At 40.0% G+C, this 42793-nt stretch carries 41 protein-coding genes, 1 tRNA gene and 3 pseudogenes; 14 read left to right on the forward strand and 31 right to left on the reverse strand.

Annotated elements, in window-relative coordinates:
* Window positions 1-125 precede the first annotated feature (125 nt).
* The 5 genes and pseudogenes from ACWODM_RS13110 to ACWODM_RS13130 form a co-directional block, all read left to right on the forward strand.
* A pseudogene (locus ACWODM_RS13110) lies at window positions 126-1391 on the forward strand (Y-family DNA polymerase); the annotation flags it as partial.
* A gap of 242 nt (window positions 1392-1633) precedes the next feature.
* Complete coding sequence (locus ACWODM_RS13115) at window positions 1634-3247, forward strand: metal ABC transporter solute-binding protein, Zn/Mn family (protein WP_455321820.1); 1614 nt, start codon at window positions 1634-1636, stop codon at window positions 3245-3247.
* A 19-nt stretch (window positions 3248-3266) separates the two neighbouring features.
* Window positions 3267-3377, forward strand: a complete 111-nt coding sequence (locus ACWODM_RS13120) for a putative metal homeostasis protein (protein ID WP_455321821.1) — start codon at window positions 3267-3269, stop codon at window positions 3375-3377.
* Between the two features lie 29 nt (window positions 3378-3406).
* A complete protein-coding gene (gene rpmF, locus ACWODM_RS13125; protein WP_455321822.1) occupies window positions 3407-3571 on the forward strand; it encodes a 50S ribosomal protein L32 in 165 nt (54 codons plus the stop codon).
* Between the two features lie 69 nt (window positions 3572-3640).
* Window positions 3641-4045: a NusG domain II-containing protein gene (locus tag ACWODM_RS13130; protein ID WP_455321855.1), complete on the forward strand. Its 405-nt coding sequence runs from the start codon at window positions 3641-3643 to the stop codon at window positions 4043-4045.
* A gap of 314 nt (window positions 4046-4359) precedes the next feature.
* Here ACWODM_RS13130 and ACWODM_RS13135 read toward each other — a convergent pair whose 3' ends face one another.
* The 14 genes and pseudogenes from ACWODM_RS13135 to sfsA all read right to left on the reverse strand — a co-directional run bounded on the left by ACWODM_RS13135 (window position 4360) and on the right by sfsA (window position 19670).
* Window positions 4360-5952 carry a GGDEF domain-containing protein gene (locus tag ACWODM_RS13135; protein WP_455321823.1) on the reverse strand — a complete coding sequence of 531 codons (1593 nt, stop codon included), beginning with the start codon at window positions 5950-5952 and terminating at the stop codon, window positions 4360-4362.
* A gap of 182 nt (window positions 5953-6134) precedes the next feature.
* The gene (locus ACWODM_RS13140) at window positions 6135-6905 is read right to left on the reverse strand and encodes an ABC transporter permease (RefSeq protein WP_455321824.1); all 771 of its coding nucleotides are present in this window, start codon (window positions 6903-6905) and stop codon (window positions 6135-6137) included.
* On the reverse strand, window positions 6898-7830 hold the full coding sequence (locus ACWODM_RS13145) for an ABC transporter ATP-binding protein (RefSeq protein ID WP_455321825.1): 933 nt from the start codon (window positions 7828-7830) through the stop codon (window positions 6898-6900). Before ACWODM_RS13145 ends, ACWODM_RS13140 begins: the two co-directional genes overlap by 8 nt.
* A 180-nt stretch (window positions 7831-8010) precedes the next feature.
* Window positions 8011-8784, reverse strand: a complete 774-nt coding sequence (locus ACWODM_RS13150) for a hypothetical protein (RefSeq protein ID WP_455321826.1) — start codon at window positions 8782-8784, stop codon at window positions 8011-8013.
* A 135-nt stretch (window positions 8785-8919) separates the two neighbouring features.
* Window positions 8920-8991: transfer RNA gene (locus ACWODM_RS13155), tRNA-Arg, on the reverse strand.
* A gap of 160 nt (window positions 8992-9151) precedes the next feature.
* On the reverse strand, window positions 9152-10540 hold the full coding sequence (locus tag ACWODM_RS13160; RefSeq protein ID WP_455321827.1) for a glycoside hydrolase family 1 protein: 1389 nt from the start codon (window positions 10538-10540) through the stop codon (window positions 9152-9154).
* Between the two features lie 18 nt (window positions 10541-10558).
* Window positions 10559-11707 carry a GNAT family N-acetyltransferase gene (locus ACWODM_RS13165; RefSeq protein WP_455321828.1) on the reverse strand — a complete coding sequence of 383 codons (1149 nt, stop codon included), beginning with the start codon at window positions 11705-11707 and terminating at the stop codon, window positions 10559-10561.
* A 66-nt stretch (window positions 11708-11773) separates the two neighbouring features.
* A pseudogene (locus ACWODM_RS13170) lies at window positions 11774-13024 on the reverse strand (PTS sugar transporter subunit IIC).
* A 79-nt stretch (window positions 13025-13103) separates the two neighbouring features.
* A complete protein-coding gene (locus tag ACWODM_RS13175; RefSeq protein ID WP_455321829.1) occupies window positions 13104-13421 on the reverse strand; it encodes a PTS lactose/cellobiose transporter subunit IIA in 318 nt (105 codons plus the stop codon).
* Between the two features lie 23 nt (window positions 13422-13444).
* Window positions 13445-13762, reverse strand: coding sequence for a PTS sugar transporter subunit IIB (locus ACWODM_RS13180; protein ID WP_455321830.1), 318 nt, complete (start codon window positions 13760-13762; stop codon window positions 13445-13447).
* A 149-nt stretch (window positions 13763-13911) separates the two neighbouring features.
* Window positions 13912-16617 (reverse strand): sigma 54-interacting transcriptional regulator, encoded by a 2706-nt coding sequence (locus tag ACWODM_RS13185; protein WP_455321831.1) that lies wholly within the window; start codon window positions 16615-16617, stop codon window positions 13912-13914.
* 13 nt (window positions 16618-16630) lie between these two features.
* Window positions 16631-17902 (reverse strand): DEAD/DEAH box helicase, encoded by a 1272-nt coding sequence (locus ACWODM_RS13190; RefSeq protein WP_455321832.1) that lies wholly within the window; start codon window positions 17900-17902, stop codon window positions 16631-16633.
* A gap of 13 nt (window positions 17903-17915) precedes the next feature.
* Window positions 17916-18917 (reverse strand): Gfo/Idh/MocA family protein, encoded by a 1002-nt coding sequence (locus ACWODM_RS13195; protein ID WP_455321833.1) that lies wholly within the window; start codon window positions 18915-18917, stop codon window positions 17916-17918.
* A 21-nt stretch (window positions 18918-18938) separates the two neighbouring features.
* Window positions 18939-19670, reverse strand: a complete 732-nt coding sequence (sfsA, locus tag ACWODM_RS13200; protein ID WP_455321834.1) for a DNA/RNA nuclease SfsA — start codon at window positions 19668-19670, stop codon at window positions 18939-18941.
* 136 nt (window positions 19671-19806) lie between these two features.
* On the opposite strand from sfsA, the gene ACWODM_RS13205 reads away from it, so the two are divergent.
* The 3 genes from ACWODM_RS13205 (at window position 19807) to ACWODM_RS13215 (ending at window position 21818) form a co-directional block, all read left to right on the forward strand.
* A complete protein-coding gene (locus ACWODM_RS13205) occupies window positions 19807-20148 on the forward strand; it encodes a DUF4828 domain-containing protein (RefSeq protein ID WP_455321835.1) in 342 nt (113 codons plus the stop codon).
* Between the two features lie 125 nt (window positions 20149-20273).
* Window positions 20274-20432, forward strand: coding sequence for a hypothetical protein (locus tag ACWODM_RS13210; RefSeq protein ID WP_455321836.1), 159 nt, complete (start codon window positions 20274-20276; stop codon window positions 20430-20432).
* A 93-nt stretch (window positions 20433-20525) separates the two neighbouring features.
* Window positions 20526-21818, forward strand: a complete 1293-nt coding sequence (locus ACWODM_RS13215) for a serine hydrolase (RefSeq protein ID WP_455321856.1) — start codon at window positions 20526-20528, stop codon at window positions 21816-21818.
* A 43-nt stretch (window positions 21819-21861) separates the two neighbouring features.
* Here ACWODM_RS13215 and ACWODM_RS13220 read toward each other — a convergent pair whose 3' ends face one another.
* Window positions 21862-22347, reverse strand: a complete 486-nt coding sequence (locus ACWODM_RS13220) for a GyrI-like domain-containing protein (RefSeq protein WP_455321857.1) — start codon at window positions 22345-22347, stop codon at window positions 21862-21864.
* Window positions 22348-22470: 123 nt separating this feature from the next.
* Between ACWODM_RS13220 and ACWODM_RS13225 the strand changes: the two genes are divergently transcribed.
* Window positions 22471-23673 carry a YdcF family protein gene (locus tag ACWODM_RS13225; protein ID WP_455321858.1) on the forward strand — a complete coding sequence of 401 codons (1203 nt, stop codon included), beginning with the start codon at window positions 22471-22473 and terminating at the stop codon, window positions 23671-23673.
* 132 nt (window positions 23674-23805) lie between these two features.
* Here the strand turns inward: ACWODM_RS13225 and ACWODM_RS13230 are convergent, their stop codons facing one another.
* The gene (locus ACWODM_RS13230; protein ID WP_455321837.1) at window positions 23806-24309 is read right to left on the reverse strand and encodes an HD domain-containing protein; all 504 of its coding nucleotides are present in this window, start codon (window positions 24307-24309) and stop codon (window positions 23806-23808) included.
* 130 nt (window positions 24310-24439) lie between these two features.
* Entirely contained in the window at window positions 24440-25198 is a 759-nt protein-coding gene (locus ACWODM_RS13235) for a TrmH family RNA methyltransferase (protein ID WP_455321859.1), read from the reverse strand.
* A 205-nt stretch (window positions 25199-25403) separates the two neighbouring features.
* Between ACWODM_RS13235 and ACWODM_RS13240 the strand changes: the two genes are divergently transcribed.
* From ACWODM_RS13240 to pepG1, 3 genes are all read left to right on the forward strand, one after another.
* Window positions 25404-25676, forward strand: coding sequence for an acylphosphatase (locus tag ACWODM_RS13240; protein WP_455321838.1), 273 nt, complete (start codon window positions 25404-25406; stop codon window positions 25674-25676).
* 274 nt (window positions 25677-25950) lie between these two features.
* Window positions 25951-26310, forward strand: coding sequence for a hypothetical protein (locus ACWODM_RS13245; RefSeq protein WP_455321839.1), 360 nt, complete (start codon window positions 25951-25953; stop codon window positions 26308-26310).
* A gap of 255 nt (window positions 26311-26565) precedes the next feature.
* The gene (gene pepG1, locus ACWODM_RS13250; RefSeq protein ID WP_455321840.1) at window positions 26566-26709 is read left to right on the forward strand and encodes a type I toxin-antitoxin system toxin PepG1; all 144 of its coding nucleotides are present in this window, start codon (window positions 26566-26568) and stop codon (window positions 26707-26709) included.
* A 262-nt stretch (window positions 26710-26971) separates the two neighbouring features.
* On the opposite strand, the pseudogene ACWODM_RS13255 reads toward pepG1, so the two are convergent.
* The 3 genes and pseudogenes from ACWODM_RS13255 to ACWODM_RS13265 form a co-directional block, all read right to left on the reverse strand.
* Window positions 26972-27822 (reverse strand): annotated as a pseudogene (locus tag ACWODM_RS13255) (zeta toxin family protein).
* A gap of 1 nt (window position 27823) precedes the next feature.
* Window positions 27824-28096, reverse strand: coding sequence for an antitoxin (locus ACWODM_RS13260; protein WP_455321841.1), 273 nt, complete (start codon window positions 28094-28096; stop codon window positions 27824-27826).
* A 46-nt stretch (window positions 28097-28142) separates the two neighbouring features.
* Window positions 28143-28325, reverse strand: a complete 183-nt coding sequence (locus ACWODM_RS13265) for a peptide-binding protein (RefSeq protein WP_455321842.1) — start codon at window positions 28323-28325, stop codon at window positions 28143-28145.
* Window positions 28326-28827: 502 nt separating this feature from the next.
* On the opposite strand from ACWODM_RS13265, the gene yidC reads away from it, so the two are divergent.
* Both yidC and ACWODM_RS13275 read left to right on the forward strand, forming a co-directional pair.
* A complete protein-coding gene (gene yidC / locus ACWODM_RS13270; RefSeq protein ID WP_455321843.1) occupies window positions 28828-29748 on the forward strand; it encodes a membrane protein insertase YidC in 921 nt (306 codons plus the stop codon).
* 76 nt (window positions 29749-29824) lie between these two features.
* A complete protein-coding gene (locus ACWODM_RS13275; RefSeq protein WP_455321844.1) occupies window positions 29825-30766 on the forward strand; it encodes an AEC family transporter in 942 nt (313 codons plus the stop codon).
* A 149-nt stretch (window positions 30767-30915) separates the two neighbouring features.
* Here the strand turns inward: ACWODM_RS13275 and glyS are convergent, their stop codons facing one another.
* The 11 genes from glyS to recO all read right to left on the reverse strand — a co-directional run bounded on the left by glyS (window position 30916) and on the right by recO (window position 42506).
* Window positions 30916-32988 (reverse strand): glycine--tRNA ligase subunit beta, encoded by a 2073-nt coding sequence (gene glyS / locus ACWODM_RS13280; protein WP_455321845.1) that lies wholly within the window; start codon window positions 32986-32988, stop codon window positions 30916-30918.
* A 1-nt stretch (window position 32989) separates the two neighbouring features.
* Entirely contained in the window at window positions 32990-33904 is a 915-nt protein-coding gene (gene glyQ, locus ACWODM_RS13285; protein ID WP_455321846.1) for a glycine--tRNA ligase subunit alpha, read from the reverse strand.
* Between the two features lie 333 nt (window positions 33905-34237).
* Window positions 34238-34882, reverse strand: a complete 645-nt coding sequence (gene hisIE / locus ACWODM_RS13290; protein WP_455321847.1) for a bifunctional phosphoribosyl-AMP cyclohydrolase/phosphoribosyl-ATP diphosphatase HisIE — start codon at window positions 34880-34882, stop codon at window positions 34238-34240.
* Between the two features lie 12 nt (window positions 34883-34894).
* Window positions 34895-35650 carry an imidazole glycerol phosphate synthase subunit HisF gene (gene hisF, locus ACWODM_RS13295; protein WP_455321848.1) on the reverse strand — a complete coding sequence of 252 codons (756 nt, stop codon included), beginning with the start codon at window positions 35648-35650 and terminating at the stop codon, window positions 34895-34897.
* Between the two features lies 1 nt (window position 35651).
* Window positions 35652-36365 carry a 1-(5-phosphoribosyl)-5-[(5-phosphoribosylamino)methylideneamino]imidazole-4-carboxamide isomerase gene (gene hisA / locus ACWODM_RS13300; protein ID WP_455321849.1) on the reverse strand — a complete coding sequence of 238 codons (714 nt, stop codon included), beginning with the start codon at window positions 36363-36365 and terminating at the stop codon, window positions 35652-35654.
* The gene (gene hisH / locus ACWODM_RS13305) at window positions 36362-36985 is read right to left on the reverse strand and encodes an imidazole glycerol phosphate synthase subunit HisH (protein ID WP_455321850.1); all 624 of its coding nucleotides are present in this window, start codon (window positions 36983-36985) and stop codon (window positions 36362-36364) included. The genes hisA and hisH overlap by 4 nt, the downstream gene beginning before the upstream one ends.
* 10 nt (window positions 36986-36995) lie before the next feature.
* The gene (hisB, locus tag ACWODM_RS13310) at window positions 36996-37589 is read right to left on the reverse strand and encodes an imidazoleglycerol-phosphate dehydratase HisB (protein WP_455321851.1); all 594 of its coding nucleotides are present in this window, start codon (window positions 37587-37589) and stop codon (window positions 36996-36998) included.
* A complete protein-coding gene (gene hisC / locus ACWODM_RS13315) occupies window positions 37586-38641 on the reverse strand; it encodes a histidinol-phosphate transaminase (protein WP_455321852.1) in 1056 nt (351 codons plus the stop codon). The genes hisB and hisC overlap by 4 nt, the downstream gene beginning before the upstream one ends.
* Window positions 38638-39918, reverse strand: coding sequence for a histidinol dehydrogenase (gene hisD, locus ACWODM_RS13320; protein WP_455321860.1), 1281 nt, complete (start codon window positions 39916-39918; stop codon window positions 38638-38640). Before hisD ends, hisC begins: the two co-directional genes overlap by 4 nt.
* Window positions 39918-41477, reverse strand: coding sequence for an ATP phosphoribosyltransferase (gene hisG, locus ACWODM_RS13325; protein WP_455321853.1), 1560 nt, complete (start codon window positions 41475-41477; stop codon window positions 39918-39920). Before hisG ends, hisD begins: the two co-directional genes overlap by 1 nt.
* Before the next feature lie 258 nt (window positions 41478-41735).
* Window positions 41736-42506, reverse strand: coding sequence for a DNA repair protein RecO (gene recO / locus ACWODM_RS13330; RefSeq protein WP_455321854.1), 771 nt, complete (start codon window positions 42504-42506; stop codon window positions 41736-41738).
* Window positions 42507-42793: the final 287 nt, after the last annotated feature.

Below are 42793 nucleotides of genomic sequence, written 5' to 3' on the forward strand. Positions count from 1 at the left end.
CTGAATCTATAACTGTATGATACTGTTAGTAAACTTTGATGGAACGCCGTATGCGGTGAAAGTCGCACGTACGGTGTGGAGCGGGGGAAAATCTGGAGATTGCATCAAAGGATTACCTATCGCTATCCACCGTTGAGTGTGTAGCACGAGGTTTAGATCCATTAAAAACAATGTTAGTCGTGATGAGTAGCTCGGACCATACCGGCAATGGGTTGATCCTCGCCTCTTCTCCTAGAGCCAAAGAGCAGCTCCATATTTCCAATGTGACACGGGCAGAAAATTTACCTAATCATCCTCAACTGATCAAAGCTCCTCCTCGAATGAGTCATTATATCCAAGAGAATATGAAACTAAACACACTTTTTCAGCGTTTCGTAGCAGAAGAGGATCTCTTGATTTATTCCATCGATGAATCGATTTTAGATGTGACCGCTTCTCTTACTCTTTTTTTCCCAGAGAAGCTCTCACGGCATGAAAAACGCTTAAAAATGGCACGTTTGATCCAACAAACAGTTTATGATGAAATGGGATTGATCTTAACTGTTGGCATCGGCGACAATCCGTTGCTAGCAAAACTAGCTTTGGATAATGCCGCGAAAAATCGGATGAAAGATCATTTTATTGCTGAATGGACTTACGACACTATCCCAGAAACCGTTTGGAAAATTCCTTCACTTACTGATTTTTGGGGTATCGGGCGTCGAACTCAAAAAAGATTGTATAAAATTGGCATTGACTCCGTCGAACAGTTAGCCCATGCAGATGTAGAATTGCTGCGACTACGCTATGGCATCATCGGAGAACAATTGTATTATCATGCAAACGGGATTGATCGTACCATTATTTCTGAAGCGAGTCCCCAACCAAAGGAAAAATCTTACAGCAACAATCAAGTATTGCCTAAAAATTATACCAACATCCATGAGATCGAAATCGTGATCGGAGAAATGGCGGAGCAGGTAGCTGCCCGCATCCGTCGTCACGACTGCTTGACACAGTGTGTCCATCTCTATGTGGGCTCTGCCTATCATGAAAAATCGAAAAGCTTTTCTCATCAAATGAAAATCGAAGCAACCAATCAAACCAAAGAGTTGAAACAGCATTGTCTGCATTTGTTTCATAAATACTATCAGGGTCAAGCGGTCCGACATATCGGTATCAGTTATTCCAAACTGCTTTATACTCAAAACCGGCAGTTGAATCTTTTTGAAGATCCCGAAAAAGAAATTGCTCAAGAACGTTTGGATCGAGTCATCGATTTGATTCGTCAGAAATACGGCTTCACTTCTATTATTCATGCAACAAGCAAACTGGAAGGTGCTCGCAGCATCTCACGAAGTCACCTTGTCGGTGGTCACGATGGCGGAGCCGGTGGTCTGGAGGGTTTGTAAACTTTCTTCTACAATTAAATTTTCTATTGGGTTTTGCGTAGCAATGCCTCATTCCGCCAACCCAATCTCTCTTTCAGTGAAACAGTAATATGTAAAAGTGACTGTACATGGTCACCTTCAAAAAAGTTTTTCTTCAGATAATGCTTGACTTTCAAAATGACTCTATGATAAATTAATCAATGCGTAAATCGTAATTGTTACGATTTGGTTTTAGCACTATTTTAGAAAGTGAGTTGAAGAAAATGAAAAAAGTTTTATGGGGGACACTACTGTTTGGTTCCGTCTTATTAGCTGCCTGCTCAACAAGTGCCACAGATGAAACAACAGAGCAAGCTTCAGAAAAATTACAGGTGATGACGACATTTTATCCAATGTATGATTTCACTCAAAATATTGTTGGTGATGAAGGTGACGTAACTTTGCTGATGCCGGCAGGAACAGATTCTCATGATTATGAGCCTTCTGCAAAAGATGTTGCTGATATTCAAAATTCTGATGTTTTCATTTATAATAATGAGAATATGGAAATGTGGGTCCCTTCTATTGAGCAGTCCCTAGAAGAAGGAGACGTTCATGTCATCAAAGCAACAGAAGGAATGCTCTTGCTTCCTGGATCTGATGACGACCATGATCATAGTCATGGACATGATGAAGAAGCCCATGAACATGACGGAGATGGACACGATCATGAAGAGGACAACCACGATCACGACGAAGATGGGCACGATCATGGCGAAGACGGCCATGTCCATGAGTTAGATCCACACGTTTGGCTTTCTCCTTACCGTGCCATTCAGGAAGTTGAAAGCATTCGCGATCAATTGATTGCAGCTTATCCTGAAAAACAAGAAGCTTTTACAACAAATGCAGAAAAATATTTGTCAGAATTGACTGCTCTTGATGAAAAATATACCGAAGCTTTTGATCAAGCGACACAAAAAGAATTCGTTACACAACATTCCGCTTTTGGTTATCTTGCTTTGGACTACGGTTTGACACAGGTACCAATCGCTAGTCTTTCACCAAGCGAAGAACCTTCCCCTGCTCGATTAGCAGAATTAAAGGATTTTGTCGTAGAGCATGATGTACACTACATTTATTTTGAAGAAAATGCCAAAGACACTATCGCTCGTACATTAGCTGCTGAAGCAAACGTAGAGCTAGAAGTTTTAAATCCATTAGAGGGCTTGACTCAAGAAGCTATCGACAATGGCGAAAACTATCTTTCCGTAATGGAGAGCAATCTTGCTGCCTTAAAAAAAACAACTGATGTTGCTGGTGACGCAGACAGTCATGATCATGAAGACGAAAAGGAAAAAACAGTGTATAATGGTTACTTTGAGGATGCAGATGTTCTTGATCGTCCTTTATCTGACTGGAGCGGCGAATGGCAATCCGTGTATCCACTGCTGCAAGACGGCACATTAGATCAAGTTTTTGACTATAAAGCGAAACTAGATGACAGCAAAACAGCTGAAGAATATAAAGAATACTATACTGTTGGTTACGAAACCGAAGTACAATCTATTCATATCACTGATGACTCGATGGAATTTGTGTTTGATGATGGTACCTCTGAAAAATCTGACTATCGTTATGCCGGAAAAGAGATCTTGGATTACGCTGCCGGTAACCGCGGTGTCCGCTTCTTGTTTGAAGCAACAGATCCTGATCAAGCGTTCAAATATGTACAATTCAGTGACCATTCGATTTCTCCAACTAAATCTGATCATTACCATATTTACTTTGGCAATGACAGTCAAGAAGCTTTGTTAGAAGAAGTCGACAATTGGCCTACCTACTACCCAACTGACTTGTCCAAAACAGAAATCGCTCAGGAAATGCTAGCTCACTAGAAAGAAAGGAAGATTTCAGATGGAGAAACAAGACGTGTCCAGTGCTTATCGTCGATTGAAGAGTCCCAATATCAAAACGAGAAAACGTGCACTAAAATTGATCAAACAATACAAACGTAGTAAAAAATAAGCAACAAATTTTAATGAAGGTGTGAAGAAATGACTGTTCCTCCAAGAAAAACGCAGAGAATAAAAAAATTCTTTCTCAGAGACAAGACGAAACTCAATGCTCCCGCGATTCAAATCGATCCTGAAACAGGAAAAGCAAAAAAGAGTCATCATCTCTCCACTGATTACAATGATCAGAAAAAGCGCGAATCCTAAACAGGAACAGTCACTCCTTCACAAAATAAAGAAAGGCAGGCGAAAAAATTGGCCAAGCAAGCAAAATTAATGAACCTTTTAAAACAAATGAAGCTTAAACCCTTTGATTTCGTGATCGTTTTTTTGCTGATCTTGCTTTCTTTTTTGCCTTATGTGATTTTTTTCTCGCAGCAAAGTGTGGCAGATGAAACGAATGACCGCTATGCAGTGATTCGGATCAACGGACAAGAAGTTGATCGTTTCAACTTAGATGAAACGACTGATTTTGAAAAAACATACTATCCAGCAGAAAATCAGTACAACATTATCCAAGTCAAAGATGGCAGCATCCGCGTACGGGAAGATAACAGTCCCGATCAAATTGCTGTAAAAACCAGTTGGATCTCCAAGAATGGTGAAACCAGTATTTGTCTTCCCCATAGACTGGTCATTGAGATCCAGCAAAAAAATGCAGAGGATTCCTTCATTAATTAACAAAAAACACCGATGTCATTTTTTTGACATCGATGTTTTTTTATTGTCTTCAATTTTATAGTAGCCAAATATACTTCATTACATAATAAAATTTAAGTGCTCAGCAAAATTGACCAGAGAGCTACTGCTTGCTAAAGGGCCAAATAAAAAACTGTTCCCCAAAAGGCACAAAGAAAACCGAGCAACCAACGCCAAATAATATGTGGTTTGATTTCAGAAAATTTCATAATGAATTCCTCCTATTTCAAACATTATACACTTCAATTCTGTACTTTTTTATAACAAAGAATAAATTTTCTTTTAAGAAATTTTTGTTAAATACTTGTTAAATAGATTCCATTTTTCGACTGATTTTTTACTCTGTACAGTGCCTGATCTGCGAGTTGATAATAATGATCAATCGTCTTTCCTATATCGGGAATAAACTGACAAATCCCCTGAGAAATCGTCAATGGAGGATTACGTCTAGAATCAGCAGTAGCCAACGATAGCCTACGAATATCTCGCTGCAATTCTTGCGCAATCGACAGAACTTCTTCTTTTGTCTTGTTTTCATAAACGATCACAAATTCATCGCCTCCTTGGCGAGCACAAAAGACTTCCTTGTCGAAAAGTTCATACAATCGACTGGACAAAGCTAAAAGATAACGGTCACCATCTTGATGACCTAGCGTATCGTTCACATATTTAAAATCATCAATATCCAATACTTCCAGAGCCATTGGAACTTGCTTGTCCCGTGCTCGTTCGAATACTTGAGACAAATGATCGTCTAGCCACTCTCTGTTAGGCAGACTGGTCAAAAAATCCTGACATGATTTTTTGACCAGCAGCAGATGCTCTGACTGTATCTTTTGATGTTCTGCTCTGACCGTCTCCAGCTCTTCCCGAAGTTTGATATCATTTTTGATCCCGATCGCCGTCTCCTGTTCCAATTGTTTGGTCAAATCAAAGTGCTCCATATAAGCCGCAGATAATTTTTGATTCAGTTCTTTTTGCTGGTAACAATATATTTTATAGGAGAGCGAACGTTGCCTAAACTTCGTAAAGGTAGACTCAGACAGCATCTTATCCAAAGCAGACAAAATCTGCAAAAGGGAATCTACCTGTTCCTTCTCTTGAAGAAATTCGCATAAAGAAAAAATATCATCAAAGACATTCCAAGAAAAATCAGCTGTTTCTAAAAAAGCGATCAGTCGTTGCAAGGCTTGTTCTCGTTGAATCGTATCTCCCATCTTATGAAAATAACGAATCTCAAAGACATTCATTGAAACTTGAATATCTTCATGCACGGTATGCTCTGCTTTGATTTTGTTAAACCAGCTGTCAGCCATTGACAATTCTCTGAGATCTAAAAAACAAGCAGCTAGATTACAGTACAACAGTGCCAGACTGATCTTCTCGTTAAACGAATCCGGATGACGCTCTGTATCCTCTAAAGAACGCTTCATATAAGTGATTGCACTTTGATGATCAGATAAATCTCGATAAATATTTCCAATGTTCCCATTGATGATCCCGATCATGTCCCGAACTCCCTGCTCCTCTGCATAGCGTAGTCCGGTCATGAAGTAATCCATCGCCTGAGAGTTATTTGTAGCAAACATCGCAGTAGTTCCTAAAACGTTGTAAGATTTTGCCAAAAGCTCTGAAGCGGAGGCCTTCAACTGATGTTTCAAGCCTAAAATCAGATTTTTTTGAAAATCTCGGTGCTGATTTTTATAATAATCAATCAGCGCAAAATGATAATAAACGAATCCCAGCAGCTGGTCATCCTGATTTTGTCTGCCAATTTCGATTAACTCTTTACATAAGGTTTCAGCTAATTCTGCATTAGAAATATAGGATTCTTCGACTTCTTTGATTTTAACCAATATTTTTTCTGGGTAAGGATAAGTAAACTCCATTAGACACCTCTATCATTCAAACATAACACTCTTTTTTTTCTATCTATCATAGCATAATTTTTATTTTTTTCGTATAAAAAATAAATTGATGCTCATAAAATCGTCCAGTGAGTACAAAAAACTACCTTCCGGACTTTCTCCGGTCGGTAGTTGTATTGTTTCTTGGAGCTCTCTTCCGTTGCCTAACTTCTTAATCCTCGACCTCTTTCGATCAAATACCAACAAGTCGTATACAAAACAAGGACAAAGAGAACTAAAATCGTCATTGAAAAGGCGAAGGGTACGTCAATCACACCTAGGAAACCATAGCGGAAACCTGAGATCATGTAAACGATTGGATTGACTTGGGAAACGATCTGCCAGACTTGAGGCAACATCGAAATCGAATAAAAAACCCCACCCAGATAAGTCAATGGCTGCAAAACAAAGGTTGGCACAATCGAGACATCATCGTAGGATTGTGCAAAGATACCATTTAGCAAACCTGCCAGTGAAAACAAGATCGCTGTCATCAATAAGGTGACACAGACGATTACCCATGAATAGACTTGAAGTGGGACAAAAAATAAAGAGATTGCTGTAACAAGAATCCCGACTAGTACACTTCTACCCAATCCCCCGATCACAAAGCCCCATATGATCACATGCGTCGGTACAGGCGCCACTAATATTTCTTCAATGTTCTTTTGAAACTTCTGCGAAAAGAAGGAGGATGCCACATTGGAATACGAGCTAGTGATCACTGACATCATGATCAAACCGGGAACAATAAATTCCATGTATGAAAAACCAGCCATCTCTCCGATTCTGCTACCGATCAAATTACCAAAAATAACGAAATACAAGGAAGTGGTGATCACCGGAGGAACCAAAGTCTGTACCCAAATACGTAAATAGCGGTTAGTTTCTTTGATCGCTAAACTTTTCAATGCTGTAAAATAAAGATTAAACATGTTTTCCCTCCACTTGACTTTCTTCCGTAATTTTTAAGAACAGTTCTTCCAGTCGATTTGATTTATTGCGCATGGACAAGACTTTTATCCCCTGACTACTCAACTGCTCGAACACCCCATTGATTCCCTGATCACGTTCAACCTCGACTGCCAGTGTTGTGTCGTCCTCAAAGTAATTCTGGTAACCAGTAATTGTTGGCGGATTATCGAAGGGGCCAAGGTCAAACAAGAAGGTTTCATATTGCAGTTTCGATAAGAGAGATTTCATACTGGTATTTTCAATTAGTTCTCCTGATTGGATGATCCCGATATTTCGACACAGCATCTCCGCTTCTTCCAGATAATGCGTGGTCAAAATAATAGTTGTCCCTGCTTGATTCAATTCTTGTAAGAAATGCCACATCTCACGTCTCAGTTCAATATCGACTCCCGCAGTTGGTTCGTCCAGAATAAGCAAACGGGGTTCATGCATCAGTGCCCGAGCGATCATCAATCGGCGTTTCATTCCTCCTGAAAGCATCCTCGCACGCACATGGCGTTTCTCCCATAAATTCGATTGCTTGAGATACTTCTCACTGCGTTTCAATGCTTCCTTGCGAGAAACACCATAATAACCTGCTTGATTGACCACGATTTGTTGGACAGTCTCAAAAGGATTAAAATTAAATTCCTGCGGTACAAGTCCGATTTGTTGCTTTGCACGTACCAAATCATTGTCAATATCGTAATCGAAAATCTTTACTGTTCCCGATGTTTTATTGACCAAAGAAGTCACGATTCCGATCGTGGTCGATTTTCCTGCGCCGTTTGGTCCTAACAGTGCATAAAAATCGCCTTCCTCCACGGTTAGATCAATGCCACGCAAGGCTTTAACACCCGTGTCATAGGTTTTTTTTAACTCTTTTATTTCAAGTGCATATGTCATTGAATCATTTTCTCCTTTTCATTCAGATTTCCATTCACCAAGAATAGTCTAACAGATTTTTCTCTTGTTTCAAGAATCTTCGCTTCAATTGTCCTTGGCGGTTCACTTTCGATTGCTACGACCTATTCTAATAGAAAGAAATCAAAAAGACCTTAGCCTTTCACTAGGTCTTTCTTAAGTTTAGTAGATATCTTCTTCCGGAGTTAATAGATTATATTCCGCCATCGTCTCGAGGTCTTCAACACCCACGTTGCCGGCAAAGTTGGGAACAATCAACGATACCTCCCCTTGACTATTATGAAAGAGATAATACTTGTAATTCGAAAAATCGCTAAAACTATCAATACTATCAACAGTTTCGGGCAATAACTTCAATTCTGTGTTGACTTTGACCGTTCGCTTTCCAGGTCCCATCTTAGCTCCATTAAAGATAGTGATTTCTTTTGTAGGAATCGTTACCACAGACAGCTCATAACTAACACTGTGTTCGAAGCTTTGATCATGTTCAGGAAAGTCGCCACCTATATAATAATCAAAAATTTTTATTTGTAGCCTTGATTCTCCGATTCTTTCCAATCGAAAGAGATTGGGGGCATTGACTGAAAAAAAGCCAAAGGTCGCCATCGGGTAAAAGTGATTCTCAGACGTTTTTCGATTAAAAAGAATCGCCGGATCCACCGCATAAGGAGAGCTCTCCACTTCCTCGGACGGATCTGTCTGAATCTCCTCCTCATAGATTGCCGCTTCAACCGTAACAGAGCTTCGCGTGACACTCGGTGCCTCATTGACTGACTCAACCTGAATAGAATATTTGCCTATATTTAAAATCACCACAACTACTAATAGTATAGAAGCAACCGAACACAAACGTTTCAGCAACGCAAGATGGTATTCATCGCGCCATTTTGGATCTTTTCGCCTTCTCCGAAGAAATTTAAACGTATGATAAGCCATCGTTTTCTCCTTTTTGTTTCTATTATATCATCAATAGACCAACAAGAAAGCGTTTTCCAGGAAAACTAGATGACTCAAATTGAAGCAGAAAAAAAGATAGACCCTAGAATGTTACAGGGGACTATCCTTATCCAACGTCTCCTGCAGGAATCGAACCTGCATCTAGAACTTAGGAGGTTCTTGTTCTATCCATTAAACTAAGGAGACTTTGAGATCTCTAATCAACTGATTAAAAGACCTCTTTTATTTTATCGCTAACCTTGAAAGAACGCAAGGCTGGCGAAAAAGATTTTTCAATTTGAAGCTCTTTATTGGGGAAAAATGTTTGTCTTTAAACACCAACTATGAATGATCATTGGATTCGCATTTAAAACCCATTGTTGTCAGATACTGTCTTATACCAATGACCTGATTTTTTGATCGTTCGTTTGCCTTCTTGTGCAAGATCAACGGCAATAAAGCCATAACGGTTTTTGTAAGCATTCAACCATGACCAGTTATCCATACATGTCCACATATGATAACCCACGCAATTAGTTCCTTCTTGAATGGCTTGATGAACATAAGACAAATGATCCTTGACGAATTCAATCCGATAATCGTCTTCGATTTGACCCTGATCATTGATAAAACGTTCTTCTCCTTCGACACCCATCCCATTTTCAGAAATGTAGCAACGAATATTGCCATAATTTTCTCTCGTATTCGTTAGAATGTCATAGATTCCTTTTTCATAGATTTCCCAACCACGATAAGGATTCATTTTTTTACCAGGCATGTCGTAAACATCAAAATAATCATCTGGCATCGGGCCATGTGTATGATCTACTGGTGTTTCTTTCGCTTTGATTCGGCGTGGTGTATAGTAGTTGATCCCTAAAATATCTACAGTATTGTTTTGAATCGTCTCCAAATCTCCTTCATGGATCTCAGGGAGCATCTCTAAATCTTTCACGATCTCTACCAAGTCAGCTGGAAATTCTCCCTTAACAGAAGGATCTAGGAAAGAACGATTGAAGAAGGCATCTGCAATCTTCGCTGCTTTGACGTCTTCCGGATTTTTTTCATCTCTCGGATAACTAGGCGTCAGATTCAAAATGATCCCTATTTCTCCATCTAGTCCCATTTCATGATAGGCTTGGATCGCTTTTGCGCTAGAGAGCACTTCATGATAACCGACAGTCACTGCTTTTTTCATATCTATCTCACAAGGATAATGAAATTGATACAAATAGCCACCTTCCACTGGAACAACTGGTTCGTTGTGGGTAAACCAGTGTTTGACACGATCGCCAAATAATTCAAAACAAGTTTTCACATACACGACGTAGGCTTCGACTGTTTCACGGCTCAACCAGCCACCTTTTTCTTGGAGTGCAAAAGGCATGTCGAAATGATACAAATTCATAAAGGGTTCGATCCCATTGGCAATCAACTCATCGATGTAATCATTATAAAATCGTACAGCTTCCTGATTGACTTCTCCTACACCGTTGGGAATCAGCCGACTCCATTGAATCGAAGTACGAAAAGTATTATGACCGATTTGTTTCATCAACTGGATATCTTCTTTGTATTTTTTATAGACACGAGAAGTTTTTTCTGGTCCTACGCCATCAAAATATTTTTCTGGCTCTGTTTGAAACCAATGGTCCCAAATACTCTCACTTTTCCCATCATTTTCATAACGTCCTTCTGTCTGTGGACCACTCGCGGAGGATCCCCACCAAAAGTTTTCTGGAAATTTAACTGTCATCCTTTTCTCTCCCTTTATTTAAAAATAGTCTTCCAATACAGGTACTTGTTTCGGTAAAATCTCTGTTACAGTTTTTTGGATCTCTTCATCTACAGTCAGCTGATCGAAAAAAAGTAGTTCCTGCAAGGTTTGATATCCTAGTAAGAGCTGTGTCAAACGCTGGATCGTCCCTTTGACTTGAGGCAAGACACTGCTTTTGACTTTGCGGACTTCTTTTGTCACAGCATCTATCTCAAAAATCCCTTGATTCCAAGGCGCATAACGATCTTCCTCGATAACAAAGGCAAAGGATCGTTCGAGCTTTTCTAAAGGATAGCGTTGCATAAATTGTTGTAAATCAACGATCCGGACCATCATTTCTGGTCGAATAACCGCTTTTGCCAATGGCGTTTCATTTAAAAAGAAGCCGCTGTTTTTGTTATAGCCTTGTTCATAACGAATCTCACGAACGGATTCCTTGTGGGTGGCAATATAACGATTCAAACCAGTATAAGCCTCTCCTGTTAAGAATTCCCACTCCGCACAATCGAAAAGTCCATCCTTGATTTGATACACCAAGTAACCTTCAGCTTCTCCTGCAGCATTGTAATAGACGGCAAAATAGTAGGGACGCTGAATATGAAATTTGTATTCGTACCACCAGTTCTCTCGATGTAAGCCTCCCTGATTCTTCCGATTAGAAGTCTCATAGATGTTTTTGATGATCTCCTTCGCTTCTTCCCAAGGTTGGCGGCGAACATGTCCGGATCCCTTCTTACTGTCTGGCCATTGATGGCTAGGAAGCTGGTAAGAAATACGCTCAAAAACTAATTCATAACCGTAGCGACGATAGAAAGGATACGAAAAGGGCGCTAAATAGGATAGCGTCACTCCCTGCTCTTGACAATCGCTCAGCATTTGACTCATCAACTGATCGATACGACCTTCTCCTCGATAACCTGGATCAGAGGAGACAAAGCCAATACCGCTCATATCAAAGAGCTGGTCGAAAAAATGGACTTTCAAAGGTGTAGCAATCACTTGACTGACCAATCGATCCTCATCGTAAGAACCATAATGTTTGGAGTGCGACAGCAAATAATTCAAGCGATTTTGATAGGTTTCGCTCTTCTCAAATTGAAACGCATAGTGCGCCAATTCAAAAATCTGTGTCTGCTCATTTTTCAATAGATAACCTCCTCAAAGATTGATCAAAAAAGGATCATCGAAATGATCCTCTTTGTTTTATTTTTCTTAGACCTGTTGCTCACGCTTCAATTCTTGCATGACACCCATTCTAACAAATGGAATGTAAATGAGTACTGATAATAGTAAATTGACTGCTGCCAACAAAGCTCCAGTCCAGCTTGATGTTGCTAGGAATCCACCAATGATTGGAGGAGTTACCCAAGGTGGCATAAAGGTTGCCGGTGGCACGATTCCCCATTTTGTTGCCCAGAAAGCAGTGGTTACTAAGACCATTGGGATAACAATAAATGGGATAAACATGATCGGGTTCAATACAATTGGTAAACCAAACAACATGGGTTCATTGATATTGAATAGTCCTGGTGCAGCACTCAAATTGTTCACAACATTGTAGGCTTTGTTTTTACGTCCAACCAGATAGATCGCGATGATCAAACCTAGTGTTGCTCCAGTTCCTCCTAAATTGACAAAACTGTCGATAAATGGTTTGTTTACGATGTACGGAGCCACTTCACCAGCAGACACAGCCATTGCATTTGCTTCGATTGCAGGCGCATTGATCGTTTGTAAAAACGGATCGATCATGTTGGCACCATGTAGACCAAAGAACCATAAGAATGGTGTAATAAAGGCAATCAGCAGTGCTGATGGGTAAGAGCTTGCCATCCCCATAAATGGTTGCTGTACAGCACTATAGAAAGAAGTGATGATATCTGGAACACCAAAGGCTGCAAAAACGGCTGCTGTCAAACCGAACAATGTTACCACGATCATCGCTGGCAAAAGTGCTGCAAAGGAGCGTGCTACTGCTGGTGGTACGCCATCAGGCATTTTGATGACTAATTTTTCGTTACCGATCAATCGAACAAAAAGTTCTGTTGCTACGATTCCTACAATAATTGCAATAAATAATCCTGTACTGGACATTCCGTCAGCTCCACCTAAAGCAAAGAATGAAGCTACAGAAACCGTTCCTGCGGCAATCCCGTCTTTTCCATATCCATTTGCCAAATTATAGGCTAATAGAAAAGCAATCATCACAGATAAAATGGCAAAGGTTCCATTCCAAATAGAACCACCTAGTCACTGCCAGACACCTTCTCCAAAAACACCGTTCATAAACTCCTGATAGCCGGGAATCGGCAAGTTGTTGATCATCACAGCTAAAGCCCCTAAGATCATTAAAGGCATCGTTACCATGAACGAGTCCCGAATCGCTACTAAATGACGTTGCGCGCCAATTTTTGATGCAACTGGAACAAATTTTTCTTCCATAAATACTACAAATGAATCTATTATTTTTTCCTCCTATAAGTTCAAATAAATGAAATATCTATCCGTTCAAAAATAGTTCTTTCACTGGTCGGAAGTTACATTACTTTTCTTCCACTCGACGATACAAGTCGATAATTTCTTTCGCTAAATCTTTAAATGCAATAGCCGTCATCAAGTGATCCTGTGAGTGGACTGTTAGTAAGGTAACAGACATATGATCGCCTTGTGCTTCTTTAGTAAGTAAACCTGTTTGGGAATGATGTGCCTCAACTAGTGAAGCGTCTGCATCTTTAATTTTTTGTTCGGCTAGTTCAAAATCACCTTGTTTGGCAGCTGCGATTGCTTCCATTGCATCGCTTTTCGCATTTCCTGAATGCATGATCAATCCCATGATTGCTTCTAAATTTTCATCCTCCATAATTGTCCTCCTGTGTTTTATTTCTACTTCATCAAGCTCTCTGCTTGTGCTAAAACTTTTTCTCCATTCATCATGCCATAATCTGACATATTGATCACATCCAATGGAATTCCTTTAGGTGCTAACTTTTCTTCAAACTGCGCCTTCATAAAACGAACTTGCGGACCTAACAACAAGACATCGATTGGTTTTGAATCTAAATGTTGGTCGGCTTCAGATGCTGAGGCTGCAAAAATATCTGCTTCTATTCCTTTATCTTCTGCCGCTTTTTGCATTTTTGTCACCAACAAGCTGGTACTCATTCCTGCTGAACAAACTAACATAATTGTTTTCTTCGTCATTTTTTTCACCTCTTTGTATTTTTCTCTTTACACTTAATAATAAAGCAAGAAGTGTGCCCAAAATAAAAACAGACCAAACACTGCGAAAACAGCATTTGGTCTACACAAAAATATCACACACTATCTATTCAAAGATTTACACACTGTGATTAGTGTGTAAATCTTTGAGGCATTTCAATTTTATTCTCAATAAATACTTGAGTTAGAAAAGCTATTTCGTCATCAGAGATGTGTACACGATACTTTTTCTCGATCGCCATCAAACTAGTTCTCAACTGATCCGTTTCCAACCGATGTTGTTTCTGAAACTCTGAAAGATTAGGAAAAACACGGGATCCTTCTCCCTTAAGTAAGCTTTCTATCAAAAAGGCTAGATGGATCACTAAGCCTGTCTCAACGCTTGGCTCAACGATCAGGTGTAGTTGTGTTTGTACTTGGTGAACTAATTTTTGTAGCTCCTTGATCAGTACCGGCAAAGACTTGATATTCACTAAGGTCTCTTCCAATGAATCAACGATCGCTTCAACAGAGACCTCTTCACTGACGATTCGTTTCAAGACATTTAATTTTTCTGGATCAAAAATATCATAAGCTGGGAAAAACGGGATATTTTGATAGTCGACTTCGACGGTTCCAGCAATGGCTTTGATCTCATACTTTTCTAACAGACCATCGATATGTTTTTTAAAAGTTTCTTGCTCAATGAATTGCATTTGAATGATCTCTACCTTGGACTGATCCACAATCGATGAAATGTGCTGATACAATTTAGCAGCGACTCCTTCACCAGTAAAACAAGTCACAACGATGGCTTTTTTATTGGCTTTCGTCTCATTCGAATCTTTGAACTGGCCTTTGACAATCGACTCAAAGGTAATCTGGATGTTTTGATACATATCTTCCAGACTTCGACCTGCATCTGACATTCGCAGTGCTTCGATCACAATCATGGTACTTGCCATTGAAATAGCTTTTGTACGAATACCTGTTTCTTCATAGATCAGATTGGCAAATGAATTCAAGGATCCCATATCTGTCAGCAACATCAGACCATTTTCCAGTTCTTCGCGATGATCGTAAACATAGCTCAACAACTGGTCGTACATCGCTTTGACCTCGGTATCGAGGGTCATGTTCATCGCAACACCTGTCTTGGTCCCCAACAGCTCCTGTGCTGTCTCCAACATGCTGGAAGCAGTCGCCCGCCCATGCATCAGAACAACCACGCCAACCTTGTTCATAGGATCCGTTTCTGTATCTTCCACCTGAATCGACAAAAACATACTGATAAAACCGATCTCATCAAATGGAATCTCGACATCACATTCTTCTTCGATCAAACTGGAAAGGTCCAGAGCAACCTGAAATTCGGTCTTCAACTGTTTACGAACATTGTTCAGATCTGGGTGTACGATCAAATGCCCTTCAGCAATTCGATCCAGCGTACTCTGTAAATGCAAGGCAAAAGCAAAGCGAGCCTTCTTATTATATTTACGATCTAGTTCTTTTTCTGCTAAATCATACAAACGGTTCGTCAATTGCCAAATATTGTTGCGGATCAAATCTTTGTGTACAGGTGTCTGTGTCAATTCTTCGACATAGTTTTCAAAATAAGCTTCGACATCCTGAGAGATCAATTCCTCCAGATCGATGGTTTCAACTCCAGTTTGTTTCAATGAGGCCATTTTTTCTTCGATGTCACTGTAGACCTGCATGTTTCGCTCTGGATCCTGCGACCACACAACGTCCGCCTCTCCAGGATCAAAGCTTAGGTATTCACCTTTTCCCTCTAGAAATTGATCCAAGCGGTCACTCAGTTCCTTCACCTTCAGCAATCCTTTTTGGACCTGCAAAGGGCAATCCTTTCGGCGAATCAGCAGATTGTCATTTCCATGAGTTCGATAACGCAAAAAGGCTTTAGCACAAACCAACTTCAGATCGCGCTTGATCTGACCGATATTCGCCTCCGCATCATAGAGCATGAATGCTAAAATCGCGTCTTTTTCAACCTCGATGCGCTGACCTAATCGATTGGCTTCTTGCTTGATGAATAACGAAATGATCTCATAACGTTCATCTAGCGAACGGGAAGCCAGATTTGGCAGCGTGATCGACATCGGAATCCGGCGATTGAAGGTTGTCAAAAAATTCTCGGAGGATTCTGTTGTCGCACCAATAATTTGAACAGAAGCTTCATAGGTTGCCGCACTTTCTCCCAAAGGACGATAACTGCCTTTATCAATAAATGTGAACAGCATTTCTTGACCTTCCGGCGGCAAACGATGGATCTCATCCAAAAAGAGAATCCCGCCATCTGCTTTAGCCATCAATCCTGGGCTGTCTTCTGTCGCTCCAGTATAAGCACCTTTGCGAATTCCAAAAATATGGCCGAAAAGCAGCTGAGGATTTTGCGCATAATCTGCACAATTAAATGAAATGAACGGCGCATCTCTCTTCAAAACTTTAGACTGCACGGCAAAATGATACATACATTCGGCAAACATGGATTTTCCGGTCCCTGTCTCACCAAAAATGATCGTATGTAAACCTCGCGGTGGATATAAAATGGCTGCTTTCGCCTGTTGAATACTGACTTTCAATGAAGCATTTTCGCCTACAAGTGTTTCAAAGGTGATTTCAGTAGAAGTATCCGCATGTACTTGCTCTTTAGAAACGGCTTCATATACAACAGGTCTGCCTGCGCGTTTATTGATTTTTTCTTCTTTGTACAGCTCACTCAAATAACGGCTGGCATTGCTGCGGTCGATCTGTAAAATCTCTGCCACTTCTGCCGCAGTAAGACCCTGATGATGCAGCTCGATCGTTTGAAGAATTTCTTCTTTTCTAGAGTACATACTCTTCACCCTTCTATGATTCTTGGCGTCTTCTGGCACCTTTGTTCTTTTGTGTTTTCTTCCGTTTTTTTGTTTTGTTTTTTTGCTTAACTGGATTTTCTTTCAATTTAGGTTTGTCTGCTATTTTTTTAGGTTTAGACTTGATCACTGGTTGTTTTTCCTTTTCAGGAAGCTCTGAAAGCAGTGCTCCTCCATGAAGAAAAACTTCTTCTAGAGGCAATTCCAATTCTTTAGTGATTTTTTTCAAGTGAGGTAGAGTATTTTCCTGAACAATCGTGATCACTTGTCCAGACGCACCCATTCTTCCTACTCGTCCAGCTCGATGTAAATAGCTTTCCTTTGTCAGAGGAACCTCTGCGTTGACGACAAAAGACAACTCCGCAATATCCAAACCTCGAGAAGCGAGATCTGTTGTGAGCAACTCAACGATTTGTCCTTGTCTAAAAAGTTCCAAAGACATTTTTCGAAGGGCTTTGCTCTGATCTGAAGCCAATGATGCCACTTTCAGATGATGGAACAACAGTTTTTCCTCTGCACTTCCCAAATCTTGTAGTTCATTAAAAAAGACCAAGCTTTGGAAATTTTCGATATGTGCCAATCGTCGTAAAGCATCTACCACCCGTCGATTAGGGTACAAAAGATAATGATGTTGCACCATTCCTTTGCTACGGTCTTCTTTGGTCACATCGATGACTTGAATCTCTGTAATGATTTTTTGAATTGCGGGCAGTGCTTGTTCTGCAGTCGCTGAAAAGAAAGCGTAGTGTACTGGCTGTTGCTGCAAACTTTTGATCACTTCTTCTACTAAGCCACTGGCCCCAGGTAAAAAGAGCTGATCCACTTCATCAAAAATCACTGTTTGGATCTGATTGGCTTTGATTTTCTTTTGTTTGATCAATTCAACAACTCTTCCTGGTGTCCCGATCAATACTTCTGGCTTAGCTTTTAGCTTTTCGATCTGGCGTTTGACATTGGCTCCACCAATGATCTGTTGAACATTCAAGTCTAAATCTTTCGCCCAGTCTCTAGCCACCTCTGCCACTTGGATCCCTAGCTCTTGTGAAGACGTCAACACCAGTAACTGATTACCTTCCTTCGGCTTCACTTTAAGCAATGCGGGCAATAAATAAGCGAGTGTTTTCCCAGAGCCAGTCGGAGAAATGCCAACAACATTTTCTCCGGCTGTCAATGGTTCAAAGACTTGTTCTTGAATGACTGAAGGAGCGGTAAAACCTTCCGCTTCCCATCGTTCTTGCCAAGATTTTGGCAGCTTGTTTTCTATCATCTTTATGGTTCCTCTATTCCTCATCTGCAGCAAAATGAATTTCTGCTTGTTTTCTCATATCGAACAGAACTTGATTGACATCTCGTGCCAATACCGTCCATTCTTCATAGCGTTTTTTATTTTCTGGTGTCTCAGGTGCTTCAATGATCTCAGCAAAATCATAGGCTTCTTCGACCATCGGGTTCTCTTCCACTTGGATATCCAATGCAGTGACACCCGTTTGACGGTCATGCAGCTCTGCTTTTTCAATCGCATTGACAGCATTCATCCATAAGGTCCCCTTGTCTAAATAAATTTCAGAGGACAAGAAAGATTCCCCAATTTTACCATGCTGGATCGTTACATCAAAGTTTGCATAACGTAAAATGACTGTGCCGATACCATCGACTCCCGTAGCAATTTTACGTGCAAAATGATGGACTGCTTCCGGCTTACCAAACCATCCTAAGGCTGCATAAACAGCATAAATACCTAAATCAGACAAAGAACCTCCAGAAAATTTAGGAGAAAAGATATTTGGTTCTTGACCCGCCAAAACCTGATCGTATCGAGAAGAATATTTCATGTAACTGAAATTCGCTCCAATGATCTGATCCTTCTCTGGTAGTACTTGTGCAATCTTTTTAAAACTTTCTTCATGGATATTTCTGGCAGCCTCAAAGAAAAGTACCTGCTTCTCCTGTGACAATTCAAGGATTTCTGCCATTTCTTTTGGATTTGAAAAAGCTGGTTTTTCAACGATCACATGCTTCCCTGCTAAGATCGCTGCTTTCGCCTGGCTAAAGTGTAGACTGTTTGGGGATGCAATATAAATAACCTCAAGTGCAGGTAATGAGACAAAAGTCTCTAAATCGGTCTCGCAAAGGACTTCTCCTTCGTACTCATTCGCAAAAGTTTGCGCAGTTTCCAATCTGCGTGAATAAACCGCATACAAGGCGTATTTCTTTGTTTCTAATGCTGCTTGTACATATTGGTGAGTGATCCAGTTTGTTCCAATAATTCCTAATTGTATCATGTGTATTTCTTCCTCTCTCTTCTATCTATTTGGATCAACAAAAGGTGCGTTCACATCAAATGGCACCTTCTGCTTGATCCTTATGTATGTTTCTGACACGAAGCAAGAATAGGTCGATACTCTGACTCCGACTTCCATTGCTTCGACCACTGCTTTATGCAAAGCTGGTTGCATCTCACTGTGGATCGTTGCTGTTTGAAAATTTTCAAATTGTGCAATGAACAGAACAAAGCACTTATAATCCTGCAGCTGAGCTTCTTTTAATTCTCGGACATGCTTCAAGCCACGTTGAGTAGGTGCATCAGGAAAAGCTCCTACCTGCTGGTTTTCCAGAGTCATTCCTTTGACTTCAATAAATCCTTTTTCACCCTGATCTGTTTCAAAGTAAAAATCAAATTTCGAATGCTGAAAAGTCACTTCTCTCTTAATCAAAGTAACGGATCCTTTCAATCCTTCTAGCTGGATGATCTGTTGTTCAAGAGCTTCAGCTACCAGTTCATTTGGTGCCTGACTATCGATATTGTACCAGTCTTTCCCCTTTTTTACTGCTATAAGGTCGTAGCTGGTTTTTCTTGTAGGGCTCGGACAATAATCCAAAGCCACTTGAGCATTGGCAACTAGCAATTCGGTTCCTCTGCCAGTGTTCTTGACATGCACACGAACCAGTTTGTCAGTTGTAGACAGCTGGCATTGAGCAATAAAACGATTATCCCGTTGAATAAAACGAGCCTCCCGAATGTTCAAGTATTTCATCTTCTCACCTACTTAGCAAAAGTTTAACACACATTCACAAAAACTTCTTGAAAAATCCAACCTTAGTCCCAGCAATTTTCATAGGTTACATGCTATAATAAAGGTACTTGATCGACAAAAGAATGGATGTGATCCTTTGAAGCGAAAATTATTTTTCCTGGGTGCCTCTTTATTGACTGGGGTCGTGGGAACTGCGCTGCTCCATCGCAAAAAAATTAACGAGAACACCGTGCATTTATTTGCAGGAGACTGGTTCTATCGAAGGAGAAACAATGAGAAAGTCCATCTGACTGTTACACCGGCTCTTGATTTATATATCCAAAACAAACAGCAGCCTGTAACGATCATTGATCAGACACCCTATCGTTTAATTTTTTTAGATTCGATGGGCTATCACATCACCTTCGAAAAGAAGGATGAAATCCTCTTCTTTTTAGATGAGGCCGAAGATATTTCTTTTGAACTGACCAAGACATAATTTATCAAGTGGATGAACAAGGTGTTCCGTTAAATAAGGAAGACTTATTTATATCTCAAGGTGTGGGTTCGAGTCCCATCTTCCACGTATTGTTTCCAAACTAAAAAATGAAAGAGGGATTGCTTATGTTGTCTACTTTTATTTCCATGTTCTCTGTTTTTGGTCTAGCAGCCGTGCTTGGCGGATGTCTATACCTCGCACAGCAAATGCTACAATCAGAAGCTAGAGTCAAAGTTCCTGTCAAAACAGAAACAGGCTATCAAAGAAGAGACAAAAGAGTTTAGTTTTTGCTAAACTCTTTTGTTTTCGCTTGAAACCCTTCTATTACTTTGATAAAATTTCTAATTGAGACTATTTTGATTACAATTTGAAGGAGTATATTTATGAAAAAAAATAAAGGCTTGCTTTCCTTGTTGACAGGGATTCTTTTTTTATGTTCTTTTTTGGTTCCTTATCTATCCGTACAAGCAGATGAATTGTCAGGGGAATTTGCTGTAGAGGCTAGTGCAGCGATCGCTATCGATGTAGAAACAGGAAAAGTTTTTTACGATCAAAATAGCGAAACTCCTTTAGGGATTGCTTCAATCACTAAACTGATTAGCCTGTACGTTGTCGAAAAAGAAATTGCTGAAGGTCGTCTGGCTTGGGATGATGAAGTTTCTATCTCTAATTACGCTTCAGTTTTAAGTGTCCATCCTGAACTATCTAATGTACCTCTAGAACAAGCCAGTACTTATACTGTCAAAGAATTGTTCGATTCTGCACTTATACAATCGGCTAATGCTTCCACAGTTGCTCTTGCAGAAAAAGTTGCTGGTTCTGAACCTGCGTTTGTTGATCTAATGATAGAACAATTGAATGTATGGGGAATTACAGATCTTAAAATTGTAAACAGTTCTGGACTAAATAATTCCTTTTTAGAAGATCATATCTATCCAGGTTCAAAAAGAGACGATGAAAATGAACTTTCAGCAAAAGATGTAGCGATCGTTGCTCGTCATTTAATTCATGATTATCCAGAAATATTAGAAATTAGTTCTGTAACTACTCAGTCTTTTGGCACTCATACATTTTCCCCTGTAGAAATGATGACTTGGAACTGGATGCTTGCTGGACAAGCCTACGAAAAAGCTGGTGTAGATGGTTTAAAAACTGGAACGACAAACAATGCTGGTGCTTGTTTTGTAGGTACCATGACAAAAGACGGTCAGCGAATTCTCACAGTTGTCTTGAATGCCACCAATCACTCGAATGATTTAGGTGCTCGATTTATCGAAACAGGACGTTTAATGGACTATACTTATGACAATTGGCGACAAGAAATTATTCTAGAAAATGGCGATCCTGTTCCAAATTTAACCTCAGTACCTGTTGATCAAGGAAAAGAGTTATCTGTATCTGTTGAAACTGAGGATTCTATTCAGATGTGGCTCCATTCTTCAACAGATGTTTCAGATATTGAGTTTACTACTGTAACTGACGAAATGGTAGCACCTCTTGAAAAAGGAGCTACTGTCGGAACGATCGGAGCAATCTATCCAGATACTCTTGGCTATTTGGAATCTACTGACCAAACAGCCACTGAAACACGAATTATTACTAAGCAAAATGTCGAAAAAGCCAATATCTTCGTAAGAACTTGGCGAACAGTGATGGCTTGGTTCGATTAATCATTTAACCCCTGTGCTTTTCTAGAAAAGCACAGGGGATTTTTTATAATATTTGAATTGGAAAATACATTTCTACTTCTCCCGGTTCAAAATCCGGCAAATAGTGTTCTTGGATTGCTGCCACTAATTCTACATTTTCTTGTGGCAGAATTTCTGTGAACATTTTTTCTGTCATCATTTCTAGATTGACCTCATTCGTTTTAACTACTAGGTATTCCATGGCTGGAATGAGCCATTTTTGCCAGTCAACAGGTGCTTCAATGTTCGTTGGAAATTGCATCCCTGCCAGATAACGACCAGTTTGTTGCCACGGATCCAGCCAATGATCGCCATCACTCATCAATCCCCACAGTTCTACCGTAGGAAGCTCGATATCATTGGCAATCTCAGATAACTGCTCAAAATCATCATTTGCCAATTCCCACAGAGTTGGCACCCAAGAGGAAGCCTCTGTTGCTAGACCTTTACCTTCTTTCCCGATAACTGCAAATTCCGATAAGGTTACTCGTCGTACTTCTCCCAATTCCACTTCGATCATCTCCTTGTCTTCTACCTTCCATTGTAACGGATTTTTATCTATTGAGCGACCTTTATTCATACAAGATTTTTTTATCAAAATTGGTTATACTGAATAATATACATGAAACGGGGGTTGGGTATGGTAGATTTTATTAGTTTTATTGTTCCCTATTTATTGGGAATTGCCCTGATTCACTGGTGGCGCAAACGAAAAGAAGAGCCAGAATTATTTTTCTATTTATCTGGTTGGACATTGTTTTCGTTGTTTGTTTATTTGGGAATCATCGAGGCACAGCATGGTAGTTTTTATTTAGGGATCCCGTTATGCTTTTTTCTGCTTTTCTTATTTTCCTATCGACGAGAAAAAACCAGATTAATCAACGGACTTTTCTTCAATATTTTTCTAGGTGTTTCTGCAGTCTATCTGACTTTTAATTACTTTCTAGTTCAAAATGTGATTACGCTATTGCTGTTAATGATTCTTGGTTTTATTGGATTTTTTGTACTACTATTTGGAACAGTCAGTCTAATGCTGTTGCTTTATTGGAATGCACTCATCATGATTCGCAGAGAGTCTCGTTCTTTAGCCAATCTTTTAACGCTTATTCTGGCAATCGCTATGACTTTATGGCTGATTTATGACCATTTTATTGCTAGAATGCTACCGGAATGGTTAAGTATTTTTTTGTCGATCATACCAAGTACTTTACTTTATTTTTCTCTGGCATTTTTGAATTTTTTGACGGTCTCTATCTTGTATCAATTCAATCAACCAAAATATAAACAGGACTGTATCATTGTTCTCGGAGCTGGACTGATCGATGGCGAACGTGTCACACCACTACTTGCTAAAAGAATCGATAAAGCGATTAAATTTTATCAGTATCAATTGAAACGTATCGGTGAACCGCCGAAGTTGTTGATGTCAGGCGGTCAAGGTCCGGATGAGAAAATTTCGGAGGCTGTTGCTATGAAGAACTATGCTTTGTCACAAGGAATTCCTCATGAAGATATTTTAGTAGAGACCAACTCAACGACTACCTTGGAGAACATGAAGTTTTCTAAAGAGATCATTCAACAAAAACTAGGACAACAGGCAAAAGTAATTTTTGCTTCCAACAACTATCATATTTTTCGAGCAGGAATCTTCGCTCGATGGGCCGACTTGAAGGCCGATGGAATAGGTGCTAGAACCGCACTTTACTATCTGCCAACTGCCTTTTTACGTGAATTCATTGCGATCGTTGCCATGAATCGCAAACGTCACTTTTTGATGATCGGCTCCTTAGCAGCTTTCCTTTTGCTAATAACGATCTCTACCTTGATCTTCAATTGAATATACGAATACAGGCTGTGACATTGCTGGTCACAGCCTGTATTTCTTTTGACTAAATAAAAAAACCAATTTTACCATTAAGATATCTCGGATCAGATACCGCAATAAGAAAATTGGTTTTCATTTTACCATTTATACAGATTGGCTCCAACGCATCGCACGTTGCCATCTTGATCTTACACGTTGTGCAATAGGACCGGTCGCTTCTTGGATTGCACAATATTTATCTACCATTGTCACAATATAGCTTTCTTTGTAACGTGGAGGCGCGATCGTTGCTCCCCACATATGCTTAACAATAATATCACGTTCTAAATCAGAAAGCTCTGTGATCTTTTCTGCGTTTTGAACAGCGATTCGAGGATGCATATAAGCGTGTGTGCCCTCATCAAATTTAGTTGTACGCCAGTCGTAATAAAACAAATCATGTAAAAGACCTGCACGAGCAGTCGCTCGAACATCCCCATTCCATTTTTTGGCTAATTTATAACTTTGATAAGAAACACTGATTGAGTGATCTAAACGTGTCGAGTGCATATGTTGAACAAATTCTGATAATTTTTGGACTTCTTCGGTTTCAAGTAAATCTTCTACATAAGAAAGATATTCGGTATCTTTTTGCCATTCTACTGTCATTAAATCGTTGGCCACCTTTTTTAGCTGTTGTATTTTTTTATACAACTTTAAGTATATCAGCTTCAAAAAAAAATTCTAGGGTATAGGAAGACTGTAACAAAAGTTTAATAGTTCCTTAAAATCTTTTACTTTAGGCAAAATGATACAACAAGATGCCCGCAGCTACGCCGACATTCAAAGATTCTGCTTGGCCGTGGAGCGGAATGTAGAGGTTTCTGTCAGTCATTTGAAGAATATCCTTCGCAACTCCTTGCCCTTCATTCCCAAGAATCAATGCGACCTGATACTTTTTCTTCGCTTGTGTATAATCGATTGCTTCCACATTCAGCTCTGTTCCGTAGACCGGAATCCCTGCTTTTTGAAAGTTCGGGATCACTTCCAATAAATCCTGTGAAAAGATAGGTAAATGAAACTGGCTCCCCTGCATACTGCGAAGCACTTTGGTACTGTAGATATCCGCCGTTCCTTTACCTAGGATCACACCATCAAAACCAGCCGCATCTGCAGTACGAATCATCGTACCCACATTTCCGGGGTCTTGTACATTATCTAACAACAACCATTTTCCTTGATAATTGATCTCTAAAGAGCTGTCTTTTTTCACCGTTGCGATCATTCCTTGCGGCGCTGGTAAATCGGACAGCTGTTTCATCACCTCTGCTGAAATGAGATAGCTGGACGTCTCCTGCTGCTCTGCCCAAGCTCCCCATTCTTTTAGTCCTCGCTCATCAAGAAAAAGCTCCTCAAGCTCTGCACCATGATTGACTGCTTCCTCGACTAAATGGAAGCCTTCAAGCAAGTACCTATTTTCTAGTTCACGATATTTTCGTTTATGTAATTTTTTACGTTCTTTGATTAATGGATTTTTTGTTGATTGAATTTCTTTCATGCGCTCACCCCGCATCATTATAGCATTTTCTGTTGGAGAAAAGAAAGCCGCATGTTGAGATTGCTTTGAGAAAGGAGAAAAATCACCGGATCGTTTACTAATTGTATCATGCGCTGGAATATCTTCTAGGTAGTTCTTTTCATCTCTCACTTGTTCCATTCTAAAAAAAACGCTATCATTAAAGAAAAGACAAGGAGGGATCTTGATGAGGAAAGTAAGAATGAATGTCAATGGACGGGTACAAGGTGTAGGTTTTCGTATTACAACAAAGATGTTGGCTGATGAACTAGGAATTTATGGTAGCGCCAAAAATGAACACGATGGCTCAGTAACAATCGAAGCAATGGGTGAAGATACTCCGATGGAAAGCTTTATCCAAAAAGTGAAATCATCCCCTTCTCCAGTCGGAAGGGTCACCAAATTTGATATAGAAGAAGATGCCTCAATCACAGAACGAAAAAATTTCACCACTGACTGACCCTTCAAATTGATGATTAGAATTTACAACTGCTTCAATAGGTACAGTTTATCTCGGTACGATGAGTATACCGTCTTTACAATCAAAAGCACGTGTATCTTCCACTAGTTTGAGTGCGTATTATCTAGCATTTAGATGGAGGTCGGGGGAATGGTACATCAGTAATCAATTAGGAGTCGAAGCAAGTGAAATATGTTGATCTATTATTAAAAAACATTCAACTCAATTAAAGATTTTTTTTAAGAGAAAAGACTATTTAGAAGCATTAGAAGAATTGGTAGATATAGAAAAAATGAATTTTTCTGATGAAGATCAATCAGCGTTAGCTATTGTTCTATTTAACATTAAAAATTCTATTTTTTATAAAGGAAATGATACAATTTGTTTATATCAGGTAGTCTTAAATAAAAAAAGCGAGAAATATTTTAAAGATATAACTCTTCAGATGGGACCTTTTCTAAGTTTTGAAAAAAATACACTGTGGGTAATTTTAAATGAAGACATTGGAATAGTTAGCTCGAATTCTAATAATTTAGTATTCGATTATAAACTCAATAGAGGCATCATTCAGTCTGATATTGATTTAAAAAATAATTATTTGTTGGATTATTTATCTGCATTAGAAAATAAATAACCATCAAAAATCGAGAGATAATCTCACTAGTAATTTAAAAATTCTAACTAAACAATCGACTGCTTGTCAGTCAGTTCCTGATAGAGTAGTGGTGGCTGGAACGACTGAAGGAATACGTCAAATTTCTTGTTATATTATTTTCAAAAAAGGCTGAAAAGCCTTGATACAAATAGGATTTCAGTCTTTCTCGTGTTATAATATATATGACAGTAAAGTTTAATGACGGTGGCTATCTTTGGAAAGGTGGTGGTGCTTATGTATGTAAGTGCTAAAATCTATGAAAGGAGAAGCCTTTTGTCTGCATTGGAAACAATTCAGCTGATTCTAAGTTTTGGTACCTTTACCATTGCTTTAATCAAACTGATTGTGGATTTGCTTAAAAATGACAAAAAAAAATAACCGTCTACTTTAGCCAGTGTCGGTTATTTTTTAAGTAAACATTGGTCGCCGTTCTTTAAACGGTGCTGTTAAGGGGAGGTGTGTCGAGCAACTCCTCTTTATAGTTATATTATAACAAAAAATAGTAGAAAATTCAACGGTTTAGCGGTGGTATGCTTTAGCATACCACTTTTTTTGCCCCCTAAGAGGTGGAAATGGTGGGAATATGGGGGGCAAAAAACAATCCTTGAAGTAGCATAACATTTTCTATAATGGTGGAAGCTTAGGGTGCTTTAGGTATTGGCGGTGTCGGTGGCTGCAAGCTTTCCAACTTCTGATGAATTGCTTGGAATTCAGGTGTTGATTGGTGTTGATTTTGAACCATTTTTTTCTCTACTCTTTCTAAAGTTGGTTGGATTTCTTTCCCCGACACTTTACGGTTCAGTTCTTTTTCTAGAGTCTCTTTCAGACTGATAGAAGGTGTTTCTAAACTGGAGTAAAGTTTATCACCTTCACGATTATAAAGCCTTAAATCTCTAAATACTCCCAATTTATGCAGAGATTCTAAATTTTTAGGCAAATTTTTGACAACAATATCATGGGCTTGTTTTGGTGTTGCTCTGGCAGTCATTGGCTCGTCAGCATACATGGTTTCGTATCGTTCAATCGTTCCTAAATATGATTTAATTTTAGGTACTGCCATGACATACATTTTTGTTTCGTAGCCTTTAGACTAAAGCATGTTTGCTGTTTGTGTAGGAACTTCTGTCGTTCTTCCTGTACCTTCGATTACTAAATTATATCCTTGATCACTTAAACGGTTGATAAGTGCTTCAGTCATTTGATTAGAAAAGGGGGTAACGTGGGTCACTACGTCCTTATCATAAAGTTTTTACTAATTCATCAAAATTAGGGTGTTGTTGCTTGAAAGTGTCATTATCAATGATGATTCACATTGCCTTGTGTTTCTTCAGCAATCACTGATCGCAAACTAGTTTTTCCCGCTCCTGGTTGCCCACCCAACAAAAAAGCGGTTGGTGATTCAACCGTTTTTTTTCCTTGAACTAATTCTTCTAAGTTATCTTTTAAGCGATTCTCAAATTGTTTATCAGTAAAAGTGACTATATTTGCCATATTAAGCCACTTGCTCTTTCTTCAAAACTTGCTTTAAATACCGATTCATTGAGCGCCAATACTCATGAACAGCTTTTAATTCTTCTAAAGAATAATCAAAAAGATTCACACGTTTCGCTATCTTCAACTGATTTAATAAATTGACTTCTAACAATCGAGAATCGTCTTTATTTAGTTCATGATTCAACACATAATTTAGCACTCGATTATAAACACTAGCTGACAACTCATTAATGATTTCAACTTCAAATGTCTTTTCGTAATCTAATTTCATTTCTGATTCACACCTTTTATAATTTACCTGGCAAATATTTTTTGATCTATTCTTCTAAAGCCTTGTCTACTATCTCTTTTACATTTCCACCATTTACAGCTGTTTTAACTTTAAGTATTTGATGTAAGTCTTCACATACACGAGCCGTCTTATCTCCAATGACCGATTTTGGTTTTGTTGTAATTGGTGTGCTCTTTCTCTTGGCTTTTTGTGCGCCTAGATTCGCCATAAGTGTTCACTTCTTTATTTATTTTCTTACTATTATTTTATCATTACGAATCACGAATCACAAATCATAGGTGATATGTGATTCGTGATTAGACTAGAATAACAACCTTACATCAAGGGCATTTTTAGCCAGTTGATAGTGATACTCGTCAACTCCTGAAAAGATTTCCAATGGTGAAATATATTCTTTTTGATCCCCTTCAATGAAATAGTATGGCTGATTGCTAAATAAATTATAGGCTAATTTTAACTTAAGTTAAGCATTCACCATGACAGTCCTTTTTGATTCGCTGATTGAAGGCGTAATGGAGAGAATGTCTTGCGATGTCGACTGACCTTAAGCAAGATTTTCTCGCAATGAAGCATTGCTATGCAAAAACAACTATGAATCAGCCAACTTCACAATTAATTCATATTAAATTTTAGGATTGTACATTGAAAAAGTCGGCTTTTTTTAGTATAGTTATCTTTGCGTAAATTTAAATAAGCAAAGGAAGAAATAAATGAAGAAAATCAAAACTTGGCTAATGGGTTCAGGTCTGTTAGCAGTCTTACTTACATTGTCCGGTTGTGTGAGACAATTACCGGATGGCACTCCTGATACTACAGGGATCATTTACCGCTTTTTAGTCCAACCAATGAGTTATTTCTTAACTTATATCGCGGACAATTTGAACCTAGGTTATGGTCTGGCGATCATTACACTAACGATCATCGTCCGATTGATCATTTTACCACTAGGGATCAATCAGTCACGTAAATCAATGATCCAGAGCGAAAAAATGCAATACCTTAAACCACAAGTAGATGCAGCTCAACAAAAAGCAAAAGAAGCAAAAACACGTGAAGAACAAATGCAAGCTCAGATGGAAATGCAACAAGTTTACAAAGACAACAACGTTAGCATGCTTGGTGGTATGGGTTGTCTGCCGCTACTAGTTCAAATGCCGATCTTTACTGCTTTGTTTTATACCATGCGTTCGACACCAGGAATGATTGGTGCAACATTCGGACCGATCCATCTGGATTCTCCCAACTTGATTTTAGTGGCAGTTGCCGGAATCGCGTATATCGCACAAGGCTACATTTCCATGATCGGAATTCCTGATGAACAAAAGAAAACTATGCGCAGTATGCTGATCGTCTCTCCATTGATGATCGTTGTAATGTCAATCTCAGCTCCAGCTGGACTTACCTTGTACTGGGTAGTCGGCGGTGTATTCAGCTGTATTCAAACCTTCATTACCAACGTGATCATGAAACCTAGAATCAGAGCACAAGTAACCGAAGAAATGAAAAAAAATCCACCGAAAACAGTGGTCACTCCCCGTAAAGATGTGACACCGACTGCCGAAGCTCCGAAAGTAGCTGCTCCAAAAAACGGTCAAGGACGCAATGCAGGGAAACAAAAGAATAGAAATTAAGTAAAAAGGCTGTTCTTTTCTACAATAGAGAAGAACAGCCTTTTTCATTTTATTACTAGGTCAAGGAGGAATGGAATTGCTGCAAGCTTATTTTAATATTCTCGTTATTTTTTTACTAATGTTCGTTGGTTACTGGCTGTCCTACAAACAGTGGTTCAGCAATCGAACAGCCGATATGTTTTCAAAACTCGTTTTGAATCTTTCTTTGCCCTTCAGCATGTTTTTGAACATCACTAGTAATTTTACTCGTGATGAATTCATGACCCTTTTTTCTGGGATCACGATCCCACTTCTATCGATGCTCCTTACACTGTTCATCAGTTTTGGCTATCGTAGAATTTTTCACATCTCAGAAAATCGCAAAGGAACCTTTTCCACGATGGTGACTTGCTCCAATACGATCTTTATTGGACTACCAATCAATTTGGCGATTTTTGGCGAACTGTCAATTCCTTTTGTTTTGCTTTACTATATTGTCAACACCACAATTTTTTGGACGATCGGTATTTATCTGATTGCTTCAGACAGCCCTAAAATGGAAGAAGTACAGGTCTCTTTTTATCCGTTGGTTGCCTTGAAGAAAATTTTTTCTCCGGCGTTGTTGGGTTTTATTATTGGGCTGATTTGGATGATGCTTTCTTTGAGAGTCCCGACTTTGATTACCGGCTTTGGTACTTACTTGGCAGATTTGACGACGCCTTTGTCGATGTTTGCCATCGGGATCATGGTTTATTTCAACGGAATCAAAAATTTAAAGATGAACAAAGACATCGCCGGTGTTTTGATTGGACGCTTTGTCTTTTCACCACTGATCGTCTGGTTGTTAGGTCAATGGATCAAAGTACCCGAGCTTATGCTGCAAGTATTCATTATTCAGTCAGCCATGCCTGTTCAAAACTCTGTACCGATTTTAGCACGCACTTATGAAGCTGACGAAGAGTTCGCAGCTTCTAGTATGGGTTATTCTGTTTTGATCTACATGCTATACATTCCGATTTTATTGAAATTGATTTTTTGAGCACTCTCATCAATAGTTAAAACCTGATGAAATCTATTTTTTAACGTAGATTTCATCAGGTTTTTCTTTTTCAACGTTCCGTTGTTCCTCTATCTCTTCATTGTATGAGGAGCCAAACAAAAAAGCACAGGAAATCCTGTGCCTTTGCTTTACTTAGTAATCAATGCTTCTAAGCTAGCTACTGCTTGTGCCATTTGAGAGATTTTTCCTAATTGGATCAAACGGTTTGTACGAATCGCTTCGTCTTCAACCATGACCATTGTTTCTTCAAAATAAGCTTCGATCAATGGACGCAGACTCACCAATGAACGGTAATTTTCTTCCACTGTTTGATCGGCAAATTTTTCTTCTAATTCAGCGGTCGCTTCATACAAAGCCTTCTCCGCCTCATTTTCAAATAAAGCTGGATCGACTGCCAATTCTTTATTCTCTGCTTTTTTCGCTAAATTGATCACACGAGTCAGTGCTTCGATGGATTCTTTGAAGTCTGCATCCTCTATGTGTTCCTTCAACATATCCGCCGTTTCAAACAAACGATGAACATCGGACTGTTGGGCGTTGATCACTGCTTCGATCACATCATGACGCAATTCTTTACCTGAGAAGAACTGACGTAAACGAGCTCGTAGGAAATCTAGAACGGCGCCTTCTTCATCATTCAACAGGATACCATAGCGTTCTTGGTCAGCGTTGATCTTCGCTTCGATCATTCGTTGCAAGCCGACAAATGGGAAATACCAGCCCTTGTCTGCCAAAATTCGCACGATACCATACATTTGACGACGCAATGCGTAAGGGTCGTTTGAACCGCTTGGACGTAACTCTGCTGCAAAGAAAGACAAGACACTGTCCAGCTTATCAGCAATTGCCAAAACAGCACCGACATTGGAAGCAGGGAGTTCACCATCACTAGAGATTGGCATATAATGCTCACGGATCGCTTGTGCCACAACCTCATTCTCCCCCTGCAGTAGTGCGTATTTTTCACCCATGATTCCTTGTAATTCCGGAAATTCACCGACCATGTTGGTAACTAAATCAAATTTATAAATTTCTGAAGCTCGTTTCAAGTCAGCCAATTCTTCTGTTGACAGACCGACGTTTTCACCAATGATCTGAGCTTCTTCTTCGACACGTTGCATTTTTTCATAAATCGAACCAATTTTTTCGTGGAAGGTCACGTTTTTCAGTTTGTTGACACATGCTTCGATCGTCAGTTTTTGATCTTCGTTGTAGAAGAATTCAGCATCCTCCAAGCGTGCGATCAGAACCTTTTCGTTCCCTTTGATGACATTTTCAATTTTTACTGTATTTCCGTTACGAACAGAAATGAAGTGTGGCAACAGCTTACCTTTTGCGTTACGTACATCAAAATAACGTTGATGCTCCTTCATTGAAGTAACTAACACTTCTTCCGGTACTGATAAATATTTTTCATCAAAATTTCCAACGAAGGCTGTCGGATATTCGACTAGATTGTTGACTTCTTCCAGCAAGTCTTTATCTAGCTCGATCGTCCAATCATTATCTGCAGCGATTTTACCAATCTGCTCTGTGATCAGTGCTTCTCTTTCCGAAGCATCAGCTAAAACAGCCTGTTCTCTTAATTTTTCGACATATTCATCTGCATGGGCAAAGCTGACTTCCTCTCCAAGGAAACGATGACCACGAGAATGACGACCTGTTTTGACATCTAAAATCTCGAATGGCACAATCTCTTCATCAAGTAAAGCAACGATCCAGTGGATTGGTCGAATGTACTCAAAGTCGTATTTGCTCCAGTGCATTGTTACAGGGAAAGTCAAACTTGTGATAACATCTTTTAAGCCTGTCAACACATCTACGGCTTGTTTGCCCGCTGTATGCTTAACGACATAGACGTATTCGACTCCCTTTAATTCTTTGAAGGTGATATCATCCGTTGTCAGCCCTTGGCCACGAACAAAGCCTTGAGCAGCTTTCGACCAATTGCCTTCTGCATCCAAAGCAATTTTTTTGGCAGGTCCTTTGACTTCCTCTTCCATATCCTCTTGCTGTTCAGCTAAATTTTTGACATGGATTGCCAAACGTCTTGGTGTTGAGAATGCTTGGATTTCTTCAAATTCTAAACGATTCTTCTCAAGGAATCGGCGTGTTTTTTCTTCTAATTGTTTCATACTTGGCACAACAACATGTGCAGGCATTTCTTCTAGACCGATCTCAAACAATAAATTTTTTGCCATCTTATTCTGCCTCCTTCAATAATTTTGCCGCTTCTTCAGGATCCAATAATGGATAACCCAATTTTTTACGCTCATCTACAAAGATTTTGGCTACTTCACGTGCCATATTACGAATACGTGCCAAATATCCAGCACGTTCTGTAACAGAGACAGCTCCTCGGGCATCTAACAGATTAAAGTTATGACTACATTTTAAAATATAATCATAGGCTGGATGGACCAGATGTTCTTCGATACAACGCTTCGCTTCAGCTTCAAACTTCGTAAAGTTGTTCAACAGCATGTCCTGATCGCTGATTTCAAAAGAATATTTTGAGTGTTCAAATTCTGGTTGCTTGAAGATTTCTCCGTATTTGACACCTGGTGCCCACTCCAAATCATAAACACTTTCGACTTCTTGGATATAAGAAGCCAGACGTTCCAAACCGTAAGTCAACTCCGCTGTTACTGGATGACAAGCCAGTCCGCCCACTTGTTGGAAATAGGTAAACTGTGTGATTTCCATACCGTTCAGCCAAACTTCCCAGCCGAGACCCGCACAGCCCATCGAAGGATTTTCCCAATTGTCTTCTACAAAACGAATGTCATGCTCAAGCGGATCGATGCCAAGTTTTTCTAAACTTTCCAAATACAATTCTTGGATGTTTTCCGGTGATGGCTTCATCACTACTTGGAACTGATGATGTTGGTACAGACGATTAGGGTTCTCTCCATAACGTCCATCAGCTGGACGACGAGAAGGCTCTACATACGCAGCATTCCAAGGCTCTGGTCCGATTGCCCGTAAGAATGTGTAGGGACTCATCGTTCCTGCCCCTTTTTCTGTATCGTAGGCCTGCATCAGCATACAGCCATTGTCAGACCAAAATTTTTGTAAAGTTAAAATCATTTCTTGTACCGTTAGTTTTTGACTCATGTGTTTGCTCCTTTTTGATTTTTTATTCTTGTTACGATGTTCCAGCTTCGCTCTGATCTTATCACAACAAAAAGTCCCTATGTTTATACAAAAATTGTATAAACATAGGGACGATATATTCGCGGTTCCACCCTACTTCCGATTGCTCGGCAGCTTGATTTGATCTGTGCTCACATTCGCCTGCGGTAAAAAGGTTCACTGTCTGGCTCACACTTTCCCAGACTCGCTTGAAGGAAGATTCTTTTTCCTAAAAATGGTCACTGCACTATTCGATTACATCTATCATAATTCTCTTGCCTACTGTTTGTCAAACGAAAGATGAAAGTTTCTGAATTATTTCATGGTTTCTTGTTTCACTTTATGATCTACCACGTGTCTTTTGGCTAATTCGTCGGCAACTTCTTTCACTGAAATACCCATCTCATTCATCAAGACAAGGACATGATACGCTAGGTCCGCGACTTCATAGACCGTTTCTTCCCGATCTTCTTTCATCGCCCCAATCACGACCTCCGTGGACTCTTCACCCACTTTTTTCAGAATTTTCTCTTTGCCTTTTTCGAAAAGATAACTGGTATAGCTTCCTTCTTTTGGTGTATCTTTACGCTCCTGGATCAAATCATACAAACCTTGTAGTGAAAATTTTTCTGGCAAAGCTTCCTCATAAATCGTTTCAAAGAAACAGCTTTCAGCGCCAGTATGACAAGCAGGTCCATCTTTTTTGACCAATGCCACTAAAGCATCCTGATCACAATCGGCTTTTAAGGCAACCAAGTGTTGATAATTACCGCTAGTTTCCCCTTTACGCCACAATTCTTGACGGCTTCTCGAGTAAAAAGTCATTAGCTTGTCTTTTAATGTCAATTCTGCGCTTTCTTTATTCATATATGCAAGGGTTAGAACTTCCTTTGTTTCTGCATCCTGCACAACCACAGGGATCAGTCCATTTGCATCAAATTTCAATGTATCGAGATCCATCTCTTTTTCCTCCTATACGCGTACAGCAATTTGTTCGTTCGCCAATTCCTGTTTTAAATCGGGAATTTTGACTTCACCGTAATGAAAAATCGAAGCGGCCAGACCAGCTTCAATATTGGGTAACTGGAACAATTCAACAAAATCTGCCACATTGCCAGCCCCACCAGAAGCCACGATCGGCAAAGAAGAAATCTCTGTGATTGCTTTTAATAGCGGTAGATCAAAGCCTTGTTTGACACCGTCCGTATCCATGCTGTTGATAACCAGTTCACCAGCTCCTAGTGATTCGCCTTGTCGAATCCATTCAAGTGCTTCGATTCCCGTATCTTCACGACCACCTTTGGCAAAAACATTCCATTGATCACCGACTCTGCGAATATCGACAGATAAGACGACACACTGACTACCGTAACGTTTGGCGCCTTCTTCGATCAAACGAGGATTGCGGATCGCTCCTGAATTGACACTGACTTTGTCGGCACCGCAATTCAATACCCGTTCAAAATCCTGTACTTCATTGATCCCTCCACCAACAGTCAAAGGAATAAACACTTCCGAAGCCACTGCTTTTAAAATATCGGTGAATAGTCCCCTTTGTTCTGCAGAAGCGGTAATGTCGTAAAAAACCAGTTCATCTGCACCTTGCTCATTGTAAAATTTCGCCAAAGTCACAGGATCATTGACATCTCTTAGACCTGCGAAGTTGACTCCTTTTACCACCCGTCCATCACGGACATCCAAACAAGGAATAATTCGTTTTGAGATCATACTATTCCCCTTCCTTCAATACGTCTTCCAGCTTCAAATCGCCTTTGTACAAAGCTTTACCAACAATGACGCTTGGTATTCCGATTTCTTTTAGGGCAGTGATATCTGCTAGCGTTGCCACACCACCGGAGGCAACAAATTCAACCTGTTCGATCGTCAATAGTTTCTGATACAAAGGAATGTTGATCCCCTGGCCTGTTCCATCACGAGAAATCTCTGTAAAAATAATGGTTTTGGTTCCCCATGAAGCTAATTCTTTACAGAAATCAAAGGCATCTGTCTCAGTGGTTTCTAACCAGCCTTCTACTGCAACCTTTCCATCTCTGGCATCCACACCCACGGCGATTTTGTCTCCATATTTTTGGATGATTGTTTTAGCCAATGTCGGATTCTTCTGAGGTAGAGTCCCGATGATCACTCGATGGACGCCTGCAGCGAGGCATCGTTCCACCGTTTCTTCATCTCGAATCCCGCCACCGACTTCTACGAAGAGATCCGTTTGAGAAACGATTTTTTCTGCTGTTGTAAAATAGCGCAAGGCACCGTCTTTGGCACCATCCAGATCAACCAAATGTAAATACTTGGCCCCTTTTTCTTCAAAGGATTTGGCGAAAGCGACGGGGTCCTCCCCAAATACTTCCTGCTGTTGATAGTCTCCCTGATACAAGCGGACTACTTTCTCATTCAATAAATCAATTGCTGGAAAAATCTTCATCCCTTCACCTCCGAAAATGCTTTTAGCATACGCAAGCCAACATCTCCACTTTTTTCTGGGTGAAATTGGGCGCCATAGACGTTCTCCTTTTGGACAAGTCCAGGAACTGCGATGCCATATTCACTCGTAGCTACCAGGCTTTCTTCACAATTGGTCCCGTAAAAGCTGTGGACATAATAGACCTGTTCGCCTTCATTAAAACCCTCTAGCAAGGGTGAATCCTTTTTGACAAGTAGTTCATTCCAACCGATATGGGGAACCTTCAGAGAAAGCTGTTCCTTTTGAAGAGCCGCTTTCAACGAAACGATCTCGCCTTTTAGCAAACCCAAACCCACATGTTCACCAAATTCCGTGCTTTTTTCAAAGAGCAACTGCATACCTAAACAAATACCCAGCAAAGGTTTTCCTGCGGCAGCTAGTTGTTTGACCGGTTCTTCCAATTGATGCTCTCTCAGTTTTTGGATCGCATCTCCAAAGGCGCCCACTCCCGGTAAAATAATCTGGTCTGCCGCTTCCAGCTGTGCAACATCACTGGTGATCACACTTTCGATTCCCAGATACTCTAATGAGCGAGACAAGCTAAAGAGATTGCCTACGCCATAATCTATAATCGCAATCATAATTTGCCTCCTAAATAATTGTTCCTTTGGTTGACGGAATCTCATCTGGTGCTACTTCATCGATACTCGCAGCCTGCCCCAAGGCACGACCAAAGCCTTTAAAACAAGCTTCAACAATATGGTGGCTATTTTTTCCAGCGATTTGATGCAAATGGATCGATGCTCCAAGTTCGCGGGCAAATGCAATGAAAAATTCTTCTACTAATTCCGTATCAAATTGCGTCCCAATTTTTTCACTAGGGATATCCAATTCGATCACTGCCATTCCTCGACCGCTGATATCGATCGCAGCCATGACCAAAGCTTCATCCATCGGCAATAAGAAACTGCCGTATCTCTTGATCCCTCTGCGTTCCCCCAAAGCTTCAGAAAATGCACGACCTAGTGCGATCGCAATATCTTCGGTCGTATGATGGGCATCCACATAGACATCTCCGTCACAGACCAAGTCAATATCGAATCGTCCGTGCCGACAAAAAAGTTCTAGCATGTGGTCTAAAAAACCGACACCTGTTTTAAAGCTTTGTTGACCAGTACCATCGATCTCCAAAGTCAGTTGTATCTTTGTTTCAGTTGTATTTCTAGTCACTGAAGATTTTCTCATGCTCCCACTCCTTCTATTTCTTTGATCACCTGAATCAATTGTTCCATCTCTTCTTGAGTCCCAATAGATATTCTTATATAATTATCGATCCGAGGATGACTAAACCAGCGAACCAGAATATTTTTTTCTTTTAAAGCGAGAAATAAGGTTTGACCTGGGACCTTTTCATGCTGAACAAAGATGAAATTCGCTTGACTATCAGTTCCTTCAAAGGATAATTTGGCCAGCTCTTTTTTTGTCCATTCTCTGGTCGCAATGATTTTCTCTGTACAGCTGTCCACATACTCTTGAGAAGCTAGTGAGGCTGCCCCGCACGCTAGAGTCATTGCATTGACACTGTAAGGATTATGACTGAATTTCAAAGTATTCAGATCCGTGATCACTTCTTTGGATCCCACCGCATAACCTAAACGAGCCCCTGCCAAATGACGGGATTTTGAAAAGGTTCCGACGACTAGAACATTAGGGACTTCTTCAAGATAAGGAATCATCGATGCCTCACTGAAATCACTGTAGGCCTCATCAACAATGATTAGTCGCTGCGGGTTTTCCTTAGCAAACTGGCAAATCGTTGCTGGAGACAAGGTCAAGCCAGTCGGTGCATTCGGGTTGGCGATCACGATCGTTGCTGCTCCCGTATAATCTGCCAAATCGATCGATAAATCTTCCTTTAAAGGAACTTTTTCTACATCCAGATGAAAGACATCGCCATACACTTCATAGAATCCATAACTGATGTCTGGAAACTGGACGCCTTTTTCCATAAATCCCTGAAACAAAAAGGATAATACCTCGTCACTACCGTTCCCTAAAAAGACTTGCTCCGGTTCGACACCAAAGCCTTTAGCTAAAGGAAGGATCACCTGACTACAAGTAGGATCAGAGTACCGACTCAATGTTCCGGCAGCTTTTTTCGCTGCTTCAAAAACAGCTTTAGGAGGATCATAAGGATTTTCATTGGTGTTCAACTTAATGATTTGTTCATTCTTGGTTTGTTCTCCAGGAACGTAAGGAATCAAATGCTGAAACTGAGTATCTAAGTATTGACTCATGCTTCCTCCTCCTTTCGAATTGTCATGGAACGGGCATGACCAACCAGTCCTTCCATTTCAGCAAAGGCAATCACCTGATCGGCAGCACCTTGCAAGGCTTCTTCTGAATAATACAAGTAGCTACTTTTTTTGATAAAATCATCCACAGACAAAGGCGAATAGAAACGCGCCGTTCCCTCAGTTGGCAATGTATGATTCGGTCCGGCAAAATAATCACCAAGTACTTCCGGAGTATAATGACCTAAAAAGACACTACCGGCATGTTTGACTTTTCCCAGCAAGGCAAAGGGTTCTGAAACACACAGCTCCAAATGCTCTGGAGCAATTTGATTGGCCAGTTCCACCGCTTCATTCAATGTTTCAGCCACAATGAGCTTGCCGTTGTTTTCAATCGAGACTGCTGCAATTTCTTTTCTTGGAAGTGTCGCTAATTGATCGTTCAGTTCTTGCTGAACCTTTTGAGCAAGCGTCTCACTGGTCGTGACTAAAACAGCTTGCGCCAAAGTATCATGCTCTGCCTGAGCCAGTAGATCAGCAGCGACCCAATTCGGCTTAGCTGACTCATCTGCAACGATCAAGACATCACTTGGTCCCGCGATCATGTCGATATCGACCAGTCCATAGACCATACGCTTGGCAGTCGCAACGTAGATATTACCCGGGCCAACGATCTTGTCGACCTTAGGGATCGTTTTTGTTCCATAAGCCAGTGCTGCGATTCCTTGGGCACCACCGACTTTGTAGATTTCATCGACGCCTGCGATCTTGGCTGCTGCCAAAATTGCTGTTGGAATCTTCCCTTCCTTATTCGGAGGAGTGATCATCACGATTTTTTCAACCCCTGCGATCTTGGCTGGCAAGACATCCATCAGAACGGTACTTGGATAGGCTGCTGTGCCGCCGGGTACATAAACACCAACTTTTTCAAGCGGTAGAACTCTTTGTCCCATGACCGTTCCTTGATCTGTTGTCGTGACAAAGCCTCTTTGGACTTGTTTTTTATGAAAAGAAGCAATATTTTTTTTGGCTTGTTCTAAAATTGCCAGGAATTCTGAGCTTGTTTCCTGAAGAGCCGCATCGATCTCTACTTGGCTGACTTTGAATTCAGTTAGCTCCGCTTGGTCAAACTTTTTAGTATAAGTGCTCAGAGCTTCGTCACCCTTCACACGAACCTCCGCCAATACTTCACTAACGACCTTTGAGACATCCAGACTTTCGCCAGCAGTTCGCTGCACCAAAGAGTCCACAGACTCATTCTTTGTATAACGAATCTCTATCATAATTGTTCTTTCACCTTCTTTAACAGTGTCTGAAGCATTTCTTCTTTAAAGCGCCAGGTCGAGTGGTTGACCACCAGACGGGCAGAAGATGGGGCGATGTCTTTCAATACGATTAAATCATTCTCTCTTAATGTCGTTCCTGTTTCCACGATATCGACGATGACATCGGACAGATCCAATAAAGGTGCCAATTCGATTGAGCCATGTAGCTGGATCAATTCGACCGCCTGTCCCAAACGGCTAAAATAGCGTCTGGTCGTGTTCGGATATTTGGTGGCTACGCGCAGCTTACGTGTATTGTCCTGCAAGAAATTCTTATGCGCAGCAACCGCCATTTTACATTTGCCCATTTTTAGATCCATCAATTCCAACACATCTGGCCGTGATTCATCCAAGACATCTTTACCGATTACGCCAATGTCAGCAACTCCATGCTCGACATAGATCGCGACATCACTTGGCTTGACTAAAAAGAATTTCAATTTCTTTTCTTCATCGACAAAAATCAGCTTACGGTTGTCTTCAAAAATATTGTCGCTGGCCAAACCCGCCTTGACTAAGAGTTGATAGACGATATCGGCCATCCGTCCTTTAGGTAGAGCAAAGCACAAATACTCAGACTCTTCTTCAGGAAGCTCCTGGGAACGTCCCAGATTGTTCAAATGCATACCGAAACCGATCCCGCCCTGATCTTTGTCTTGTTTTCGCAACAGACGATCGTATCTGCCACCAAACAATACCGCCTGTTTGCCTTTTTTTACAAATCCTTGAAAAAGCAGACCACTATAGTAATCCGCATCATTGACAATCGAAAAATCTAGACGAATCTTCATGTTTTCAGGAATCCGACCTTGTTCCTTTAGTAGATCATGCAACACTCTCAATTTTTCCAAAGCATTTAGTGCGATCGGATTTTTGAGCAAGGCTGCAGCTTTTTCATAGGCCTGATCAAAGCTTCCAGTAAGGGTGATCAAGTCTTCCAACAAACGGATCTTTTCTTCAGGTACTTCGCATTCTTCCCCTAGCTTGCGCAGAATATGAGGACTTTTTTGTTGTAGGGCTTTAATGACATTCTCATGCTCTTCGCATGGGAACAATTGACAAATCGCCTTTAAGACACCCATATGAGATAGATCCAGTACACCGCCGCCTGCTACAGACAAACTTTCTAGCGCCAGATACAAAACATCTAGCTCCTCTTTCTGATTGATTTCTCCTATATATTCTAATCCAGTCTGATGAATCCGTAGATACTCGCCATTTTGGCGGTCGTGTCGATAGACATCCTCATAGTAATAAACTTTTCTGCTTTCACCAGGAGGCGTATTCTTGACGATCGACAGAGTGACATCCGGCTTTAACGCCATGATTCGACCATCACCACCAGTAAAAGTAATGACCTCTGCTTCGTTGATAAATTTTTTATTTTGGCTATATAATTCGTATTCTTCAAAACTACTCAAATGGTACAATTGAAACCCTCGTTGCTGATACAAATTTCTTAGCTGCAAAGCAATTTGCTCTTCCGGTTTCAATACTGAAAATAAATTGTCCAAAATCTCACTCCTAACCATTAGAATTCAATAAAAAAGTATTAAGAATATCATAAATATAATTTAAACAAAGGTCAATCATTACTCGTTAGATTTTGTAATTTTCTATAAATTTATAAGAGTCTTTACGTTTGTTGAGAGATATTCAGTGTTTCGATCTTTTTATGAGAACGCTTTCTGTTATCAAAAATTCAAATCGTTTGAAATTTAGCAGATTATTTAGGACACGCAAAAAAAACATGAACCTTTTTTTGACAAGGTTCATGTTTTTGGATTCATCATCTTTTCCCAACTGCCCATTTGGTCAATAAATTTTTTACTTTTTAGATGCAGTCCTACATATTCTTCATACAAAGCATCAATCGTTTGACGGATCGATGCTTTCGTTTCTGGCTTCAATTCGATCGATTGGATGTTTTCATAAGAAATCTGAGAGAACATCCGAATGAAATGAATCGCGACCGGATCAGCGTGATGACGTCGCGGATCTTTGTCCCAGTGCTTTTCACACAGGATTCCATTGTATTTAGAGGAATAATCAAACTTTCCATGAGTTTCTTGACAGACAGCACATTTTTGCCAGTCGATCGCGATACCAAAGCGCTGCAATACTTGAATCTCAAAAATATTGGTCAGGATCTCGGCATCATTTCCTTGATCCATCATCAATAAGGCTTGATGCAAAAAAGTATAGAGATTCGGATCATACACCCGATCTTCAATCGCTGCATCGGCTAGATTCATTATATAGGTCGCATAACCGGCTAAAAAAATATCTGACTGGATATTGCGGAAATGTCGGACTTCCTTGGCACTATTTAAAAAGGACAGACCTTCGCTGTTGAATTTTCCGATGTAGACGGCTTCGGTGAAAGACAGCAAGGCAGGTGTTAACGGATTGTTCCTACGATGAGCTCCTTTGACATAAAACATTTGTTTGCCAGCAGATTCTGTAAAAATTTTGACTAACTTGTCTTTTTCTTTATGATCTTTACTAAACAAAAGAATTCCTTTTGATTCAGCAATTGCCATCTTCTCTCCTCCTCACTTTTTTGATAACTGTTTGACTAAAAAACATTTATCATCACTGGTGTTGCATAAAAATAATTTAGAATATTCTGAAAACTAATTTTCGTGGAAATAGGTCAAAAGAAACTGTGCTGACGCAAAGGATGACTTTTTCCAGAAAAAATTTTACCTGTTATTCAACTGAAAACCAAAAAAGTAACGAGCTAAATTTCTTTTTTCTCATGTGGGAATTAATTTTTCTAACCAACACTCAAAAGGCTGAAACAGTAAATAACGAAAGAATCGTTTGA

Source organism: Enterococcus olivae, assembly GCF_053760925.1.

What these genes read in the sequence shown, in the direction of transcription:
- ACWODM_RS13115 (WP_455321820.1), top strand. Translation starts at nt 1,634, where the DNA reads ATGAAAAAAGTTTTATGGGGGACACTACTGTTTGGTTCCGTCTTATTA.
- ACWODM_RS13120 (WP_455321821.1), top strand. Translation starts at nt 3,267, where the DNA reads ATGGAGAAACAAGACGTGTCCAGTGCTTATCGTCGATTGAAGAGTCCC.
- rpmF (WP_455321822.1), top strand. Translation starts at nt 3,407, where the DNA reads ATGACTGTTCCTCCAAGAAAAACGCAGAGAATAAAAAAATTCTTTCTC.
- ACWODM_RS13130 (WP_455321855.1), top strand. Translation starts at nt 3,641, where the DNA reads ATGAACCTTTTAAAACAAATGAAGCTTAAACCCTTTGATTTCGTGATC.
- ACWODM_RS13135 (WP_455321823.1), bottom strand. Translation starts at nt 5,952, where the DNA reads ATGGAGTTTACTTATCCTTACCCAGAAAAAATATTGGTTAAAATCAAA.
- ACWODM_RS13140 (WP_455321824.1), bottom strand. Translation starts at nt 6,905, where the DNA reads ATGTTTAATCTTTATTTTACAGCATTGAAAAGTTTAGCGATCAAAGAA.
- ACWODM_RS13145 (WP_455321825.1), bottom strand. Translation starts at nt 7,830, where the DNA reads ATGACATATGCACTTGAAATAAAAGAGTTAAAAAAAACCTATGACACG.
- ACWODM_RS13150 (WP_455321826.1), bottom strand. Translation starts at nt 8,784, where the DNA reads ATGGCTTATCATACGTTTAAATTTCTTCGGAGAAGGCGAAAAGATCCA.
- ACWODM_RS13160 (WP_455321827.1), bottom strand. Translation starts at nt 10,540, where the DNA reads ATGACAGTTAAATTTCCAGAAAACTTTTGGTGGGGATCCTCCGCGAGT.
- ACWODM_RS13175 (WP_455321829.1), bottom strand. Translation starts at nt 13,421, where the DNA reads ATGGAGGATGAAAATTTAGAAGCAATCATGGGATTGATCATGCATTCA.
- ACWODM_RS13180 (WP_455321830.1), bottom strand. Translation starts at nt 13,762, where the DNA reads ATGACGAAGAAAACAATTATGTTAGTTTGTTCAGCAGGAATGAGTACC.
- ACWODM_RS13185 (WP_455321831.1), bottom strand. Translation starts at nt 16,617, where the DNA reads ATGTACTCTAGAAAAGAAGAAATTCTTCAAACGATCGAGCTGCATCAT.
- ACWODM_RS13190 (WP_455321832.1), bottom strand. Translation starts at nt 17,902, where the DNA reads ATGATAGAAAACAAGCTGCCAAAATCTTGGCAAGAACGATGGGAAGCG.
- ACWODM_RS13195 (WP_455321833.1), bottom strand. Translation starts at nt 18,917, where the DNA reads ATGATACAATTAGGAATTATTGGAACAAACTGGATCACTCACCAATAT.
- sfsA (WP_455321834.1), bottom strand. Translation starts at nt 19,670, where the DNA reads ATGAAATACTTGAACATTCGGGAGGCTCGTTTTATTCAACGGGATAAT.
- ACWODM_RS13210 (WP_455321836.1), top strand. Translation starts at nt 20,274, where the DNA reads ATGTTGTCTACTTTTATTTCCATGTTCTCTGTTTTTGGTCTAGCAGCC.
- ACWODM_RS13230 (WP_455321837.1), bottom strand. Translation starts at nt 24,309, where the DNA reads ATGACAGTAGAATGGCAAAAAGATACCGAATATCTTTCTTATGTAGAA.
- ACWODM_RS13235 (WP_455321859.1), bottom strand. Translation starts at nt 25,198, where the DNA reads ATGAAAGAAATTCAATCAACAAAAAATCCATTAATCAAAGAACGTAAA.
- ACWODM_RS13240 (WP_455321838.1), top strand. Translation starts at nt 25,404, where the DNA reads ATGAGGAAAGTAAGAATGAATGTCAATGGACGGGTACAAGGTGTAGGT.
- pepG1 (WP_455321840.1), top strand. Translation starts at nt 26,566, where the DNA reads ATGTATGTAAGTGCTAAAATCTATGAAAGGAGAAGCCTTTTGTCTGCA.
- ACWODM_RS13260 (WP_455321841.1), bottom strand. Translation starts at nt 28,096, where the DNA reads ATGAAATTAGATTACGAAAAGACATTTGAAGTTGAAATCATTAATGAG.
- ACWODM_RS13265 (WP_455321842.1), bottom strand. Translation starts at nt 28,325, where the DNA reads ATGGCGAATCTAGGCGCACAAAAAGCCAAGAGAAAGAGCACACCAATT.
- yidC (WP_455321843.1), top strand. Translation starts at nt 28,828, where the DNA reads ATGAAGAAAATCAAAACTTGGCTAATGGGTTCAGGTCTGTTAGCAGTC.
- glyS (WP_455321845.1), bottom strand. Translation starts at nt 32,988, where the DNA reads ATGGCAAAAAATTTATTGTTTGAGATCGGTCTAGAAGAAATGCCTGCA.
- glyQ (WP_455321846.1), bottom strand. Translation starts at nt 33,904, where the DNA reads ATGAGTCAAAAACTAACGGTACAAGAAATGATTTTAACTTTACAAAAA.
- hisIE (WP_455321847.1), bottom strand. Translation starts at nt 34,882, where the DNA reads ATGGATCTCGATACATTGAAATTTGATGCAAATGGACTGATCCCTGTG.
- hisF (WP_455321848.1), bottom strand. Translation starts at nt 35,650, where the DNA reads ATGATCTCAAAACGAATTATTCCTTGTTTGGATGTCCGTGATGGACGG.
- hisA (WP_455321849.1), bottom strand. Translation starts at nt 36,365, where the DNA reads ATGAAGATTTTTCCAGCAATTGATTTATTGAATGAGAAAGTAGTCCGC.
- hisH (WP_455321850.1), bottom strand. Translation starts at nt 36,985, where the DNA reads ATGATTGCGATTATAGATTATGGCGTAGGCAATCTCTTTAGCTTGTCT.
- hisB (WP_455321851.1), bottom strand. Translation starts at nt 37,589, where the DNA reads ATGAGAAAATCTTCAGTGACTAGAAATACAACTGAAACAAAGATACAA.
- hisC (WP_455321852.1), bottom strand. Translation starts at nt 38,641, where the DNA reads ATGAGTCAATACTTAGATACTCAGTTTCAGCATTTGATTCCTTACGTT.
- recO (WP_455321854.1), bottom strand. Translation starts at nt 42,506, where the DNA reads ATGGCAATTGCTGAATCAAAAGGAATTCTTTTGTTTAGTAAAGATCAT.